General features: G+C 66.3%; 41 protein-coding genes and 9 pseudogenes (2 of these 50 only partly in view). 27 read left to right on the top strand and 23 right to left on the bottom strand.

The features are described from left to right. Positions 1-372 precede the first annotated feature (372 nt). A complete protein-coding gene (locus QEG98_RS33785) occupies positions 373-1,206 on the bottom strand; it encodes a LysR family transcriptional regulator (RefSeq protein WP_316564218.1) in 834 nt (277 codons plus the stop codon). 68 nt (positions 1,207-1,274) lie between these two features. Between QEG98_RS33785 and QEG98_RS33780 the strand changes: the two genes are divergently transcribed. Continuing rightward, positions 1,275-2,075 carry a pirin family protein gene (locus tag QEG98_RS33780; RefSeq protein WP_316564217.1) on the top strand — a complete coding sequence of 267 codons (801 nt, stop codon included), beginning with the start codon at positions 1,275-1,277 and terminating at the stop codon, positions 2,073-2,075. Positions 2,076-2,142: 67 nt separating this feature from the next. On the opposite strand, the pseudogene QEG98_RS33775 reads toward QEG98_RS33780, so the two are convergent. Next, positions 2,143-2,355, bottom strand: a pseudogene (locus QEG98_RS33775) (IS21 family transposase); the annotation flags it as partial. Positions 2,356-3,379: 1,024 nt separating this feature from the next. On the opposite strand from QEG98_RS33775, the gene QEG98_RS33770 reads away from it, so the two are divergent. From QEG98_RS33770 to QEG98_RS33760, 3 genes are all read left to right on the top strand, one after another. Further along, positions 3,380-3,934, top strand: coding sequence for a dihydrofolate reductase family protein (locus tag QEG98_RS33770; RefSeq protein ID WP_316564216.1), 555 nt, complete (start codon positions 3,380-3,382; stop codon positions 3,932-3,934). A 493-nt stretch (positions 3,935-4,427) separates the two neighbouring features. Next, the gene (locus tag QEG98_RS33765) at positions 4,428-4,736 is read left to right on the top strand and encodes a hypothetical protein (RefSeq protein ID WP_316564215.1); all 309 of its coding nucleotides are present in this window, start codon (positions 4,428-4,430) and stop codon (positions 4,734-4,736) included. 340 nt (positions 4,737-5,076) lie between these two features. Beyond that, a complete protein-coding gene (locus QEG98_RS33760) occupies positions 5,077-9,222 on the top strand; it encodes a hypothetical protein (RefSeq protein WP_316564214.1) in 4,146 nt (1,381 codons plus the stop codon). A gap of 1,137 nt (positions 9,223-10,359) precedes the next feature. Here the strand turns inward: QEG98_RS33760 and QEG98_RS33755 are convergent. Beyond that, complete coding sequence (locus QEG98_RS33755; RefSeq protein WP_316564213.1) at positions 10,360-13,761, bottom strand: hypothetical protein; 3,402 nt, start codon at positions 13,759-13,761, stop codon at positions 10,360-10,362. Positions 13,762-14,502: 741 nt separating this feature from the next. On the opposite strand from QEG98_RS33755, the gene QEG98_RS33750 reads away from it, so the two are divergent. From QEG98_RS33750 to QEG98_RS33705, 10 genes and pseudogenes are all read left to right on the top strand, one after another. Beyond that, entirely contained in the window at positions 14,503-15,018 is a 516-nt protein-coding gene (locus QEG98_RS33750) for a hypothetical protein (RefSeq protein WP_316564212.1), read from the top strand. A gap of 25 nt (positions 15,019-15,043) precedes the next feature. Next, positions 15,044-15,550 carry a hypothetical protein gene (locus QEG98_RS33745; RefSeq protein ID WP_316564211.1) on the top strand — a complete coding sequence of 169 codons (507 nt, stop codon included), beginning with the start codon at positions 15,044-15,046 and terminating at the stop codon, positions 15,548-15,550. Positions 15,551-16,063: 513 nt separating this feature from the next. After that, positions 16,064-17,371, top strand: a complete 1,308-nt coding sequence (locus tag QEG98_RS33740) for an SIR2 family protein (RefSeq protein WP_316564210.1) — start codon at positions 16,064-16,066, stop codon at positions 17,369-17,371. Between the two features lie 65 nt (positions 17,372-17,436). Further along, positions 17,437-18,483, top strand: a complete 1,047-nt coding sequence (locus QEG98_RS33735; RefSeq protein ID WP_316564209.1) for a phosphomethylpyrimidine synthase ThiC — start codon at positions 17,437-17,439, stop codon at positions 18,481-18,483. Between the two features lie 163 nt (positions 18,484-18,646). Continuing rightward, complete coding sequence (locus QEG98_RS33730) at positions 18,647-18,841, top strand: hypothetical protein (protein ID WP_316564208.1); 195 nt, start codon at positions 18,647-18,649, stop codon at positions 18,839-18,841. Between the two features lie 14 nt (positions 18,842-18,855). Continuing rightward, positions 18,856-19,752, top strand: a complete 897-nt coding sequence (locus tag QEG98_RS33725; RefSeq protein WP_316564207.1) for a restriction endonuclease — start codon at positions 18,856-18,858, stop codon at positions 19,750-19,752. 179 nt (positions 19,753-19,931) lie between these two features. Continuing rightward, positions 19,932-20,723: an HNH endonuclease gene (locus QEG98_RS33720; RefSeq protein WP_316564206.1), complete on the top strand. Its 792-nt coding sequence runs from the start codon at positions 19,932-19,934 to the stop codon at positions 20,721-20,723. 102 nt (positions 20,724-20,825) lie between these two features. After that, the gene (locus QEG98_RS33715; RefSeq protein WP_316564205.1) at positions 20,826-21,053 is read left to right on the top strand and encodes a hypothetical protein; all 228 of its coding nucleotides are present in this window, start codon (positions 20,826-20,828) and stop codon (positions 21,051-21,053) included. 171 nt (positions 21,054-21,224) lie between these two features. Beyond that, a complete protein-coding gene (locus tag QEG98_RS33710; RefSeq protein WP_316564204.1) occupies positions 21,225-21,839 on the top strand; it encodes an RDD family protein in 615 nt (204 codons plus the stop codon). Between the two features lie 52 nt (positions 21,840-21,891). Beyond that, positions 21,892-23,761, top strand: a pseudogene (locus QEG98_RS33705) (HEAT repeat domain-containing protein). Between the two features lie 63 nt (positions 23,762-23,824). On the opposite strand, the gene QEG98_RS33700 reads toward QEG98_RS33705, so the two are convergent. Both QEG98_RS33700 and QEG98_RS33695 read right to left on the bottom strand, forming a co-directional pair. Beyond that, positions 23,825-24,430 (bottom strand): hypothetical protein, encoded by a 606-nt coding sequence (locus QEG98_RS33700; protein WP_316564203.1) that lies wholly within the window; start codon positions 24,428-24,430, stop codon positions 23,825-23,827. A 130-nt stretch (positions 24,431-24,560) separates the two neighbouring features. After that, on the bottom strand, positions 24,561-25,319 hold the full coding sequence (locus QEG98_RS33695; RefSeq protein WP_316564202.1) for a hypothetical protein: 759 nt from the start codon (positions 25,317-25,319) through the stop codon (positions 24,561-24,563). 282 nt (positions 25,320-25,601) lie between these two features. On the opposite strand from QEG98_RS33695, the pseudogene QEG98_RS33690 reads away from it, so the two are divergent. Next, positions 25,602-26,846, top strand: a pseudogene (locus tag QEG98_RS33690) (HEAT repeat domain-containing protein); the annotation flags it as partial. Positions 26,847-27,337: 491 nt separating this feature from the next. Here QEG98_RS33690 and QEG98_RS33685 read toward each other — a convergent pair. Next, the gene (locus tag QEG98_RS33685; protein ID WP_316564201.1) at positions 27,338-29,269 is read right to left on the bottom strand and encodes an alkaline phosphatase family protein; all 1,932 of its coding nucleotides are present in this window, start codon (positions 29,267-29,269) and stop codon (positions 27,338-27,340) included. Positions 29,270-29,550: 281 nt separating this feature from the next. Here QEG98_RS33685 and QEG98_RS33680 point away from each other — a divergent pair, with 281 nt between their 5' ends. The 4 genes from QEG98_RS33680 (at position 29,551) to QEG98_RS33665 (ending at position 35,838) form a co-directional block, all read left to right on the top strand. Next, positions 29,551-31,044 (top strand): alkaline phosphatase family protein, encoded by a 1,494-nt coding sequence (locus QEG98_RS33680; RefSeq protein ID WP_316564200.1) that lies wholly within the window; start codon positions 29,551-29,553, stop codon positions 31,042-31,044. A 239-nt stretch (positions 31,045-31,283) separates the two neighbouring features. Then, positions 31,284-34,574 (top strand): hypothetical protein, encoded by a 3,291-nt coding sequence (locus tag QEG98_RS33675; RefSeq protein ID WP_316564199.1) that lies wholly within the window; start codon positions 31,284-31,286, stop codon positions 34,572-34,574. 341 nt (positions 34,575-34,915) lie between these two features. Then, positions 34,916-35,395 carry a hypothetical protein gene (locus QEG98_RS33670; protein WP_316564198.1) on the top strand — a complete coding sequence of 160 codons (480 nt, stop codon included), beginning with the start codon at positions 34,916-34,918 and terminating at the stop codon, positions 35,393-35,395. Continuing rightward, positions 35,344-35,838, top strand: a complete 495-nt coding sequence (locus QEG98_RS33665) for a hypothetical protein (protein WP_316564197.1) — start codon at positions 35,344-35,346, stop codon at positions 35,836-35,838. The genes QEG98_RS33670 and QEG98_RS33665 overlap by 52 nt, the downstream gene beginning before the upstream one ends. 294 nt (positions 35,839-36,132) lie before the next feature. On the opposite strand, the gene QEG98_RS33660 is transcribed toward QEG98_RS33665, so the two are convergent. Continuing rightward, positions 36,133-36,522, bottom strand: coding sequence for a hypothetical protein (locus QEG98_RS33660; RefSeq protein WP_316564196.1), 390 nt, complete (start codon positions 36,520-36,522; stop codon positions 36,133-36,135). A gap of 445 nt (positions 36,523-36,967) precedes the next feature. Here QEG98_RS33660 and QEG98_RS33655 point away from each other — a divergent pair, with 445 nt between their 5' ends. Continuing rightward, the gene (locus QEG98_RS33655) at positions 36,968-37,591 is read left to right on the top strand and encodes an RDD family protein (protein ID WP_316564195.1); all 624 of its coding nucleotides are present in this window, start codon (positions 36,968-36,970) and stop codon (positions 37,589-37,591) included. Between the two features lie 52 nt (positions 37,592-37,643). Next, positions 37,644-39,532 (top strand): annotated as a pseudogene (locus tag QEG98_RS33650) (HEAT repeat domain-containing protein). Between the two features lie 559 nt (positions 39,533-40,091). On the opposite strand, the gene QEG98_RS33645 reads toward QEG98_RS33650, so the two are convergent. From QEG98_RS33645 to QEG98_RS33620, 6 genes are all read right to left on the bottom strand, one after another. Continuing rightward, the gene (locus QEG98_RS33645; RefSeq protein WP_316564194.1) at positions 40,092-40,571 is read right to left on the bottom strand and encodes a hypothetical protein; all 480 of its coding nucleotides are present in this window, start codon (positions 40,569-40,571) and stop codon (positions 40,092-40,094) included. Between the two features lie 615 nt (positions 40,572-41,186). Continuing rightward, positions 41,187-41,672, bottom strand: coding sequence for a helix-turn-helix domain-containing protein (locus QEG98_RS33640; protein WP_316568007.1), 486 nt, complete (start codon positions 41,670-41,672; stop codon positions 41,187-41,189). Between the two features lie 339 nt (positions 41,673-42,011). Then, complete coding sequence (locus tag QEG98_RS33635) at positions 42,012-42,341, bottom strand: hypothetical protein (RefSeq protein WP_316564193.1); 330 nt, start codon at positions 42,339-42,341, stop codon at positions 42,012-42,014. Next, positions 42,326-43,921: a hypothetical protein gene (locus QEG98_RS33630; protein WP_316564192.1), complete on the bottom strand. Its 1,596-nt coding sequence runs from the start codon at positions 43,919-43,921 to the stop codon at positions 42,326-42,328. The genes QEG98_RS33635 and QEG98_RS33630 overlap by 16 nt, the downstream gene beginning before the upstream one ends. Before the next feature lie 136 nt (positions 43,922-44,057). After that, a complete protein-coding gene (locus tag QEG98_RS33625; RefSeq protein WP_316564136.1) occupies positions 44,058-45,413 on the bottom strand; it encodes an IS1182 family transposase in 1,356 nt (451 codons plus the stop codon). A gap of 84 nt (positions 45,414-45,497) precedes the next feature. Beyond that, a complete protein-coding gene (locus QEG98_RS33620) occupies positions 45,498-45,701 on the bottom strand; it encodes a hypothetical protein (RefSeq protein ID WP_316568065.1) in 204 nt (67 codons plus the stop codon). Between QEG98_RS33620 and QEG98_RS33615 the strand changes: the two genes are divergently transcribed. After that, positions 45,660-45,833 (top strand): helix-turn-helix domain-containing protein, encoded by a 174-nt coding sequence (locus QEG98_RS33615; protein WP_316564191.1) that lies wholly within the window; start codon positions 45,660-45,662, stop codon positions 45,831-45,833. The genes QEG98_RS33620 and QEG98_RS33615 overlap by 42 nt on opposite strands. Next, positions 45,775-46,653, top strand: coding sequence for an IS630 family transposase (locus QEG98_RS33610; RefSeq protein ID WP_316564190.1), 879 nt, complete (start codon positions 45,775-45,777; stop codon positions 46,651-46,653). Before QEG98_RS33615 ends, QEG98_RS33610 begins: the two co-directional genes overlap by 59 nt. Positions 46,654-46,721: 68 nt before the next feature. Here QEG98_RS33610 and QEG98_RS33605 read toward each other — a convergent pair whose 3' ends face one another. The 4 genes and pseudogenes from QEG98_RS33605 to QEG98_RS33590 form a co-directional block, all read right to left on the bottom strand. Next, complete coding sequence (locus QEG98_RS33605; RefSeq protein WP_316564189.1) at positions 46,722-47,414, bottom strand: hypothetical protein; 693 nt, start codon at positions 47,412-47,414, stop codon at positions 46,722-46,724. Positions 47,415-47,768: 354 nt separating this feature from the next. Further along, the gene (locus tag QEG98_RS33600; protein WP_316564188.1) at positions 47,769-48,296 is read right to left on the bottom strand and encodes a transposase; all 528 of its coding nucleotides are present in this window, start codon (positions 48,294-48,296) and stop codon (positions 47,769-47,771) included. A gap of 243 nt (positions 48,297-48,539) precedes the next feature. Beyond that, the gene (locus QEG98_RS33595) at positions 48,540-49,049 is read right to left on the bottom strand and encodes a transposase (RefSeq protein ID WP_316564187.1); all 510 of its coding nucleotides are present in this window, start codon (positions 49,047-49,049) and stop codon (positions 48,540-48,542) included. Between the two features lie 438 nt (positions 49,050-49,487). Continuing rightward, a pseudogene (locus QEG98_RS33590) lies at positions 49,488-49,688 on the bottom strand (NUDIX hydrolase); the annotation flags it as partial. Positions 49,689-49,761: 73 nt separating this feature from the next. Between QEG98_RS33590 and QEG98_RS33585 the strand changes: the two are divergent. Continuing rightward, positions 49,762-51,172, top strand: a protein-coding gene (locus QEG98_RS33585) for an IS3 family transposase (protein ID WP_316564186.1) whose coding sequence is annotated in 2 segments (ribosomal slippage) — positions 49,762-50,120 and positions 50,119-51,172 — 1,413 coding nt in all. Because the reading frame shifts where the segments join, the coding sequence is not laid out codon by codon here. Between the two features lie 39 nt (positions 51,173-51,211). On the opposite strand, the pseudogene QEG98_RS33580 reads toward QEG98_RS33585, so the two are convergent. Continuing rightward, positions 51,212-51,484 (bottom strand): annotated as a pseudogene (locus QEG98_RS33580) (NUDIX hydrolase); the annotation flags it as partial. 298 nt (positions 51,485-51,782) lie between these two features. Then, positions 51,783-52,670, bottom strand: a pseudogene (locus tag QEG98_RS33575) (IS3-like element ISMxa2 family transposase); the annotation flags it as partial. Between the two features lie 58 nt (positions 52,671-52,728). Here QEG98_RS33575 and QEG98_RS33570 point away from each other — a divergent pair. Beyond that, positions 52,729-54,324 (top strand): annotated as a pseudogene (locus tag QEG98_RS33570) (ISNCY family transposase). On the opposite strand, the pseudogene QEG98_RS33565 reads toward QEG98_RS33570, so the two are convergent. Beyond that, a pseudogene (locus QEG98_RS33565) lies at positions 54,322-54,588 on the bottom strand (transposase); the annotation flags it as partial. The pseudogenes QEG98_RS33570 and QEG98_RS33565 sit on opposite strands and share 3 nt — an antisense overlap. 150 nt (positions 54,589-54,738) lie before the next feature. Here QEG98_RS33565 and QEG98_RS33560 point away from each other — a divergent pair. Further along, on the top strand, positions 54,739-54,954 hold the full coding sequence (locus tag QEG98_RS33560; protein WP_316564185.1) for a helix-turn-helix domain-containing protein: 216 nt from the start codon (positions 54,739-54,741) through the stop codon (positions 54,952-54,954). After that, entirely contained in the window at positions 54,951-55,730 is a 780-nt protein-coding gene (locus tag QEG98_RS33555) for an IS630 family transposase (RefSeq protein ID WP_316564184.1), read from the top strand. The genes QEG98_RS33560 and QEG98_RS33555 overlap by 4 nt, the downstream gene beginning before the upstream one ends. 46 nt (positions 55,731-55,776) lie before the next feature. Here the strand turns inward: QEG98_RS33555 and QEG98_RS33550 are convergent, their stop codons facing one another. Further along, positions 55,777-56,271, bottom strand: a complete 495-nt coding sequence (locus tag QEG98_RS33550; protein ID WP_316564183.1) for an SUKH-3 domain-containing protein — start codon at positions 56,269-56,271, stop codon at positions 55,777-55,779. Continuing rightward, positions 56,271-57,671, bottom strand: the 3' portion of a protein-coding gene (locus QEG98_RS33545; RefSeq protein ID WP_316564182.1) for a hypothetical protein. 48 nt of this gene lie beyond the right edge of the window; the window shows 1,401 of its 1,449 coding nt (coding positions 49-1,449); the start codon falls outside the window, past its right edge; its stop codon occupies positions 56,271-56,273. The genes QEG98_RS33550 and QEG98_RS33545 overlap by 1 nt, the downstream gene beginning before the upstream one ends. Further along, positions 57,653-57,671, bottom strand: the end of a protein-coding gene (locus QEG98_RS33540) for a DUF4157 domain-containing protein (protein WP_316564181.1). It continues 767 nt past the right edge of the window; only the last 19 of its 786 coding nucleotides appear in the window; its start codon lies beyond the right edge, outside the window; its stop codon occupies positions 57,653-57,655. Before QEG98_RS33540 ends, QEG98_RS33545 begins: the two co-directional genes overlap by 67 nt.

Here is a 57,671-nt window from a genome sequence, read left to right as displayed (position 1 = left end):
GTCCCAGTCAACGCGGATGTGAATGGTGCAAGCTTCGAAGAAACATTGCTCATATCCTGGGCCACCACATTGCCCCTGCATCGGTTCGCCGCGCTTCATTCCGAGCTTGTCTGGGTACACCAGATAGACGACGTGGGAACTCTCAAGATCCCCTGTGGCTACCGGAAATTCGGGTCCAGTGCCACGCGGGCGTCAGCGAACGCGTCATTTCATGCACGGGACTTCGAATGGCCTCCTGAGTGTAGGGCCCCCAATGAAGGCGGGGGCAGATCATGTCCGCTTTACGCTGAACTTGTTCGTCGCCGGTCGAGGCATGCTTCGGCGTCAAGGTGGACTGACGCTGCGCGCAGGTTCCCTCGGCGTTCTCTCGGCCTACGTGTGGAACACTCCATCGATGGTGCGGAGCGTGGCAAAGAGCGCATTGCACACCGCCCGGAGTTGACGATCTGCCTTCTGCGACGCCGAAGACAGCAGCCAGAGAGGAGGCCCACCCTCCAGCTCATGTTCCAACCGAAGGGCCGCGTCGTGTTGGGCAAGAAAGCACGGGAGGACAGCGCGCCCGAAGCCCGCACGGCAGGCGTCTCGCACACCGAGCAGCGAGCTGCAGGTGACGGCTGCGCCGTCGTCCTCGGGCACATGTCGCCACCAGCGCATGGACAACCGCGCTCGCAGCGACGCGCTCGGCATCACCCAGCCCGGTTGCGCCTCGGGTGCTCGATAGACGCCCAACCGTAGCGCCCCTAGCCGCTTTCCCATCAGCACTCCGCTCGGGTCTTGCGAGGGGCGAAGCGCGAGGTCGACCTCCCCAGCGCCGAGGGACAGCTCGGTGTCGCTGATGAGCACTTCAACCCTCGCTTGCGAGGCGGCGTCGTTGGCGAGCGCTTGGAAGAGGAGCGGCGCTAGGACGTCATTGGTGGTGATGATCAGGCGGTTCGCTCGACGCCGTTGGTGTGCGCGCAGCGCGAACTCGATGTTCGCTGCGACGTCACGCATGGCCTCGGCGCGTTTCGCCACTTGTCGTGCGAGCTCCGTTGGCGTGAGGCGTGGCCCTCGCACGAAGAGCGCAGCGCCGAGGCGCGACTCTAGCCCTGCGATGCGCCTGGAGACCGAGGAGTGACGGAGCGACAGTTCACGCGCTGCGGCCTCGAGGTTTTCGAGCCGAACCAGCGCTTCGATCGTCTGCAACTCGTCCCAAGTGATGTGCATGTGCGCACATGAATTGTGCATGTGCGCGCAGTTGTCAAACCGGATGGCTCGCCGGTACGAAGAGGGGCATGACGCTCGGACTGCGATTGGCCACGCGACGCACCTTCCTCCTCGGGGGAAGCGCGCTGTTCGCGAGTGCCTGCTCGCGCACCCGGTCTCGCGGAGAAGCTGTGCCCAACCTCAAACATCGCGCCCTCGACTCGCTCCCCACCACCACGTTGTCGTGGCTCACCCTGCGCGATCACTTCGTGGCCACCGTCGGCGCGCGGGCTGGAGAAGGCCACCCACTCGGCTCTCTGCTGGTGCTGGCGGACGCCACCTTCTCGCCCCGCTCGCGCTTCCCGCTGCATCCTCACCGCGAGATGGAGATCCTCAGCATCGTGCTGAACGGAGACCTCTCGCATCACGGAGACCAGGCCCACGGCGCGACGGTCAGCGCGCGCTCGGCGCAGTTGATCTCCGCGCGCGACGGCATGGTGCATGCCGAGGGCAACGACACCGACGCTCCCACGCGCATGCTGCAGATCTGGTTCGAGCCGACCTCTCGCGGAGGGACGCCCGCTTACTTTCATCGCAGCTTCGCTGAACGAGGACGACATCTCCTCGCCGGTGACGCCGAGATGCCCTTGCGCGCCGACGCGCGCGTCTGGTGGCACGATCTCGAACCGGGGACCATCGAACGACTCTCCACGGCGCCACAGCGGCGAGGCTATCTGCTCGCGATGACGAGTCCGCTCCACGTCGTCGCCGCGGGAGACCCGGCCCGAGCCATTCGCCTGGAGATGGGGGAGGGGCTGGTGGTCGAAGGCGGGGCGGTCGACCTCTCCGCCGATATCGCAGGCGCCGCGCTCTGGCTCGACATCGCCTGACTCGCAGTTGACAGGACGTGAGCGTTCACGGAGTGGTGCTCGCCGATACGTGCCGGACTCCGGCTCGGCTGCGCGGCATGGAGTCGGTGGTCCCCTCATTGGCCGGTCTTGACTTGCCCCACCGGCGCGGTGGACGGATGCCCACGTCCGCGGCCTTCAGGTAGCCGCTGGCCGTCTCACGGCGCACCCCCGTCGCATCCTCGATGCGTCTCAGACTCCAACCCAACCGCCCCAGGGCGATGACCTGCTGCTTCTTCTCGTCGCTCAAGACGTTGCCCATCCCCCGGGCGGACTCCACGTCATACCCGGGCGTCAACGTCTCGGCCCTCCCCATTGGCCGGTTTTCAGGCGACCTTCATTGGCCGGTTTTGGGTGACCACTGAGGCGTAAAGGGCAAACGAGCCGCGCCGACTCTCTTCCCCGAGGACGTCACCGATTTGCTGGAGGTACCTCTCAAGCCGCTGCACCGCAGCGGCATTCATGAAGGAGTCCATACCTCCTTCATGAGTGGGGCGGATGGCGCCCAATGCAATGACGGCCTGCTTGCCCAGCCCTCCGCCGCCCTCTCCCCTTGGGCGTACCGTAACGCAATAGTGTTAAGCACGAAGGCCTCGCGACATTCATCGCGAGGCCCGTGTTAAACAAAAAGGCCCTACCGGTTGGTAGGGCCCTTCAAGTAGCTCCCCGAACGAAGCCCTGCGCGAACTCGTTCTCGGTTTTTCTCTGAGAGGACTCAAACTCTCTGAGGGTCGAAACCCGAGTGATATCCAGCGGTTTCAAAGAAGGGGCTGGGGGCCCCTTCAATCGGGGACCGATTGAATGTCCGCAAACTGCATGGCGGGGGGCCTCCCGTCCATGGTTCTGCTCCTCTCGGCGCCGGCTTCACAAGGAGTGCGTGGTGGTGGCGCGCGAGGGCTCGCGGGCGACGCGCTGAGGTGGGTGAACGTCGCATGCTTCGAGGCGCGCGCAGGTGCGGGGACGAAGCTCTGCCCAGGCGGCTTCGTGGCCCCTGGCGGCCGGCCTGGCCCGCGTCCACGGCCTCCGCGGGTGGCCGTTGGGCCAGCCGCGCCTGACCGCCGGGCGGCTTGGCTCCGTCCGCTACTGTCGCGTCCACTGCCACCGGACGAAGGGGCTTGGAGTGGGGCGAGGGGCAGGTCTGGTTTCTGCGCGCAGTGCGCAGCAGATCCGGGTGATGGATTGGATGGTGTCGAGTTTCTGCTCGCCGATACCCACCGGGGATGGGGCATTGCGTCGATGGCTCGGGCTGCTGCGCGCTGGGCGCGCTTTTCGTAGAATCCCACGCCATGGGCCTCCTCACCTTCGGTCTCAATGTGACTTTGGACGGGTGCATCGATCACACCCAGGGGATCGTGGACGACGAACTGCACGACTATTGGAGGCAGCTCATGGAGCAGAGCGGGGCGATGCTCTTCGGGCGCAACACCTACGAGCTGATGGAGGGAGCCTGGCCCGCGGTGGCACGCGACGAAAAGGCGCCGCGCGCGATGCGCGAGTGGGCACAGAAGCTCGATGCGAAGGCGAAGTACGTCGTGTCGGGCTCGCGGAGCGACTTTCCGTGGCAGAACACGATCAAGGTGGAGGGTGACCTTCGCGAGGCGATTTCAGCGCTGAAAGCGAAGACCGAGCGGGGTGTCCTCGTCGGAGCGCCCAAGCTCGCGGCTGCGCTCGAGGAGTTGGGGCTCATCGACGAGTACCGCATCGTCGTTCATCCCATCATCAGTGGCAGCGGGCCGACGTTGTTTCATGGCCTGTCGAGTGCGCGGCATCTTGAGCTCCTCTCGACGCAGCGGTTCAAGTCCGGCGTGCAGGCGCTCCACCTCCGTCGCAAAGCGGGATGAGCGTGGAGGGACCCGAGCGCTTCACCGGCGGCTGCCTGTGCGGCAGCGTCCGCATCGGCGCGTCGGGGTGGGGTTGCTGAGCTCTAGCCTGCAGGCGCTGAGTGGCGCGTGCGGTGGTTGCATGGGACGGCGGACCTCAACCGCCAGGGCAGCGGCACGGCCACGGTGCGGGTGACGGCGCCGGGGCTGTACCGCGTGCGGAGCGTCGCGAGTGCCCGGCGTGCCCGGGACGCCTATGTCGAGGTGTCGGACGCGGATGGTGTCCTCCACGCTACCGTCCTTGGGGTGGACGACGAGGTGCCACGCACGACGGGGCCCGTGCTTCAGTCTCTGGAGGAGCGATTCGGCATCACCTCTGCCCGGGTCGCACGCGCGGCCCTTCGACGTGATGCGGCCGACGCCCTCGCTGACCAGCTCGAGGCGGGCTGCGTCCACGTCATGTTGCCGCACGTGGTCCTCACCGTGGAGGGGCTGGAGGTACCACCGCTCCTCCATGCTGTCAGCGACAAGCAGCTCGCCTACGCGTGCCGTCCGCGCGAGTGCCGTCCATGGCTTCCTCAGCAGGGGGCTGGCGCGCGGCTCGAAGTTGCCGCGGGCAAACGTCGAGGAGCAGGTGCCGATGCTCGCTGGCTGGGTGCAGAGCCATGTGCGCGTGGAGACGGAGAGCCGCTACTGGCTAGACGGCCAGGTGCGCGCAGCCCCGGGTATCGGTGTGTTGGGCGAAGCTTTCCGCGCGGCGCGAGCCGCAAAGATGGAGATGCCCGCAGCCCCGCTTCTTTACAACGACCTGGCGTGGCCATGAGCCTGAATGGGATTTCGGACCTCCGCGCCGAGCAGCGACGCGCGAAGCCCGCGCGCCTCGCTCACTCTCGTTGACGCACTGTCGGAGGTTGCCTTGACGTACCGATGACGCAGCGACCGAGTTTTGGGTAGGCACAGGGAGACGCACGGGGCCAGTGGGCGTCCAGTCGTGGTCGTGGAGGCTCCACCGCGCTGGGGCTCGCTGCCGAGCGTACAGGTAGACGGCCTGGCGGTGCGCGAGGACGGCCGTCTCCATCCCGAGGAGGCGTTTGTAGGGGGAACGAACCGAATGTCGGAGTGGCGATGCAGGCCGTTGCCCCTATCCGTCTTATGCTCCCAGCATGGACCGACAAGCCAAGTTGCTGGCCAGCGGCCACTATGGGGTCCGCTTCGCCGCCACCCGATGCGCGGACGTCATCTTCGCGGAGGAGGCCTCCGCGCCCGGGCCGGTGGAGCTGCGCTTTGAGGTCAACCACTGCGGCTGCTGGGATGACCTGTTCGAGCGTAGGACCGAGGACCCTCAGGGCAATCGCCATGTGTGGCAGGTGAAGCGCCAGACGGACGAACTCGCCGAGGAGGAAATGCGGAAGCTCATCCGGGACTTGACGCTGGACACCTTCGACATGGCCCACCTGGTGCTTCACAGCATCGTGAAGGTCAAGGGGGTAGAGCACCTGCGATTTTTGAGAGACCTCGCGGACAAGGTGCGGACTCCGGGCTTGGTGCTGACGGATCTCTCCATCAGCCTGAGCGAGGGCGAGAAGACCTGGTGCGACTTCATCTGCTCCGAGCTGAAGCTGCCTCGCCCCGAGGACGCGCTCTCCGTCCTCAAGCGATTGGAGATCCGGGCGCTCGGCTCCGAGCAGGACCTGGAGGACGGTGCGTTCAAGGTACTTCGGGAGCGCTTTGTCCAGCCGGATGTGGTCTGGAACGCAATGCTGGGCGTCCTACGCCGGTACCCGAACGCCGCCATCCCCATAACCTACGGCTTCCTCGACGAGCGCATTCTTCGGAAATTCGAGCGCGCCACGAGCGTACGCGCGCGAAGCCTGGAGCGGCAGCGGGAGCGCTGCCTGGAGAAGCTGGAGTATGCGTGGGAGGAACTGCGCCCCCTGCGCGTGGGCCTAGGCCATGACGAAGCTGACGCCCCAGTCCGTTTGGAGGCGGTCTTCGTGATGCCTCCCGTCCGGGTACTGAAGCAGGTCTCGGCGCGGCCCCCAGGCGAGTCGCCGGACAGGATGGTCTCGCAGCCCCACGCAGCTTCGTCATTCGCACAGGCGGAGGTGGATGCGGGGCACATCGATCTCCACAAGCACCTGCAGAAGGAGCTGCGGCTCCGGACCCGGCCCTTCATCGTCGTCGAAGGCGAGGTGGGGGCGGGAAAGAGCGTGCTGCTGGAGTACCTCCTGCACGAGCTCGCCCGGTATGCACGGCAGGACGAGAAAGCACCAGTCCCCGTCCTCGTCGACGCCGCCGCGCTCGTCTCCGGGAGGCTGGTGGACGCTATCCACCGGCGGACCCCAGAGACCTATGACGAGGCGCTGCTCAAAACCGACGACATCCCCAAGTTCTTCATGGTCGACGGGCTGGACGAGACCAGCGAGGCCAGCCATCCGTCGCTCCAGGGGATGCTGTCCCAGCTCCATGGCCGCCGGGACAGCGCCGGACTTATCGTGGCCTCACGCCCACTTGGGGGCGCGGCGCCGCGGCCGGGGCGTCCGTACCTCAAGGTCAAGCTGGAGAAGTGGGACGAGGCCTCTCTGAACCGACACCTGGACCGGTGGTCCGAGCACCGTCCCGGCCTCGTGGCCCGGTTGAAGCAGGACGTCCAGGCGGACCTGCTGCGTCCGCTTCTCCAGAATCCCCTGACGGCGACGTTCTGCCTTTACTTGGCCCAGGAGGAGCCGGCGGCGCTCAAGAGAGGCCGCGCAGGAATCTTCGAGTCGATAATCCGGCTGCTGTGCGAACGCTGGGTGGGCGGACGCAGCCTGGAAGCGGGCTTAAGCGGAGTTCCGTGGCATGAGGTGGCGCCCTTCCTACGGCAGCTCGCCCTGGCGGCGCTACAGGGGCAGGAGCAGCAGGTGACGCGGGAGGACCTGCTCCGGCTGCTGGCGCGAATCGCACCGGACCTGAAGGAGCGGCTGCTCGGACTGATTCAGGACAAGTTCGGACTGCTCGTGCGACAGGAAGATGGCTCCTACCGGTTCGTACTCCGAGGCGTGGCGGAGCACCTCTCAGGAGCGGAGCTGCGGCGGCTGGGAGCGGGCGCCATCGTCAAGGCGGCTCGCGAGAAGTGGGCGGAGGAGCCTGTGCGGCACGCCATCGGGCTCATCGCCGAACTGGACTCCCTGCCCCAGGCGCTGGCCGTTATCGACCAACTGCTGGTGCCACAGGACAACCGGGATGGACTGCGCTTCTTCCGCTCTCAGCTGACCGCTGTGCGAACGGCGACCGACCTTCCCGTGCAGGACGGCCCCACGGTAGCCAAGCTCACCGAGATGCTCGCGGGCATGCTGGCGCACGAGTCCTCCTCGTGGCTGCCGCGACGGGCGGAGCAGGTCCTGGACGAGTGGAGCTTGGCGCGTGACGCGCTCCGGCGCGCCGTGGGTGCCCGGCTGCTCGAACTGCTTCGCATCCCAGGCAAGCGCGCCAACTGGTGGGCGGCCCGCGAGAATGACTCGGCGAACTACTGGCTCCTGGTGCTGGAGGAGCGCGACCCTGAGGTGCGGCTGGTCGCACTCCAGCGGTTAGCCCGGTGGGTCGATGTCAACGCGGTCCGCAATGCACTGCTTGACTCCCTGCACGACTGGGAGGAGCCGTATCCCCGGTATCCCCCTGCCATCCTCGCCGGCCAAGTTCTGCGCAGTGCGAGCCGGGATGGCTACTTCAAAGCCACTTTGCCGGAGCTGCGGGACCTGCTGCGAAGACAGCATTCGATATCGTCCCTCGCAGCATCTCTTGCCCTCCGTCCGGGCGAAGCTCCCGCCGAGGAGCTGGCAGCGCAGCTCCATACCCTGGAGCAACGCTACGGGTGTCCACTTGAGGTCGTGTCGGAGCTGGCTTCGAGGGATGACGGGCGTCGCGCGCTGGAGGCGGTCTGGGCCGACTGGCAAGGACCAATGAAGCTGCTTCCCCCGCTCCCTATGCCAGCCGACGAGAGCGCCTGCGAGCCCGCTCCCCCTCCGTCGAGCCTTGTCAAGGAGCGCCTCATCCACCTGCTCGGGGCGGAACTCTCCCAGCTCGAACTGGCTGAACGGGAGCGCCTGGTCCCGCTCAACAGCTTCGCGGCGGCCCCCGCCTTCCTTCGCGCCGCCAGCGATTACCCGGAGGGGGCCCTTTGGCTCATCGCCCATCTCCGGGAGGTCTTCTTTCTGTGGGAGGATCAGAGGAGGTTGGGCGAGGCCGCAGTGAGGCATCCGTCGATTCAGCGAGCCCTCCTTGCGCAATGCGCGGGCATGGAGGACTCCAAAGCCTACAACTTCCCGGGCCTCGCTTTGGACGTGCTGGTCGCCGCGGGCAACGAGGACGCCGCGGTGCACTTGGCCACGTGGATCCGCACGAACAGCCAATTGAGGCTGCTGCGCGAGCCCCTGTCGCGAGAGGCGCTTCTCCATCCACGGGTCCGCGAGGCTGCCGTGGAGCGCATGGAGTCCGAGTGGGAGCAGGCCACGGTGTCGAATGAACGGGGCGGCGTCCGTCCGATGACACATGCCGCCGCTGTCTTCCGCGCCCTGCGGCCGGTACTCGAAGGGACGAAACTGGAGGCGCGCTGGGTCGGGCTGGCCCGGGACTGGACGGCTCAGCTCGCGAAGCGGGAGGAGTCCTCTTCCGGCGGCCTGTCGACCCTCGACCAGCTCTACGCGGTAGCGCTCATCATCTCCTTCTGGAATCCACCCCATCCACCCGAGGTGCAGGACGCGCTGGCCGCCTACGTGGCGGTGCTGTCACGTGCCGACGAGGAGTTCCAATCGGGCATCGCGGGAGGTGCGCACTGGGCCGAGGGGGCGGGCTGCCTCGAGCTGATGCGCCCCTCCCTAGAGACCTGCAGCACGCGGGAGAGCTGGCTTCGCTATACCTGCTCCGCGTCTCTGGTATCGCTGCTGGGGCGTGACGAGGCCGCAGCCCTGTCCGGAAAGCTCGCCAGCGAGTGGCCGGGCTTCTGGAGCCCTGGTTTCAATGCCCCCGTGGAGTTGGAGCAGCTCATCGCAGCCAATCCAGAAGCCTGGAACCGGCGAGTGCACGAGCTGGGGGAGGAGTACCTTCACGCCCTCACGTTGCGGGGACTCCCCATCGGGCATGTCTCCCGCGCGTTGCTGCTACACCTGTCCAGGGGCGATCAGCTAGGGCTTGCGCGGCTCCTATTCTCCAGCATGAAGCACAGCCACCATCCCTGGCTCAATCCCGACTCGAAGCGACCGGCGAATGCCTACCGCCCCGGAGAGCCCGTGCTTGAGCTGCTCTTCGACCTGGGGTTGTCTCCTGGTTGAGCTTCCAGCGGGTTCCTAAGGTGCCCGCGCCAACCGTGTCCGCCCGCGCCCATCCTCGTCGCACTGCACCGGGGCTCTAGGATGACTACCTAGGTAATCATCTGGGGCTGCGATGAGGCCTATCGCTGGTTACACCCGCTGATGTCTCGTCATTGCCTCCTCATACCCGGGCCACACGAGGCGGCTGCAGAATTCATCCAGGAGGAAGACTAGTTGTGGTCGCCGACGCACTTGGGTCCATGGTCCGGACACATCCACTTCATGATGCACCCGCAGGGCACCTTCACGGCCTTGGGACAGCAGCGGCTAACCTCATATTTGAAGCCTGGCTCCGACGGCCGTGGTTCAAACGGCGATTCCTGTGCGGGCCTCTCTGTTCGAGTGGCTGGCCTCATAGTTCCGACGCGATGTGGCACGCGGCCCGTTGCTGTAGGAGCCGTCATCGGTCTGCGCACCGCAAGAGTGCGCGCGGGGACGTGACCACAACATCCCTTCGTCTTGCACTTCGGGCACACGCGTCGCTCGCACACCACGCAGGCAGGGTGCTCCGGCTGATTTTTGGCGTTGCTCCAACCGCATAGTCCGCAAGGGGCGCGCATCATCACCTCCGAACTCAAGCGCTGCGCCTGAGCCGTCGTTCATACGCACAGCGCCGTGTTCTATTCACTGCAAGGCGCGTGACGCGTGTTGGCAAACTCGAACTGCGCAGCATTCTCCCTGGCAGAGGATAGGTAGAACCGCGGCTGCGGCTGCCTTCCGAGCGCTCGCCTCTGATTCGATCCGCGAGGCGCTGGAGGTTCTAGTTCGCGCCACGCAGTCCCAAAAGTGGGCCATCCGGCGCTTGGCGGCGAAGGTGCTGGCGTTCGTCTCCGCCACCTCCCCGAAGCCTCGGGAGTTCGAGCGGGCGGCGGAGGGTAGTCGCCCGAACTTCAAGGCTGTGTCGTGCCTTTGGCGATTCCGACTTCGCTCCGTCGACACAGGAAACTGGACAGCCTCGCGCGCCTCGCTCTCGCGCATTGACGCACTGTCGGAGGTTGCCATGACGCAGCGGCCGAATTTGGGGAGGCACAAGCCGGGCATCAGCGTCGCGGACGCTTCGGGAGCGGGAAGCACGGTCGCCCCAAGGCACCTTCCCTGTCACCTCTCGTCCTGAGCTCCGCACCTCTCACACGCAGGCGCCGTCACGTTGTACGACGTGAGCCCGCAGCACCTGCAGTGCCACTGCGTCGGCAGTCGTACGGCGGCCTCCTTCATGATGGCCGCGAGTGCCTCATGCCGCATGGTATCCGAGAGGGCTCCCTCGGCGGCCTTGCGCACTCCAACGTCTTCATCGAGCAGTGAGCTTCGCAGAGCCTGGACTGGCACCAGCCCCTCGCTCCGCTTCCACATGGCGGCCAGCGCGTATGCGGCACTACGGCGAAGGAGGACATCCGGGTGAGTGCCCCAATGTCGCAGCAATGGAAGTGCGTGGGTTGAGAGTGCCACCATCAGTTTGACGGTGAATCCGCGCGACAACGCGTGTGCACCAGGCAATGCTCGCACTACGGCCTCGACATTTTCCTCGGGTGCAGGAGCGTGGCTGAGCGCTTCCACGGAGCGGTGCGCGAACCAACGGGAATGCGACAACCACTGAATGAGCGACTGCCGCACCACTGTGGGTGCTTCGCAACGGTCCCAGTGGCGGAACTCCACGGCAGGTCCGTTGCCTTCACAGATGGCCTGCCTCAATGCCTTCGGCTCTTCAAGAAGGGCACCGGCCTCGCCTGCAAGCCTACCCACATCGAGTCCACCGAGGACCGCCAGCGTGCGGAGAAAGCCGGGGACGTCCTCCTGCTTCTTCAGGCCCTCAGGGAACATCCCCGCCGGCATCTCATCTGGGACAATTGCCCGCGAGAATGCAACGACGGACTCAAGCCGTCGCCTGTCACCGTATGTCGCAGTCGCAGGCTGGAGGCCCGCGAGAATCTGGAGGTACTGCGTCCAGGCCTCGGCTTCAGCTCGTATGGCCTCATAAATCTGCGTGAATGTGGCCTGCCACCGCTTGTGAATCGCTTCGACGAGCATGTGGTGGCCGAATTGCTCAAGCAGAGCGATGAGCTTGGCACGTCCTCCAACTGCGCCCACTTCGGCGGCCTTTGCGACGCGCTCGGCGTCCCCATTCTCGCCTACCTCAAGGAGCCGCCTCGAGATGCGGGCGGCCGCGTGCGTATAGACGCCGTCGATGGCCCCTGCCGACAAGCGCGAGCGGATGTCCGAGCCACGCGGTGTCTCCTGCACGACGCGAAAGGGGGCAGAGCCTAGGAAGTCGCGCCAGACGACCTCTGGCGCCTGCGCGACACCCTCCCAATTCGTGAAGGCCAGAGCGCGTGCACACAGCGCATGCCCTTCGGGTAGGTGGCGTTCGAAGACCTCCAGCACGAAAGGGTGGAGTGAGGGCGGAAGCGAGAGTTGCGCCAGTGCCTGCGCGAAGGGCCAAGCGGAGGGAAGCCCCGCGGTGACCTGGCCCCGAAGAAAGCGGACAAGGAGTTCCAGGGCCTCCGGCGTCGGGGCAGCTCCCTCTTCGACGGCGCGCGCTGCAAGGCGGAGCCATTCGGGCCGTGGCTTTCGAGCCACCACGTGGATGAGGGTGGTGGCCACTGCGGGCGAAAGCCCGGCGGCAAGCACCAGCACTTCGGAGTCGTTGGACGCTAGGCGCTGTTCAACCCACGACGGTTCCACGCCCGCAGGCCGTTTCAGGGTGTACCGGGCCTCGCCCAATTCCGCCAGAAGGCGGATGCGTGGACGAACCTGTCCATCTGCCCCGTCGGAGACGAAGGCACCGGCCTCCGCCCAGAAAGTCAGCACCTGCTGGGCGGTAGAATCCGCTTGGCCGGGCGCGAGTCCCCACTGCGAACGCAGCATGTGCGCAAGTGCATGGATGATGACGCCATGCGCAACCGGCCCTCCCGCGTACGCATGGTGCGAAATCTCCTCGAACCCCGCGATGAGGATGGAAGCGGCGTCGGTCCCCGTGAAGGTGCTGATGGAGGCCTGCTCTCCCCTGCGGTGAGCAAGCTCCCACCGGTGGGCTGCCCGCTCCACCACCGTGGAGAGCACGTCCGCACGTCGGCGTGGAAGCTGCCCCTCTGAATCCGCCTCGCAGGCGATGCCCACGAGGAGCACCCCCATCAGCGGGGTTTCCTGGAGCAAGGCATCCTGCTCTCGAAGCTCCGCCACCCAGCGCAGCCGCAGCTCGCACCAGGCTGCCACTTCGCTGGCAGGCACGCCTCTGGCGAGGGCGAATTGATGCGCACAGTCTCTCAGAGAAGCGGGTAGATTGGACGGAGGCTTAAGGTGAACTTCATGGAAGCCGAGGGTACGCGCGCTGCGATACACGCTGTCCCGCGTTGCCAGGATAATTTCGACGTCCGCGTGCAGCTCAGCGAGGGCTTCACTCAGTGAGGCCAGGACCTTTCGGGGCTCCAAGCATTCGTCTAGGCCGTCGAAAAGCAGCGCCACCCGTCCTTCCCGAAGCCGCTGGCGGGCCACCTCCTCGACGAGGTCCGCATCTTCGCGTGCGTAGCGGGAGACGGCGAGCTTCAGAACCTGCTCAAGCAGTCCTTCGGGGGCCATTGGCTTCAGAAGCGGCAGAGGGACATAGAGGGGAAAGGGGCCCTCCACGGCCCGTGCATACCAGGCTGCCACTTGCCGGAGGGCCGTGGACTTCCCCCCTCCCGGAGGCCCCATTAGCAGCACGCGTCCGAGTCGGCGGAGAAGCGCAAGAAGTAGCCCATCGCCAAGTTCCTTTGAATTCCCACTTAGGTGGAGCGCGGCGTCATGGACATGGAGAGGAGGCACGTCCATCACCGCAATCAGCTCGAGGAGGGAGCCACGGGCCACCACCTTCGCGAGGTAGGCGCGAGTGGCCTGCTCCGCCGCTTCAATCCGAGCAGCGACGACTCCCTCCCGGTCCGAGACGAGAGGCACGTCCGACTCTCGCAGCCACTCCACCCACTGGGCCACAGTCCCCGAAAGGCGCCGGGACGCTTTCTCACGGGCAGTCGACGTAAGTGACTCCCAAGCGCGGGGCCCCAGGCAAAGAGGGACGACGAAGCCATCCATCAAGGCCTGGGCCACGCCTGCGTCGGCACCGGCGACCGACTCGACATCCGGGAAGAGGAGGACAACAGTCTGTGAAAGCAGGAGCCTTTCCTCGGCCGTCAAATCCCCCAGGTGTGCTTCGAGCTTCTCGTAGGCTTCCGTTTCGTCGCTGGAGGGCGCGCCCGAGCCTGGAGCGCCATGCCGCTCCAGGGCTTTCTTTAAGTGATTCAGCGGGCCCGTCTCTTTGGCGACAGCGAGCACCAGCCGGTCCCGGCGCTTGTCGAGGACTCCTTCCCTGAGGGCCTTCCGCCACTGGAGGACGACAGAAGCCAACTCCTCATCCGTCTTGCTGACGGAGAGACTGCGCTTCGCTTGCACCCACGCACGCCCGCCTGTGGTGAAGTGCACGACGACGTCGTCGACGGGTGAGTCCGCCTCGAGCGCGACTTCCGACACCATCGCGTCCTGTGGCGGAAGGCGGAGCCCGGGAAGCGGATAGCCGCGCAGCCCATACGCGACGAACCAAGCGGCGACGCCTGCCCGGAAGATGCTTCCAGCTTCGCCTGCGGCTCCTCCCACCGCTCCTCGTGAAGGTTCTTGCACAGCCGCAATTCAGCATGGCTGCAGCCCCGATTCGAGCCCTATACGTTGAGGGCAGGCAGACACCGCTTCGCGTGGCCGGCCCCACCCTGCGAGGACCACCACCAGGAAGGTGTCGGCCAATGCGCTGCGCGGCGACGGCATTAGGCGTGTGCAGATGGGCCCGATGAAGCAGGGCGCCCAACTCGGCCCGGCGCTCATGTCCGCCATCTCCCCAACGCCTCGGAAGTTGGAGCGTGCGGGGAAGGGAGCCGCCCGAACCCAAGGCCGACGGAGCCTCGGTGAGCCCGCTCCGCTTCGTCAGCACATGAACCCGCCGGTCTCGCGCACCTCGCTCACCCGCCTTAACGCAGTGCCGAATGTGGCTGTGACGCTCCGGACACGGCGACCGAATTTTGGGGAGGCACAGGCGTGAAGAGTCTCTGGAGACACCGTATAGTGAGTGCTGATGTCTCGGCTGTGGGTGGCTCTCGACTCAGCTCTCTATGTGCTTGGGCGGTCTCAGAGAAGTAGTAAAGGTCTGCAGCAGCGCGTAGAATCAACAGCCCATCTCCAGCCCTGAGCCGCCCAGCAGGGTAACGCCACGAGGAGTGAATCCCCATGCTGTATTTGCTGGAGAGCGAGGGCGAGATTGCAGAGGCCCAGCGCCGTTTTGAGGCCCTCGTCCAGGCAGCAGCCACCTCTGTCAAGCGCATCCGCATTGGCTTTCCTAGTGGAAGCATGGATGCCGAAACTTACTGGATGGGAGACCGAGACCTTTGGTGCGCCTTCGAGCATGCGGGCAACAGATATTGGAATGCACTGGGGTTAGGAAATCCCTTTGAAGTGAAGACGCCTCCTCCAGACGTGGAAATCAACCCGCCTCTTTCTGGCATAAATCGCCGGATTGCAGGCGGCTTCGCCGCGGACGAGAGTGGACGTATATACCTCATTCACCGCGGCAAAGTTGGCGGCGGCAAGAAAGGGGTAGGCAAGGTTGCCTTTCTACGCTGGTACACGGGCGAGAGTGAAACCAAAGGCGGCGAGCAGAGCTTGCATGGTGGGGAACTCCTCGAGATGATGGATGATGGCGAAGCCACCCAAGTTATCGTCATCGGAGGATCGCCGACTCCTTGATCGCTTGGCTCAATTCGCCTTCTGCGTGAGCGAGTTCCGCAAGCTGGCAGCGGCCGGCCAGATTCGCCGCAGAAAGAAGACACCTGCTGTGGAAGGCGGGCCTGCGGATGGTCTGCATGTGCTGGAGAGAGAGGAGTTTGCGGGAACAAAGCAGTACATCCAACCGCGGAACGTTGTCGCGCAGTGCGACCACGGGCTCGTGGTGAACCACCTCCTACGTATGCTGAGAGCGGCCGGGCATATCGCTCGACGCGACATGCTGCGCGACGCTTACATACTGAAGGGCGGAAAAGTTACCCACCTCTTCGAAGTAAAGACGGCTGCGGACACCACCAGCATCTATGCTGCAGTCGGGCAGCTTCTCTGGCATGGCGGAGGGGGCAGCGCGAACCGCCTGATCTGTGTCCTCCCCCGGACCATTAAGAAAGAGGCCGCACAGCGTCTTGGCGCCTTGGGCATACGAGTCGTCGCCTACCACTGGTCCACCAACAATGAGCTAACGTTCGATGGCCTTGACGTGGCCCTGTCCTGAACTCCCCATGTCTGGGGTGTTGTTGACTTAGCGTGCGCGCCTCGCTCACCCTCCTTGCCGCGCTGCCGGCCTTGACTTGACGCACTCATGATGCTGCGACCGAACTTGGGGTATGCGCAGGGGCTACTTCTGCCAGATGAACTACCTGTCGCTGGAGTGCACGAGGCGTTGTGCGGCCGCTTAGTGGAATACGTGGCGGATACGGGTGACCGCTCCGTGAGCGACGAATGTGCGAGGCTCCTGAAGGCCCGATAGGCGCGGTAGTGGGCTTCGGCGGCGCAGCAGCCCTCGGGTGATGTTGTCGAGCTCAATGGGCGACGCGAAGCCCCGAAGAGGGCGTGACATGTCGCGGGCGAGGTGCAACTCTGTTCGGATGCTTTATCGGAGAACTCGCTATGGAATGACACCGGTGATTTGGCCTAACCGAACATTTTGAGTTGCGTCCGTTCAACTGTGGGGGTCGTACACGTGCGTTCAGACTTGAGCCTCAGCATTGAGGAGGTGAGCCGAGACATGGGACGCGCGCTCCAGCGCGGGGAGGGTGCCTATTTCATCGGCTCGGGAATCTCGGCGGCATCGGGGCTTCCCGACTGGCTGGCGCTGATGCAGGAGGTGGCTGCCCCGCTGGGGTTGAAAATTACCAGGAGGGATGACCTCGCACTGATGGCGCAGCACTGTGTCAACGCGGATGCTGGTAACCGAGGGCCCCTCATCGGGCGCCTGAAGCGCGCGCTCTCAAGTCAGCCTCGTCGTGCAAACTCGTACCACGCCGCCATCTCACGCACAAACGTCCGGACCCTCTGGACGACGAACTTTGACACGCTCATCGAGCAGGCGCTCGCCCCTGCGCGGCCGGACGTGCGCGCCAACGATGCGGATCTGACAGGGGGGACGGGGGGCGCTGATGTTGAGTTGCTGAAGATTCACGGCTGCATTGACCGGAGCTCGCCTGAGGAACTCGTGCTCACGCGGGAGGACTACGAGGAATTCCCTGCGCGGCGACCCGCCTTGGCGCAGAGGCTCCGTAATGACCTACTGCACCGGTCGCTCCTGTTCATCGGATACAGCTACGGCGATCCCAACATTGCCACCATCCTCGTCGAAGCACGGCGGCTCGCCAGGAAAGCGACTCGGGAACATTTCCTCGTGACTAGGCGCGAGCAGGGGAAGGAGAGTCGGAGGCGGCAGGAGCTCTGGCTTATGGATCTCCGGCGCGTTGGGATTCGCAGCGCGCTCATCGACGATTTCCAGAAACTTGAGGAGTTGCTGGACCAGCTGGCGCTCGGCTCACGAGGGCGGAGCGTCTTCATTACCGGTTCCCACGAAACTGACGACACAAAGGCCGCTGCGGTGGGTGAACTCCTTGCGCGCAGCCCGGACGTCATTCTTCTCGACGGACAGTCAGAGGGAATTGGCCGTGCCGCCGCTAATGCCTTTGGGACGGCGTGCGTCCGGGCGCATACCGACATGCGGGGGCGCATCCGGTATTTTCCAAATCCTTACGCGTTCAACCCTGCCTTTGCGAATAATGACACGTTCCTCGGCCAACTGAAGCAGTGGAGGGCGAGCCTACTGCGCGCGACGCACACGATGGTGGTGTTTGACGGCCGCAAGGGAACCGAGGCGGAGGTCGAGGTGGCACGGACGCTGGGCTGCACCATCGTGCCCGTTCCCGGGGAGGAGGGTGGGCTGGCGATGCGCCTGTTCCAGGATGCTCGGATTCAGAATGAACTCCCAACCGAGTATGTCAGCGCAGCGAGTGCCGGGAACCCTTCTGCCGAGGACGTTGTGAAATGCATTCTGACTACGTTTCGCGCATGAACGCCACTATTCGTAGTCTCGGGCGGGCGCCGCTTGTAGTCGGCCCTGGTGAGCCGACGCGCGTCATGGCGCTCATCGGGACGAGTACGCCGGGAGGTCATGCAGGCCAGCTCAAGAAGCTAGAAGCGCTGCTGGGCCTGGGCCAGCCTCCTGACCTCATCTCTGACTTGAGCATCGTGCCGGCGGCAAAGCCGCTCTGGGCGCACGTGCTGGAGTCAGGGCACCGGGCTGCGACGCTGCCGGTCTACTCGGTCCGCAGACGGGGGCGGCGCATTGCTCCGGAGGAACTCCTCGCGACGGCCATGCAGCAGATGGAGGCTGGTGTCGGGCTCCTCACCATTCACCCGACCGCGAGCCGCCCACTCATTGAGAGCGCGCAGGCTCGCCGGGTTCCATGGACGTCGCGCGGTGGTGGGCTCGTCATCGACGACATGCTTGAGTCGGGTCGGGACGAGAACGTCTACCTCCGCATCCTTCCGGACCTCGTCCATGCCGCGGCCCGGCACGGAACGGTCTTGAGTCTTGGGGCCACCTTCCGCTCGGCTAATATCTTCGACGCGCTCGATGGCACGCAGCTGGCGGAAATTGACGCACAGCTCGCTCTGGCAAAGCGCATCATGGATTCAGGAGTCGGTGTTGTTATCGAGTCCCCTGGGCACGCGCGTCCTGCAGACATCCACCGGGTCGGCGTGATGCTCGCAGCCTCGGGCTATCCAGTCATGCCGTTGGGGCCCATTCCCACGGACGCGGCAGCAGGGTTCGACCATGTCGCTGCTGCCATCGGTGCGACACTCCTCGGGATGGAGGGCGCCGCGCACATCCTCGCCGCTGTGACGCGAGAGGAGCACACTGGCTCGGTGCCCTCGATCTCTTCGACACTTGAGGCCGTCCGTGCAGCGCAGGTCGCCGCGCACATCATCGACCTCCACCGCCTGGGCGCCACTGAGCTTGATGAGCAGGTATCGGCCCATCGGGCCGAGCATCACACCTGCGTGGACGGCAAGACCACGCACGGATGTAGCCGGTGCGGCGTCACCTGCCCCCTGGTTCCTCGTAGTGTTGCCGCCGCTCCGGAGGATCTCGCCAGGAGATTAGGAGGGGAGGGTAGATGACCTGTCTGGATCCTTCGGACCACTGATTACGAGAGAGGTGCCGGCGGAGATGGGTTGGGTACCACTGCTTCGCATTGTATCACACCGGATTCTTGAGACGGCTGAGTGGCGGGTGGAGGCCGCGTGGGACGGTGGACCTCAACCGGCAGGGCAGCGGCAAGGCATGGTGCCGGTGACGGCGCCGGGGCTGTACCGGGTGCCGAGCGTCGCGAGCGCCCGGCGTGCCCGGGACGCCTACGTCGAGGTGATGGAGGCGGACGGCTCCCTCCATGCCACCGTCCTTGGAGTGGACGAGGACGGTGCCGCGCGCGACAGGGCCCACGCGCTGGATGGGAAAAGTGCGACTGCCCGCACTTAGAGTATAATCCTTCCATGGCGCCCAACATCCGACTGCTCGCTATGGAAGCGGGCGACCTGCTGAAGTACGAAACGACCCTCAAGGAGATTGACCGCTATGGGATGGCGATCCTCCGGATTTCGGTCGAGCGCTTTCCCGTAGATGCGATTTCGTCGCAGCGGGCTCAGAGCATCTTCGATTGGCTATGCTCAATTGGCCGGACGGAGATGGATCCGAGCGCTCGAGCCGAAGCGGTGCGTGCGTTTCTGCACCAGCTTGCACACAACAAACCAGAGCTTTGCACTCAACTGGATGAGGCTCTCCGACGCAGTGGCTTTCCTGTGCCGCGCGCGGTTGAGCCCAGTCGTTCCGAAGACGTCACTCGTATCGAGACTCCGAAGAGAAGTCGGCAGGAGTTTGAAAAGGCGCGCGAGTCTCTCCTTTCGCGTTTTGATGGAATGTTCGTGTCCGCTCAATCTCAACGCCGTGGTTACGAACTACAAGACCTGCTGAACGAACTCCTTGCAATCCATGGTGTCCCAGCCGCTCGAAGCTTTACTCGAAACGATGGAGGAGAGCAGATCGACGGAGCGTTCCGACATGGCGCCTGGTACTACTTGGTGGAGTGCCGATGGAGGCGTGAGCCCGCAGATACCCGAGATCTTGATGGCCTCGTTGGCCAAGTGAATCGATCCGGAAAGCAGTCGATGGGCCTCTTTCTCTCAATGAATGGTTGGTCTGCGAACGTGGTTCCGCTCCTGAAGCAGAACGCATCCAAATCGATACTGCTGGCTGATGGAGTGGACCTTCGGGCCGTCTTGACTGGGGCGCTCTCTTTTCAGGAGTTATTGGACGCGAAAGAGCGCGTGCTGAACCTTGAGGGGGAGCCATACTACTCTTCGAATCAAATTGTGCGAGACCGCAAAAGCTAGAGTGAGTGGGATTTGGTTCTTTATGTAGTCAGGGTTTTTGCTGGTTGGTGTCTTGATGGAGAGGAGTGCCTGGGCGCAATGGCTCCGCACTGTCGTTGGTTTGGAGGCGAATGGAACGTCAACTGGAGCGGTTTTGTTTTTTGAGGTGCATTTGGTGTGGGTAGCCGTATCCGCCGGCAGTGGAGAGCCGTGAGCACGTCCTGCCGGAGTTTCTGGGGGGCAAGAAGATTCTGCCCGATGGGGCAGTTTGCAAGGAGTGCAATAATAACCTCAATGCGTGGCTCGATCAGCCGCTCAAGATTCAGTTTCAATCGATCATCGCATACTTTGATGTGCGGAGTAGCAAGAGGGACTCGGCGGCGTCTGCTCGTGTTCAGGTTGCTACGAGCCAAGGCCCAATCGCTGCAACCATGCTGCCAGGGGGGCAACTGACTCATCCAGAGCATAGCCGTCGCGCACTCGTGCGGGAAGGGGATGAGGTGCTTGAGGAGTGGATTGTTCGAGCTGACGTCGTCGAAGACTTCATCGAGGAACGCAGTCGGCACATGAGTCTCGTCGACGTCACATGTGTCCCCCTGGTGCTTGGTGCTGCTTCTGGGAACCTTCGAGGAAAGGCAGAGATTTTACTCCGGTCCACTGTTCGCGCCGGTGTGAACCTCGTTGCTCTCAAGGCGGCTGCGCTGCTGCCCCTCCCAGAGTTCCAGGGGGCGCGAAGCTATGTGCTGAGAAGTGATTGTGCTGTGCCTAAGTTTCTTGCCTCGGTATCTGCGCTACTTCTGAGAGGCCAATTTGAAATCAAGGATTGCCGTCTAGAGCACGCAGTCCTCTTTTCTGCGAAGAATAGAGGGTCTGCGCTATTCGAGCTGCGACTGTTTGGTGATATCTTCTGCAGAGTCCAAATCGCCGATGAGTGGAGTGGTCCCTCAATAGACCTGAAGGAGCAGTTCCTCGGTGGGCATCAGCCGCCGTGATGTCGTGGGCTTCGCCGTTCTGTCTCCTGTTCTAGTCGGATGTGACCGCGGGTAGGGCGGACGGATCCCGCCACGCCACCGTCCTTGGAGTGGGCGAGGACGGTGCCGCGCACGACAGGGCTCATGCTCCAGGCCCTGGAAGAGCGCTTCGGCATCTCCTCTGCCCGGGCCGCCCGCGCTGCCCAGCGGCCTGATGCGACTGACGCGCTCGCGGACCATCTCGAGGCGGGCTGCGTCAACGTCGTCCTGCCACAAATGCTCCTGGTGGTGGAGGGTCTGGAAGTGCCGCCCTGGAATCGTGTGCTTTGGGGGCTCTTTTCCTGGGTGTAGATGCTCACCCCGTCAGCGAAGTCAGGCGGCCTGATAACCGGCGGCGGCAAGGAGATTGATGGAAGGTTGAGTCAAATAGACCTGCCGGGTCGTGTTTATTGGTTTGGGCGGGAGATTTTCCCTGAAGGAACTTGCTGCCTTGGGGCGGGCCTAGCTGTGCTGCGGCCCTCCATGTCCGACTTCCACGAGGCCCTTGAGTCGATTTCGGAGTCCCCATGCTCCGAGCATCCTGGCTTCTCCGCTGCCCTAGCCTGTACTCGCTGCTGCACCTTCATCTGCGCCTTCTGTGCCTCGTCCCGGGCGGGCCTGTGCCTTCGGTGCCTCCACGCGGCTTCGGAGCTGGCGACGCGCAGGGCCCGGCTTGCGGCAAGCCTCGTCGATGGTGTTGCGCTCCTGCTCCCGTCCCTGTTCCTGGGCGTCCTCCGGTGCCTGGCCCTTCCGGACGAGGCGGCGCTGACGGCTCCTGCCGTCTATGTCCCGGTGGTCTTCGTGTTGCTTGTGCAGGCCAGCCTGATTCGAGGCACGGGGGCGAGTCTCGGCAAGCGGCTCCTGGGAATCCGCGTCGTCAGAAGGGACGGGCGGCCGGCAGAGGTCTGGCGCATTGCCCTTTTGAGGAACGCGCTCCCGATTGCGCTCTGCAGCTACTGCGGCTGGTTCGGCCTCGTGGACGCCCTCTTCATCGTTGGAGAGGACCGACGGTGTCTTCACGACTGGCTGGCCGGCACCCGCGTCGTGAAAGCCCCTCGAGCGCCGCGCTCGTTCGCCGCGCGGCTCGTGACTGGCTGAAGCGTTTATTTCGGAGTCCCTTCCCAGTGAAGGGGGAATGAGAGGCGATGACATGGAGAGAGAGTTGAAGTCTGGGCGTCCCCGCTGGCTGACCGGGCTCGTGTGCGTGGTGGTGGCGCTGGCACTGGGGTGTTCCCGGCCGTGGAAGCGGGAAGACACCAGGACGTGGGAGGGTTGCTGCCAGGGGGCTGACGCGTGCCTTGCGCTGCTGCAGGAGCTCCACGGCCCCGACACAGGGGAGAAGTGGCTGCCGCCGGAGCAGGCGTGTGCGGCCTGGAAGCTGGGGCGCGAGGGAGAGGGCGTCGTCCCTCGGCTGATTCCGCTGCTTCGGCACCCAGAGCGTCGCGTGCGCGGCGGTGCAGCACAGGCGCTGGCGAACATGGGGGAGAAGGCCACGGGGGCCTTACCTGCGCTCATCGAGGCGTATGAGAGGGAGCCCGGTGGGCTGGCCCTGCACGCGCTCTCCTCACTTGATGACGAGCGAGCAGCGCCAGCCATTGTGCGCCACCTCCTGGAGTCGCCCACGTCGGCGCTGGAGCACCTCGGCCCGACATTGGCCCCGGTGCTGTTTGACGTGCTGGAGAACCCGGAGTCGAGCTGGGAGGCGCTGGTGCTGGTGCGCCACGTCCTCTCCCGGCGAGCCTCCATGCACACGGAGACCTTCGTCCCGCGCCTGCGGACGCTCCTCGCGCGGGAGCTGGAGGAGTCCACGCTGCGGCGCCCACCCGGGACGTCCTGCCCGTCGGCGCCTGCGCCAGGCTGCGAGGCGGTTTTCGACGCATGCACCCCACGAGCGGCCTACGTGGCGTCCGTGCTGGCGGCCCACGCGCGCGAAGGGGCGAAGGGCGAGGCCGAGGCGCTGCAGGCGCTACAGCGGGCGGACGTGCGCCTCGCGCCCGTGGCGCTGCAGGCGCTGGTGGTCTTCAGGAGTCCTGCTGCGGTGCCGGGCGTCCTTGAGCAACTCGCCGTGCCTGAATGCCGCGCCCGGGCCCTTGCGAGCCTTGCGTTGCTGGGGGCGTGGCGCGGCCAGCCGCGACGGAGCCGCTGCTTCGGCTGCTGGCCACGGGGAAGGAGGGCTGGGAGCGCGCACGGGCCGCAGAGGCCCTTGGGCACGTGGGAGACGCAGCCTCCCTCGAGGCGCTGCACCAGGCGGTGTACGCGCCGCACAGCGAAGTCCAGGCCGCGGCGGTTGAGGCGCTGGGCAGCTACGCCTTCCGGGCGCATGCGGAGGAGCTGGTGCCGCTGCTCCAGCGGGTGGTGACGACGCACGCCTCGCCGGTGGCGCGGAGCCACGCGAGGTTGGCCCTGCAAGGCCTCGCCGAACAGGAGGTGCGGCCTGCGGAGTCCATCGACTGCGCCCGCATTATTCCTGCACGCAGCGGGGGCTGGACGCTGAGCGAGGGACACACCTCTGTCCATTTGCACTGGGAGAAGCCGAAGGCGCCACCACGAGGGAGTCCGTGTGCATCTGTGCGTGGTGGGGACTCAGCGTCCGTCCTCGAAGCCATGGGAGAGGCCTGCCTCGTCGGATGGGACGACGGGGAGTTTGGGGGCACGCTGGAAGTGCATGAGGCCGGGCGGGTGACGGTGCTGGAGGAGCCCCGGGCCAACCCCCTGCAAGTCGTGCGGATGCACGGCGCCCTCGTGGTGGTGGAGGGCCTCGCACACATGTATTTCGGGGCAGGGCGTCTGGTGCGTGTCGACGCCTCCGAGGGGCGGTGGCGTGCCACGCCTTGGGTGACTCTCCCAGGCGCGCCGATGGCATACGCGTTGGACGAGGCGGGGGACTTGGTGGTGGGGACGACGGACCAGCGACTCGACGCATTCGTGTGTGGCCGGGCTGGCACCTTCGCACCCGCCCACGTGGTGCGCGTCACGGGGGACGGGCGCCGGCTCCCGTCGAACCGGACGGGCGGCCCTGACGCCACCGGTGGGGAAGGGCGCCCCTCCCAGGGCGGGAGGGGGCCGGCGCGGGCGGGAGGGCTTCAGGCGCGCCGCGTCCGCGAGCGGAACTCGCTGGCCCAGCGCTGGGCGGTGGCCGTGGCGCGCTCGCGCTCCGAGGCGACGGGCGACTGCCCGGCAGGCGTTGGCGCCCCTTGGCCGGAGGTGCCGTCCGCTCCTGCTGCCCCCTTCTTGCGTACCCACATGCGAGGGGTGGCGCTGACGGGCGGCTTGGGAGCAGGAGGCGCGGCGTCGGCCTTGGGCCTGCGCCCGCGCGGGAGAATGACGTCGGGGATGCTGTGGGGCGCGGTGTCCTCCACCCACGCTGAGTGCAGGCGGCCCGTGGCGCGGGCGTATGCCTCCAGCGCCGCCAGCGCACTCGTCCCGACCTGGGGGACCGCGTCCACCTGGGCGATGGAGACGAAGTGGCGATCATCCGCCGTGGACGCCACCCCGTCAGGCCCGTCGCGGTATGCAATGAGGTTCTGCGCGGCGTCCGAGTCGAGGGGCGCGTCGATGTCCAGCACCGTCACCGTCGTCGAGCGGCTGTTGAGGAACGCCAGCACGCCCGTGGACGCCGGAGTCCCCGTCAGCAGGGCCTGCGTGTGCGTCGCCAGCGCCTCGGCGGCTTCTCGCCTGCGGGGGGCCACAGCCCAACGTCACGGGAAGACTGGAAAGCGGTAGATACCGAATCAAATTGAAGGCCAGGCAGGCCGTGTGCATCAGCCGTCCGACATAATCTTCAACAGAGACGTCACAGGCCGCGGCTCACGGAGGGCTTCAGACTGGCTTCAGCATTGCGGCACAGATGAATGCCCCAACGGCGCCCACGAAGGTGGTGGCGGCAATCCACCCACCCGCGGGGAGCTGAAGCAGGCTCACCACCGCACCGGCCACCGCGAGCGACAGGAAGGCGAGCCAGGCTCGACGTCTCCCACCCGGGCGAGGGCCGAGCGTTACCGTGAAGAAGAAGGCGGCCGTTCCCGCGAGGACCTGGGCGGATAGGACCTGATAGGCCGCGTCTCGGATGAAGGCCTCGTAGCGCTCCATGAGGGTGGGCGGCGGCGGAGGTTCCCCCGACAAGGCGTCGAACGCGGCCTTGAAGTGGAGCATGAGCGCGTTCTCGGTCCTCATCGTGATGAAGCCGAACTGGACGAGGAAGACCAGGAGCAGCGTCACGAGCAGGAGGAGCCAGGGAACCGCGAAGCGCTGGTGTTCCCAGCGCCGCAGCGTCGCGAGTTCCTCGGGCGTCAGCGTGAGCGAGCTCGGGTAGCCCAGGTCCAGGAGCACCCGCATGGCGGCGATGGTCGCGGGCATGGTCGACGTGCCGAGGCCCACCAGCGCTTGAGACTCTAGGAGCCTCCGCACCCACGCGGCGTTGCGCTCGGGCTCGGCCGTCGCGGGCAGTTGGAGCAACAGTGTGTTGAGCTCCTCGCCCAGCAGAGCCCGCTCGTCCTCCGAGGCCGCATGGGCCCGGCGAATCAGGGCGTCGAGGTGCTCGACCGCGGGCTCCTCGGCCTCTGGCTGAGTTAAGACCACTTGTTGACGCTCCCTCACCGACAGCCTCCCGCGCGCTGGACCGACTGGCGCGGACGGCATCATAGCACTACGGCGTCAGGGGTAAGCCGAAGGGGGAGTGGGCGACGGAGGGCTGGGCGGGCAGAACCTCATTGCCTCGGCCGCCATCCGCCCCCCTCATGAAGCAGGTATGGACTCCTTCATGAACGGCGCCGCCGTGCAGCGGCTTGAGAGGTATTTCCAGCAAATCGGCGAGGTGCTGGGCGAGGAGAGTCGACGTGGCTCGTTCGCCCTCTACGCCATGCCAGGGGCGCCCTGCCTGCGCTCCTCGAGGCGTATGAGCGGGAGCCTGGTGGGATGGCCCTGCACGCGCTCGCTTCACTCGACGACGAGCGAGCAGCGCCAGCCATTGGGCGCCACCTCCTGGAGTCGCCCACGTCGGCCCTGGAGCACCTCGGTCCGACATTGGCCCCGGTGCTGTTGGACGTGCTGGAGAACCCAGAGTCGAGCTGGGAGGCGCTGGTGCTGGTGCGCCACGTCCTCTCCCGGCGCGCCTCCATGTACACGGGGACCCTTCGTCCCTCGCATGCGGGCGCTCCTCGCGCGGGAGCTGGAGGAGCCCACTCTGCGGCGCCCACCAGGAACGTCCTGTCCGTCGGCGCCTGCGCCAGGCTGCGAGGCGGTTTTCGACACATGCACCCCGCGAGCGGCCTACGTGGCGTCCGTGCTGGCGGCCCACGCGCGCCAAGGGGCGAAGGGTGAGCCCGAGGCGTTGCAGGCGCTACAGCGGGCTGACGTGCGCCTCACACCCGTGGCGCTGCAGGCGCTGGTGGCCTTCGGGAGTCCTGCTGCGGTGCCGGGCGTCCTTGAGCAGCTCGCCGCGCCTGAATGCCGTGCCCGGGCCCTCGCGAGCCTCGTGTCCCTGGGGGGGCGTGGCGCGGCCAGCCGCGACGGAGCCGCTGCTGCAACTGCTGGCCACGGGGACGGAGGGCTGGGAGCGTGCGCGGGCGGCGGAGGCCCTTGGACGCGTGGGAGACGCAGCCGCCCTCGAGGCGCTGCGCCAGGGCGCCACCACGAGGGAGTCCGTGTGCAGCCGTGCCTGGTAGGGACTCCGCATCCGTTCTCGAAGCCATGGGGGAGGCCTGCCTCGTCGGATGGGACGACGGGGAGCTTGGGGGCACGCTGGAAGTGCATGAGGCCGGGCGGGTGACGGTGCTGGAGGAGCCCCGGGCCAACCCCCTGCGTGTCGTGCGGATGCACGGCGCCCTCGTGGTGGTGGAGGGCCTCGCACACATTTATTTCGGGGCAGGGCGTCTGGTGCGTGTCGACGCCTCCGAGGGGCGGTGGTGTGCCACGCCTTGGGTGACTCTCCCAGGCGCGCCGATGGCATACGCCCTGGATGAAGCGGGGGACTTGGTGGTGGGGACGACGAACCAGCGACTCGACGCAGTCGTGTGTGGCCGGGCTGGCACATTCGCACCCGCCCACGTGGTGCGCGTCACGAGGGACGGGCGCCTGGCCCCCGTCGAGCCGGGTGGACGGCCTTGATGCCACTGGGGGGAAGGGCGCCCATACTGGGGGAGGGAAGGCTAGCGCGGGCGGGAGGGCTTCAAGCGCGCCGCGTTCGCGCCCTGGCCAATCGCTTGTCGGCGGGCACCTACAGTCGGACCGAGTTAACCGCAGTCCCCTTGTGGTGGGGATTTGCCCCAGCCCTGCCGGCCAGGGAACTCGACAGTCTCGTTCGCGCCTCGCTCACCCGCATTGACGCAATGCCTGACGCGGCCTAGACGCACTCATGACGCAGCGACCGAACTTGGGGTAGGGACAGGGGGAGTTGACCCCAGCCTTACCGGCCAGGGAGTTCGACAGTTTCGTGCGCGTCTCGCTACTCGTCTTGACGCGCTGCCCAGGGAGGCTTGATGCGTGCAGGACGCTGCGGCCGAATTTGGGAGCGGTGCAGCCAACTCCCGCAGGGGCTGTGGACACGTATGCGTCTGGATGGAGCGCCCGTGTGCGCTTGCGCCTCCTCTGCCCCCGCCTTAAACCGGCAGCAGGTGGTATCGGCCCTTGCGGAGGTGGATTCCTCCTCCTGCTTCCGGCTGGAACGCGAGAATGAGCTCATCGCCCACGCGCGCCATGGCGAGCCCCCCGCCAGGCGCGCAGTGCGTCCCGGGAATGGGGGTCTGTGGACTCCAGCCCGCCTGCGCGAGGGTGCCGAAGCCATCGTTGAAGGAGGCGTAGTCCTTCGTGTTGTACTCCACGGGCTTCGCGGGGGTCATGATGCCGCTGAGGGAGAAGGTCTCCGTCATGAGCGAGAACTGGGAGTTCACCGGGTGGACGAGGTGGAGTACTCCCGCCAGCTCCGCGATGGCGAAGGGATTGCCCGCCTTGTAGGGCCTATTCCGAGGCTCCGGTTCGCCACCGCTGTCCTTGCCGGGATGCCGGGTGTAGGCGGCAACCGGGAACTGACTGGGGGACCAGGTGTCTCGAGTCGTGTTCTCATCCACCCCTGGAAACTGCTCGATGGGGGGAGTACGGACCACGTTGAAGGAGGCGGTGTTGTAGGAGACCACGGACAAGGTGTTCTCGCCCGTGGGCCTGTAGATGAGATAGAGCGACGGCCCCAGGACGCCCAGCGTCAAGGGCCCCTCGGTGGAGGCTCCAGGTACCCGAACCTCTTCTCCCCACGCCCCCTGCTGGTGGATGCGCGACTGAATCGCTCCCTCCTCGGTCCGATAGGCCAGCATGAGGCGCTTCCCGTCCGAGAAGGCCGCGAGCGCCAGCGCGCCACGCGTTCTGGTGGCGACCTGTGTGGGACTCGAGGACCAGCCGGAGCCGACCCGATAGGAGAGGGAGTTGACGGTACCGTCGCGCGTCTCGTAGGCGAGGACCAGCCGCTCCGCCGTGGCCGCGAGGGCCAGTGCTCCACCTCCCGTGACACCGAGGGTTCGCTCCGCCGACCAGCCGGATGCTTCCGACATGCGGGTGCGCAGCTCCCCTTGCTGGTTCGCGTACACGAGATGGAGCACCCCCGCGAACTCCGCGAGCGCGAAGTGGGCCGCCTCGGCGACGGGCGTGGGAGCCGCATCCTCCCACCAGAAATGTCTGTCCCAGAGGAACTGGAACCAGTTGCTGGATGCGTCATTCTTCTCCAGAGTCCCCAACTGGAAGTTCTCCTCGATGGTGCGCAAGAGACTGTAGTGGTTGTAGGCCTCGGCCTGCTCGCCGGGCTGGAGCATGTCTCCCAGCAACACGGTGTAGATTTGATTGGGTCCGTCATAGACAAGCACGTCCACATTTCCCTCGTCGTAGGTCTTCTTCTCGTAGGACTTCTTGAAGTCCGCTTCGTCGAAGGTGATGACCACGAGCGTTCGCGGAGGTAGGCGCGAGCCCGGTCCGGGGAAGCGCAGGCCTCCCAGGAAGGACTCGAGCCACTTCGCGGTCTGGTCAACCAGCGCGGGAGCGCGGTCCTCCGGCTCCTCCTTGGTGCCCTGCGTGTAGTGACCGTCATTCCACATATTGGGCGTGAACCAAGCGTAGTTCGGCAGGGTGCCGCGCTCGATATCTTCCCAGAAGGCTTCCTCTCCCTGGATGCGCTCCCAACGAGCGCGGCTTCCCTGGATGTTCGCGAAGGACGAGAACGGGTTGTGCTTGATGACGTAGGGGTAGGCATCCTGCGGCTTGAGCGTGGACGACCACGGCGTGTCCCGCGGGTCGTAGCCCTGCATGTACGCCTTCCACGTCAGTCCCTGGGGAGACTCCTCGATGAGGTCGACGATGGTCCGTTGGGGAAGCGGAGGTGGTGGGACATCGAACGTCACGTTGCAGAGTTCCCCCGCAATCGACGCGATGTAGTTGGTCTGTGAGGGGTGCATGACCCCAAAGGAATTGCTCAGACAGATGCCCTGCTGCGCCAGCTTCTTGAAGTAGGGGTTCTTCATCACATAGCCGCGGTATTGGTTCTCAAGCATGATTACGAGGACATGATCGAAGACGCGAGGGTACTTGGTTCGCATGATGGAGCCCTAGGTGATGGGTAGGGGGCCGGGTATTGCAGGCATCATGCCGCACCCGCTGCCCGGCGGAGGGGAGACGGCGGCCTTGGGTTCTGACGTGTCAAACGTCATCATTGACGTGTTAGGACCAACTCCTGACACGTCAGCCGGAAAGCAAGGGGATTGGTCTGGCGTGGTGTTGACGTGTCTTGGTGGAAATGGCAATTAAATGGGAGACCTTAGCGAGGAGTCTCCGTATGGCTGCGCCCATCCGATACATTTTTGTCCTGATGATGGAGAATCGTTCGTTCGACCATATGTTGGGGTTCTCGGGTATCTCAGGCGCCGACGCGGAGACCGGCCAGCGAACGCTGCTCAACGGCTTGACCGGAAACGAGTTCAACACCTTCGATGATGTCCGGTACCCGGTGAGCAGCCCCGCGGACTACGTGATGCCCGTGGGACCCCATCACGATTTCCAGGACGTGTTCCTGCAGCTCACGGGGCGCGAATTGGAGCCGCAGCCCGGAGAGTTGAAGTATCCCGAAATTACGATGTCGGGCTTCGTCGAGAGCTATGTCGACGCGGCGAAGAAGGCTGGTCACAAGGATTACGACCCGGGCGAGATCATGAAGTGCTATGCCCCTGAGCAGCTTCCGGTGCTCAACGCGCTCGCCCGGGAGTTCGCCGTCTGCGACCAGTGGTTCTCTTCCCTTCCAGGCCCCACCTGGCCCAACCGGTTCTTCGTGAATGCGGCGTCGGCCGGCGGACTCGACCACAGCCCCGACCTGGAGGAGACAGTTGAATGGGAAACGCACCTGGAAGGTGGCTTCAGGTTCGAGAACGGCTCGATCCTCACCCGTCCGAATCTCACGTCAGCGGTCTACGCGGGGGACAGGCTCTGCATCGCCAGAGCCACCGCGGGGGTCCATGCCGGAGAAGTTCGCCCCTATTCGGACTTCAAGCTGGACCTCTATCAGCGTCCGGTCGCCCAATACACCTTCATCGAGCCGAGGTATGGCGACGTGTGGGATGACTCCTACGCGACTGGCAACTCGCAGCATCCGCGAGACGACGTCCTGCATGGTGAGGCGCTCATCAAGGAGGTCTATGAGCAGATTCGCCAATCGCCTGTTTGGGAGGAGAGCCTGCTCATCGTCACCTGGGACGAGCATGGTGGCTTCTACGACCATGTGACGCCGCCCCCAGCACCGGCGCCTGGTGACATGCGGCTGATGCCCCCGGCTGTCAACAAGTACGGGTTCCCCTTCGATCAATACGGCGTCCGGGTCCCCGCCGTCGTCATCTCGCCGTGGATCCCCAAGAACGTCATTGACCATCGTCTGTATGACCATGCCTCGGTGCCGGCGACGGTCGCGGACGTCTTCGGCCTTCCGCGGATGACGCAGCGCGATGCGAAGGCGAACAGCCTGCTCTCGCTCGCCACGTTGTCCGAGCCGAGGGCGGACTGCCTGGTGGCCCTGCCGGATCCAAAGCGCACCGCGCCCCCGCCGCGACAAGAGGCGAAGCCAGGCAAGCTCCTGGAGCCAACCGATTCGGTGACCGAGGGCCATCTGCCCGGCTTCCTGCACCTGCTGCTGCGGACCGACCTGGAGTTGTCGCCCCCCGAGCAGCGAGAGGAGATCCTCGCGCGGGTGCGCGCGATTCGGACGCGCGCCGACGCGGAGCAATACATGCGAGAGGTCAGCGAGAAGCACGCCGCCGCCTCGGGCGCCACGACGAAGTCATAGCAGGGCGCGGCCAGACGGTGACAACCGTGGACGAGGCGCCGGCGCGGTGTGCGCCAGGCGCCTGTCCGCGAGGGGCACGACGGAGGCGTGCTGTTGGGCCCTGGGGGAATTGACGCGTCAGCGTTTGCTGTCGACGCGTCAATGCGCCCTCCACGTGTGCTCCTCGAGGGGGACGGCACAGCTTACTTGCCTGGAATGAGTCTTGCTGGGCCTTGAACAATTCCGTTCCCGGAGAACCCATGTTGAAGAGAAGTGAGCTGCGGAGTCCCTGGATGCGTGGCCGTCCACCCCTGGTCCTGTCGATGCTTGTCGGCCTCCTGTTGACCGGCTCGTGCGCAAAGACGCTCCCCGAGGACGATACCCCGGAGGAATACACCGTGGAGAGCCCGCGCGAGGACCTCGACAGCCTCGTGTGGGAGCCGCAGTTCGAGCCCGACTACAACAACCTTCAACCCCAGCCCTGGGTGGAGGTCGCCACGGAGACGCAGGCTCGCACCGTCATCGTGAGGCCCGATTCGCTCGTCTTTCCGAAGGCGGAGACCCCCGAGGTGCTGCACTGGGAGCCTGGCCAGGTCGTGGTGTCGGCACCGAGCGACGGCCCAGGTGCCAATCCGCTGGGCTTCGCCCGCAGGGTCGTTGCCGTCACCGAGGTGGGTGAGTCCCTCGTCGTGGAGACGGAGGCCGCGGCGCTCAAGGACATCGTCACGGGTGAGCTGCGGCTCACGTTCGACTACGCGAACATGCAGACGGTGGACCTCTCGAAGCTCGACCTCGAGTGGGCTGCCAGTCATCTGTATGTCGACGCGAACGTGATGTCCCCCAGCGTCGAGGGTAATCCGGACGACGAGCCCCTGCCGGCGGTCGAGGAGGAGTTGGACCAGCGCAAGAGTGAGGCCTACTTCCTGGGCTCCATCTGGAATGCAATCACCGAGGCAGTGGGAGGGGCGGCCCAAGCGGTGGCCCAGGCGGCGGTGGACGTCTGGAAGGCCGTGACGGTCGATGGAATCACCACGGGTGTGAACATCCAGCCCGAAATCAAGAACAGCTACTCCAGCACCCTGTTTACGCTCAAATACGAGAAGGACTTCAACGAGGCGGGGAAGAGGCCGCTCCAGCTCTCCCTCCAGGGGAGCGGCAGCGCGGACGTGTCCTATTCCTTCAACCCGCGCGCGCAGGTGGAAGTGAAGGTGCCCCCTATCCTGGCGGAGGAGGGCGATTCGACCAGCATGGCGCTGAACGTGGACAGCAAGGCCACCCTCGAGCTCGACATCGAGGCCATCGTGAACGCCAAGATTGCGTCCGCGAGCGGGAAGACCGGCAAGGAGCTCCAGGACAAGCTCGCGGAGCGGACGAAGTTTGCCGAGGAGGTCCTCACCCAGGCGAAGCTGAAGTATCTGGGGCATCCGGACATGCGGCCCGCGGGGGGCTGGAAGCGCAACATCCTCGTCACCAAGCCCGCGGTGCAGACCGTCCTCGTCGGGCCCGTGCCAGTCGTCTTCACCCAGACCATCCAGGTGGACCTCGAGTGTGGATTCGAGGCGAAGGCAGGCGTCAAGGCCACTGTGCATCATGAACAGAACGCGACCTTCAAGTTCAAGGCAACCTATAAGGGCGGCAAGTTGACGACCGAAGAGCCTACGCTGAAGCAGACGAAGTACACCAAGGTGAACGTAACCGGCGAAGGCAGCCTGGCGGTCGTCTGCGGGCTCATCCCTCGCCTGAATGTGTATGTGTATGACGCGCTCGGGGTGAACGCCGGTGTCCGGGCGTCGGTGGTGGCCAGCGCGAAGTACGCGTCACGCTGCGAAGGAAAAAAGGCCAAAGCGGATATCACCCTGGGGCTCGACGGCAATCTCGGTGTCCAGGTGGGTGGGCGCGTCCAGCCGCCGGGGACCAGCTATGCGGGCTCCTCCGGAGCGGGGCTTGGATGGGACATCGGCCCCATCGAGCTCGCCAACTATCAGTTCCCCCTCGTGGAGCCGTTGAAGTTCACCCTGAAGGATGGCCTGGGCTATTGCTCGGACACGTGCGGAAACACGAAGCGGGATGGCTTCGAGACGGATGTAGACTGCGGTGGCGGCTCTTGCGGAGCCTGTGCCAAGGGCAAGGCGTGCTCGCTCAACTCAGACTGTGCGTTCGGGTACTGCAACGCGGGCAAGTGCTCGGACGGAAATCACTGCGGAAACGGGGTGGTGGATGGGGACGAGACAGGCGTCGACTGTGGCGGCGCGCGCTGCGGGCCCTGCGCGAACAAGCAGGGCTGTATCCGTCCCGGGGATTGCGCCTCCGGTTTCTGCAAGAAGTCCGCGAAGTCCGGCATCGACTTCGGGACCTGCGTGCAGAATCACTGCAATACGGGCGTCATGGACGCGGATGAGAGCGGCGTCGACTGCGGCGGGAAGGACTGCCCCAAGTGTGAGCTGAAGGCGCGCTGCTCGGTGTCGGCCGACTGCAAGTCGGGCGTGAGCGATGGCGTCTTCTGTGTCCCGACCACCTGCAAGGATGGCATCAGGACGGTGGGGGAGACTGACGTGGACTGTGGCGGGCCCATCTGTGGACGCTGTGGGAAGGGCCAGAAGTGCCAGGAGACCTCCGACTGCATGTTGCGGCAGGGAGTTCATCACCTGTATTGCTCCAAGGCCGTCAAGCCCCCGTTCGGGCCGCTCTGCTTCCCCTCGCAGTGTGACAACGGAAGGACGGATTGGGACGAGGCCGACGTGGACTGTGGAGGGCCCTGCGCGCCCTGTGCCCGAGGCAAGCAGTGCCTCCAGCAGAGCGACTGCGAAGCGGGCTTGACGTGCGACACGTCGACCTCGCCCTACCGCTGCGTGGCTTTCACCTGCGGCGCGGGGAAGTACCTCGCCAATGACGTCTGTGTCGACGTGGGAATCGGTTACTGGTCTGCTGCAAACTCCAACGCCCGCAGCGCCTGCACGAACGCGCCTGCGAACGCGGAGTACACAAGCCCGACGGCGACCCAGGCCGACTGTCCCTGGACATGCAAGTCAGGTTACCGGCGCGACTCCACGGGCACCCAGTGCGTGGAGAGCAGCACGGCCCAACTGCTCACATGCGCGGCGGACGAGGTGGCGGTCGGCATCCACGGCCGGGCGGGCGCCTGGCTGGACGCGCTGGGGCTGCGCTGTGCCCGCTTCGACTCCGGAGCCATCATCGGCGCCGCGATGAGCGCCACCGCGATTGGCGGCTCGGGAGGCACGGCCTTCACCCGGGACTGCGGGCCGGGCGCCGTCCTCCACGAAATCACGGGCATCAATGGTTGGGCGAAGGCCCCTGTGAATCAGTCTTGGTGCAGTGAAATCAATCTCTCGACAATATCGGTGTCGTGCAGGAACCTCCAAACAGGCGAGATTGATTCGCTGACGAAGGTGGGGGGGAGCAGCTCCTGCATCCTGGGGAAGGAGACGTACTCCTTCCAATGTGGTGGCAATGGCCTTGTTCGAGGCTTCGTGGTGGATAGCGCGAACACCTCCACATACGTCGGCTACATGTTCGACCTGAGTTGCCGCTAGGCATCCTCCGCTTATCTCCGTCTCCACCAGAGCCAGAGTCCCAGTCCCCGGCCTCCCAGCCCACTCCAGTAGGAGGCAGGGAGGCCGGGGGCCGGCCAGGGCGTGGCTCGTGGAGCGGACATGTCGCTCGCGAACGTGAGGGAGTTGTGGTCGTACCAAGGGCATGGCGCCCCCATCCAGAAACCGTGCCAGCAAATCGTCGTGCTTCACATGGTATATTGAAAAGTTCGCCCTCGTTGGCTGGTGGATGGAGGGCGCTTTGCTCTCACGAGGGCCGCCGCCCTCGCGGCAAGCCCACTCGTGCCATCAGTGTTTGATTTTTATAGGGAGGTTCATTTCGAATGTTGAATCAAAATCCGGAGTATCAGTCCTGTATCCAGAGCTCGGAGAAGGTCTCCTGGCGTCTTGATGACGTATTGCCCAAGGACACCGTCCTGGATTTCAGCCAGCGGTTCCTTTCGGATACGCTGACGGGCGCGGAAGCCATTCCCTTCCTGAACGCTGAGGAGCGGCTGATGCTGAATCACATCCGCTCCAACAGCTATGCGCACCTGTTCCTGTTCCTGGAGGAGTACGCCGTGGCCCTGGCCGCCCAGCGCGCCAGCCTCGAGCTGCACGGGAACGCGACGCACATGCGCGCGCTCCTGCGCTTCACGGAGGAGGAGCTGAAGCACCAGCAGCTCTTCGCGCGCTTCACCGGCGCGTTCGCCCGGGGTTCAAGGTCGTCCCCGCCCTGCTCGACAACCACGTCGAGGTGGCGCGGGCCATCATGGCGAAGTCGAACCTGGGGGTGCTCATCTTCAACCTGCACCTGGAGTTGATGACGCAGCAGCACTATCTGGAGACGGTCCGCGGAAACAAGGCGGAGAAGCTGGACCCGCTGTTCTGCAACCTGCTCAAGCACCACTGGCTCGAAGAGGCGCAGCACACCCGGCTGGACTTCCTGGAGGCGCAGAAAATCCTCGCCCGGGAGCCCGATACGTTGGACGAGGCCCTCAGGGAGTACGCGGAGTTGCTCCAGGCGCTGCGGGGGACGTTGAACGCTCAGCTCGCGCTGGATCTCCAGACGCTGGAGAAGGTGGTGGGGCGCACGTTCACCCCGGAGGAACAAGAGCACCTGGCCGAGTCCCAGGAGCGTTCGTATGTCTGGGGTTTCATCGGAATGGGGATGAAGGCGCCCCTCTTCCTCTCCCGCCTGCGCGCGCTCTCCCCCATCGCCGAGCAGCGCGTCCTGGAGCTGGCTCCGACGTACTACTGTGATTGAGGCGGGCGTCGGGACCGCCGCCTCGCCGCGGCGGTCCCGACGGGCCCCTTTCCTCTGAGGTTGGCCTAGTCTGGCGCGGCGCGGTGGATCGCCAAGCGCGCGGGTACCTCAAACGCCAGCGCCATGGGCCCGGGCTGTCCCTCGCCCGCTGGCAGTACGTCTTGAAGCGCTCCATGTGGCGATGGGGGCGGCCGGCGTCGTAGGGCGGTCCACCTTACTGTGTGCACGCGCGGCCCGCTCCAGTCGCACAGCAGAGATGGCTGTCTATCTCGCCCGCGAGCCAGCGGCCTTCCATCAGGCCATGCGTCCAATGCGCGAAATCTCCTCGAGGAATTCCGTCCGCGTGGGGTTGTCCCTTCGCAGAACGAGCAGGCGCCGCTCCGCATCATCCAGCTTGCGGCGGGCCCTGTCGGCCTGGTCGGGAAACTGGTTCGCGGTCATCGCGAAGAGACAGGCCACGTGCGCTCGCCTTCCTACGTTGTCGTCGCCGAGCCTCTCGGTGCGACGCAGCGCACGGTTGAACTCCTTCCACGTGCATTCGCGTCCGTAGGCGCCCAGCAGGATGTCCTCGGAGGTCCTTCTCTTGAGGGTGAGGCGCTCCTTCGGCGTCTTGGCCGCGCGCAGCCAGGACTGCTGGTGTGCCAGGAACGCGCGTTCGAACTCCGCGAAGCTCGCATTGGACAACGAGAGGTGGAGTCGGCCGCTCTCCACGAGGCCAGCGGCCGTTCGCTCTGGCTTGCTGGTCGACCTATTCCGCGGCACAGCAGGAGTCGGGGTCCGCAGATGCTGCGTCGGGGGCGGCATGGGCACGGCAAGTTCCAAGCTGGGTAGGTGTTATGGACTTAGCCTACCGGGGCGAGTGCGATAGGAGGCACTCCATCCGTTGGGCATTGGGCGCCTCCTTGGAGGAGCCGCCCTGGAGTTGTGCGCTCCGGAGGCTCGTTCCTTGAGGGGGGACGCTCTTCCATGCAACGAAATCAGGCGTCGAGGTAACCAGTGGGTGGCAAGAGGGCTGCCATGATGGTCGAGTAGAATAAACCTGTTGGGTTGCATTTGTGGGTGCAGGCCGGATTTTCTAGCCGAAGGAACTTGCTGCCTTTGGGCGGGCCTAGCTGTGCTGCGGCCCTTCATGTCCGACTTCCGCGAGGCCCTTGAATCGATTTCGGAGTTCCCATGCTCCGAGCATCCTGGCTTCTCCGCCGCCCTGGCCTGTACTCGTTGCGGCACCTTCATCTGTGCCTTCTGTGCCTCGTCCAGTGCGGGCCTGTGCTTCCGGTGCCTTCATGCGGCTCCGGAGCTGGCGACGCGCAGGGCCCGGCTCGCAGCAAGCCTCGTCGATGGTGTTGCGTTCCTGCTCCCGTCCCTGCTCCTGGGTGTCCTCCGGTGCCTGGCCCTTCCGGACGAGGCGGCGATGACGGCTCCAGCCATCTATGTCCCGGTGGTCTTCGTGTTGCTCGTGCAGGCAAGCCTGATTCGAGGCACAGGGGCGAGCCTCGGCAAGAGGCTCCTGGGAATCCGCGTCGTCAGAAGGGACGGGCGGCCGGCGGAGGTCTGGCGCATTGCCCTTTTGAGGAACGCGCTCCCGATTGCGCTCTGCGGCTACTGCGGCTACTGCGGCTGGTTCGGCCTCGTGGACGCCCTCTTCATCGTTGGAGAGGACCGACGGTGTCTTCACGACTGGCTGGCCGGCACCCGCGTCGTGAAAGCCCCTCGAGCGCCGCGCTCGTTCGCCGCGCGGCTCGTGACTGGCTGAAGCGTTTGTTTCGGAATCCCTTCCCAGTGAAGGGGGAATGAGAGGCGATGACATGGAGAGAGAGGTGAAGTCTGGGCGTCCCCGCTGGCTGGCCGGGCTCGTGTGCGTGGTGGTGGCGCTGGTACTGGGGTGTTCCCGTCCGTGGAAGCGGGAAGACACCAGGACGTGGGAGGGCTGCTGCGAGGGGGCGGACGCGTGCCTTGCGCTGCTTCAGGAAGTCCACGGCCCAGACACAGGGGAGAAGTGGCTGCCGCCGGAGCAGGCGTGTGCCGCCTGGAAACTGGGGCGCGAGGGAGAGGACGTCGTCCCTCGGCTGGTTTCGCTGCTTCGGCATTCGGACCGTCGCGTGCGCGGCGGTGCAGCACAGGCGCTGGCGAAGATGGAAGAGAAGGCCAGGGGCGCGCTGCCTGCGCTCATCGAGGCGTATGAGAGGGAGCCCGGTGGGCTGGCCCTGCACGCGCTCTCCTCACTCGATGACGAGCGAGCAGCACCAGCCATTGTGCGCCACCTCCTGGAGTCGCCCACGTCGACGCTGGAGCACCTCGGCCCGACACTGGCCCCGGTGCTGTTGGACGTGCTGGAGAATCCGGAGTCGAGTTGGGAGGCGCTGGTGCTGGTGCGCCATGTCCTCGCCCGGCGTGCCTCCGTGTACACGGAGACGTTCGTCCCTCGCCTGCGGACGCTCCTCGAGCGGGAGCTGGAGGAGCCCACTCTGCGGCGCCCACCAGGGACGTCCTGCCCGTCGGCGCCTGCGCCAGGCTGCGGGGCGGTTTTCGACGCGTGCACCCCGCGAGCGGCCTACGTGGCGTCGGTGCTCGCTGCCTACGGGCGCCAAGGCGCGAAGGCCGCGCCCGAGGCGTTGCAGGCGCTACAGCGGGCGGACGTGCGCCTCACACCCGTGGCGCTGCAGGCGTTGGTGGCCTTCGGGAGTCCTGCTGCGGTGCCGGGCGTCCTTGAGCAGCTCGCCGTGCCTGAGTGCCGTGCCCGGGCCCTTGCGAGCCTCGTGTCCCTGGGGGCGTGGCGCGGCCAGCCGCGACGGTGCCGCTGCTGCGGCTGCTAGCCACGGGGGAGGAGGGTTGGGAGCGCGCGCGGGCCGCAGAGGCCCTTGGACGCGTGGGAGACGCAGCCGCCCTCGAGGCGCTACGCCAAGCGGTGTACGCGCCGCACAGCGAAGTCCAGGCCGCGGCGGTTTATGCGTTGGGCAGCTACGCCTTCCGGGCGCATGCGGAGGAGCTGGTGCCGCTGTTCCAGCAGGTGGTAGCGACGCACGCCTCTCCGGTGGCGCGGAGCCACGCGAGGTTGGCCCTGGAGGGACTCTCCGGGCAGGAGGTGCAGCCCGCGGAGTCCATCGACTGCGCCCGCATCAGTCCAAGGCGCGCCGGAGGGTGGACGCTGCGCGAGGGGCATACCTCCATCCAGTTGCACTGGGACAAGCCGAAGGCGCCCTCACCAGGGAGTCCGTGTGCATCCGTGCCAGGAGGGGATTCCGCCTCCGTCCTCGAAGCCATGGGGGAGGCCTGCCTCGTCGGGTGGGACGACGGGGAGTTTGGGGGCACGCTGGAGGTGCATGAGGCCGGGCGGGTGACGGTGCTGGAGGAGTCCCAGGCCAACCCCCTGCAAGTCGTGCGGATGCACGGCGCCCTCGTGGTGGTGGAGGGACTCGCACACATGTATGGCGGAGCCGGGCGTCTGGTGCGTGTCGACGCCTCCGAGGGGCGGTGGCGTGCCACGCCTTGGGTGACTCTCCCTGGCGCACCGATGGCATACGCACTGGATGAAGCGGGGGACTTGGTGGTGGGGACGACGGACCAGCGACTCGACGCAGTCGTGTGTGGCCGGGCTGGCACCTTCGCACCCGCCCACGTGGTGCGCGTCACGGAGGGCGGGCGCCTGGCCCCCGTCGAGCCGGACGCCTGCCCGGAGGGCACCCGTGGAGAGTGAGGGGACCTCTCCGCGTCTGACCGTCGCCAGGAACTGGACGCTCGCGTGGGGGATCAGGCGCCAGCGCCCGTCCTCTTCCTCTTCCTCGGTCGCCTCGGGGACCTGCGGTGTCGCGGGCGGAGGCGTGGCACCGCTCCCCTCCTCACCGAGAGCCGGGGGCGCCGCGATGAGCAGCAGCAGCACGAGCAGCGCCCGGCAACCGACGCGGGGCCCCTCCGCACGCCGCCGCCTCCGGACGGGTCGGATCGCGCGCGCGAAACACCGCGTGGTGCTGGGTGGGGCAGGGCGGCGCGGCATGGTGAACCGTCGGCGTGAACGAAGCCGACCGACGGTGGCGCCGGTGCGCGCCCGCCGCCACCCGCCCGGAGACATGGTGGATGACCAGCGGACTTCGGCGTCGGTGCCGCTGCCGCCTCTGGAGCAAGGGGCCGCACGGTGCCTGCGCCGCCACCGCACAGTTGGGCCACGGACAGGCTCACCCGGGCCGCGCGGGGCGCGGGGGCGCCATGGGGACAGCCGCCTGATGCGGGCGACGCAGGCGCCAAAGCCCTCGCGGCGTTCAGGGCCCGAAGATCTCCGTCCAGGTCGTCCCATCGAAGCTGGAGGCGCTGTGTGCGCCCGCGACCAACAGGATGCCGTGGCCGGCTGCGAGGAACGAGCAGTTGCGCAGCGTCGACATCGACCCCAGGGCGGCGGGACTGATCGCGCCGTCGGCGACCTCGAAGAGCGCGGACTGCGTGGAGAGGATCACCCGATCTCCGTAGGCGACGATCGACTCGAACGCCTCCTCCGCCGCGCGCGGTTCGAGATGGCGCCAGTCGCTCCGGCGTCCGACCAGGAGCTGTCGGCTGCCCGCGAGGACGTAGACCTCGCCGTCGTGGGCGCAGCACACGCGCCGGACGGTCTCGTTCGTCGGAAGCGCGAGCCGGCGCCAGGTCACCCCGTCGAGGTGCCAGAGCTCCCCCGGGCCGCCGGCCACGTAGAGGTCGTCCTCCGCGAAGCCATCGACGTCCTGGAAGCCGTGGTCGCCTGCCACCACGGGGGCGGGAGGCGGGAGCCCCACGGAGAGGTGCCGCCAGCTGTCCTCGGACGCGCGGACGTACACCTTCTGGTTTGGTCCGACCGCGTACGCGCGCCCCCTGCGACACAGCGAACGTTCGAGAAGGTGGTGCCCGGGCGATCGACGATGGGCGCCTCGAAGCCCTCGACGCCGCCACCCACGACGAACACCTCGCCGTCGTCCGCGACGAAGAGCCAACGCGCCTCGGGCTGCATCACCGCGCAGCCGCGGAGACCGCGCGCGCTGCCGATCTCGCGATACGCCCAGCGTGCACCGGGTGCCCGACTCGCATTGTAGAAGTAGGTGCGGGTGACCCGGAGCTCGAGCGGATCGGGGGTGTCCCAGGCCTGCCCCCAGAAGGCGTACAGCACCGGGCTCCTGATCGCGCACCCGGCGATCTCGAAGCCGTCCAACGCCTCGAAGCGATCTTGCTGTTCGATCACCGGTTTGATCCTCCCCTGCTGTGAGCTGAGCGTCGGCGCGCGGTCCTCCGGCGCCCCACGGTCCCCCGCGGTCATCAACGGCAGTCTTCAACGTCGCGATCGGCGGGTCCACCGAGATCGCCCGGCCGCCTCGCGGCGCCGTCCTCGCCCATCAGCCCGACTCGCCCAGTTTGCGCAGGAAGGTCGGGTACGAGATCACGAGCGCGCGTGCGGCCTCCATGCGGCGGCCCTCATGCTGATCGAGCGCATGGCGGACGTAGGCGCGCTCGACCTCCTCCAGCGGCTTCACCGGACCGGTCAGGACGAAGGCGTCGGCGGGCAGGGCGGCGGCGGGCCCGGTTCCCGGGGCCGCGTCGAGGCCCTCGAGATCCAGCTTGGGCCCGGACTCGAGCACCAGCGCACGCTCGAGGACGTTTCGCAGCTCGCGCACGTTCCCCGGGAAGGGGTAGCGCAGGAGGCGGGTGACGCCGGTCTCCGAGAGCGCCACCGAGCGGCGCCCCAGCTCGCCCGCGAGCTCGGCGACCAGGGCGTTGGCGAGGTCCACCAGATCCTCGCGGCGCTCACGCAGCGGCGGCACCTCGATTCGGAGGCCCTGCGGAAACCAGCGCTCCCGAGCCTCCTGCGACAGGGGGCGCACCAATACCGTGCCGGCGCCGCCCCCTTGGGCTTGAGCACCGAGTGCAAGCGGCCTCGCTCGACGAGCTCCGCGTGGAGGTGGCCGACGAGAAGCCGATGCAGGTGTCCGAAGCTGCCGGGCGCTGGGTGCTCCGGCTCGCCCTCAGCCGCGCGGATGAGGAACTCGGTGGAGCGGCAGGAGGGGCAGGGCGGAAGTTGGACGAGGCTGTCGTCCGCGTCCTCCCGGCGGGCGATGCCCACCTCCAGGGCGTCGAGGGAGAGGCGATTGCCGCTGCCGCACCGTGCGCAGCGTTGAAGCACGTCCTCGGCGGTGACTTCGTGGATGGCCATGCGGGCGTCCTCACGCGACAGCGGTGTAGCTTCCAAACCAGTACGTCGCGGCGAGCGGTTGGAGGTTTTGGTAGCTGTAGAAGGCGAAGCCGTCTCTGTCCGGCACCATGACGGTGGGGTTGCCGACGAAGCTTCCGCTGGTGGCGAAGGGGGTGAGGGTGATGGAGGAGGGCGCGGTGGGAAAGCGACTGCGGAACGTCACCGAGCCGCCGCCGACGAGGTTGTCGTGGGCGACGGTGTCGCTGTTGCAGAACTCCATGCCGAGCCGGCCCACCTCGCGCACGCTGCCCGCCACCTCGAAGGAGGTGTTGCTGGCGGTGCTACTCAGGGGGAGCCGCAAGGTGCGCGTCCAGGTGGAGAAGGTGGCGGTGAGGCTGCCGTCGTGGAGGAACTCCGCCTCGTTGCGAGAGAGGCGGAAGCCGCCCGCAGCCGCCCCGGTGGTGTCCCGGGCCCAGGCGCTTCCATTCCAGGCGGCATTGAGGGTGAACCACACCGAGTCGTCGTCGGCGTAGAGACGCAGGCGCGCGGCTGCGCCCCCGCGCCCAGGGCGTCGAGGAGGAGGACGCGACCAGTGCCCAGCCTGGGCTGGAGAATGGCCTTGTGCTGGCCTGCCGCGGTCTCGTTGCCGCGGAAATGCCCGCCGCTGAAGGCGGCGAGGGCTTCTGCGAGGGCGGCCTCAACGGTGCCCGCCGTCAGCAGGTTGCCCGCGTCCGCCACGGAGACGGCCGAGGCCGCGTGGGCCCCCGCACCCTGGGTGACGTGCCCATTGAGGTAGCCGAGTAGGGTGGCCACCTGCTGCCGCAGGCTACTGGCGGGCAGGGAGTGGGGCGTCCCGGGCAGCGCGTCGCCTCCAACGCGAGCAGCACCGGGGCTTCCGGCCGTCGTCTCTCCAAGGCGGGTGACAACCTCCTGGAGTTGAGCCTGCACGCTGGTGCCGCTGACGTAGCCGTGGGGCGTGGCGCCAATGGCGCTGGCGTGGTGGGCCCCCGTGGCCGCGCCCTGGTGGGCATTCACGAAGCCCAGCAGCGAGGACAGCTGCGCGTCCACGGTGCCCGCCGGCAGGAGGTTGGGCGTGCCGGGCACCGCGTCCGCGCCCACGCGGGAGGCGCCCGGAGTGCCAGCGGCGGCCGAGGAGAGCTTGTCGACGACTTCGTCCACGGCCTCCTGCACGGTGCTGGAGGTGAGGAAGCCGTGGGACGCGTAGTCCACGGCACTGGCCTCGTGCCTCCGGGCGGCGCCGGAGAAGTGGCCGGCCAGCTCGGCGTCCACCTCGTCCAGCGTCGCCTGCACCGTGTCCGCGCTGGGGCTCAGGACGTCCCAGGTGCCGCTCTCCACGGCCACGGAGGTGCCCCGGGCGAAGATGAATGCCTGGCGGCGAGAGGTGTCCAAGTCCGCGGCGAGAATCTGCGTCTGCCCGGGGCGGCGCCGGACGTCACACAGCAGCAACTCGTCGGGCTGGAGGGCGGGCTTGGGCGCCTGTCCGACGGGGCCCTCCGGTGCCTGGCGCACCACCAGCTCGAAGGACTCGTCGCGGCGGAAGTACACCTGCTGGGAGTTGCCGTCCGTGCGCGGCTCGGACAGCAGGCGGGTGAAGCGCAGGAAGATGCCCACCCACCGCTCGCTGCCCGAGGTGGAGACGTCGGTGGGGATGCCGGAGATGTCTGTGGCGCAGTCCACCGTCTGCCCGGTGCCGAAGAAGATGCGCTGGCCGAGGTTGTCGTAGGCGCGTCCAGGGGCCGTCAAGTCCACGGTGAGGTTGGGGACGGGGGAGTGCGGCGCAGGCACCGCCCCGGAGGTGACGCCGTGGACGCCCAAGTCCGAGGCGAGGCTGCGGTCCGCCTGCTCCAACTGCGCGAAGGCCAGGTCCAGCTCGGCCTCCGTCACGCGCTGCCTGAAGTGAAAATCCAGCCGGTTGCTCATGCCTGCGCCCTCCAGAGGAAGGCAAAGGCACGGCGCGAGAAATCGGGGACATGCCTAGGAGTCTGTGGCGGTAATGAGGCAGGAGGCGAGCGCGGACGAGGTAGGCGGCTGGCCGCCTGATTGAGGCAGCCCGCCGCTAAGCGACCACCGCGTGGAAGAGCTTGAGGAGGTTGTGGGTGGCGCAGATGAGAGCCCACTCCTCCCGGGCCGCCTTCAGGCCCCGCCGCAGCAGGGTTCGGATGCCGCGCGCCTCTTTGATTTGGCCGAAGACGGGTTCCGCAATCGCTTTGCGCATTCGATACACCTCCTTGCCTCGCTGCGTCGCCAGCTTCCGGGCCATCCGCGCCTTCGGGGTGAGTCCCGCAGGCGGACGGCCTCTGACTTTCGGTGGCGCTTCTCCGTGCTTCTGGCGGCCCGTCGCAATGTATGGCTCGACGCCCACCGACTCGAGCCAGCGCACATTCTTCGCGGAGAAATAGCCCGCGTCCGCGCTCAGCTTCCGGGGCACCTCGTCGAGGTGCTCGGCCACCCGGTCCACCAGCGCCGGCAGGTGCTCGGCGTCCGGAGGCTGGTTGGTGAGGGCTTGGGCGACAATCACCTGGTGCGCCGAGTCCACCGCCGCCTGCGCGTTGTAGGCCTGCTCGAAGCTTGTGCCCCTCTTCATGATTCGGCTGTCCGCGTCCGTGAAGTTGCGCTGCGCTTTGGGCGTCGGCTTCCCCTCGGCCGTGTGGGGCACCGTGTGGCCTGGCAAGTCCTGGGCGGGCGGCGGGGGCTCGTCGTCGTCATCATCCTTGCGTTTGCCTGCTTCCGCGGCAGCCTTGGCTTCGGCCTCCAGCGCCTGCCGGGCCTCGCGGATGCGTTGCAGACGCGACTGCGCGCGCCGCAGCTCCTCGGGGAGTTCATCGCCCCGCTTGCCCGTGCCGTGCCGGGCATCCTCCTCCGCGTCGACGGCCTCCGCCTGCGCCAGCAGTTCCTTCACCTGCCCACGCAGCTTCTCTTCCTCCCTCTGCATCCGCTCGTAGCTCATCGCCTTGTGCTTGCTGGCGTTCGCCTTCAGCTTCGTGCCGTCCAGCGCCACGTGCCCCAGCTTCACCAGCCCCGCCCTCGCGCACAGCTTCAGCATCTGCACGAAGAGGTTTTCGAAGTGCGCCCCGTGCCGGCGCCGAAACTCTGAAATCCTCGAGTGGTCCGGGGACTGGTTCGCCGCCAGGACGCGAAAGGCCACGTCCTCCCGCGTCTTCCTCTCAATCTTCCGAGACGACGTCACCCCTGTGCAGTACGCGTACAGCAGCAACGCCACCATCATCTTCGGCTCGTACGGCGGGTAGCCTCGCAGCTGCTTCTCGTAGGGCTCGTAAATGGGGGCAAGGTCCAGTTCCTCCACCACCTCCAGCACGAAACGCGCGAGGTGGTGCTCCGGCAGCCAGTCCAGCAGCGACGGCGGCAGCAGGAAGTCCTGCTGCACATTCCAGGGGCGGAACTTCTTGCTCATGGGGGCATTGAGCCCCCTCAGCTCCTGCCGGGCAAGGCCCCGTCGCGATTACCGCGACAGACTCCTAGTGGAGTGTCCGCGAAGTCAGTCGACATAGTCGCGGAGGATGAATAGTTCTCCTGGATGAGGAGAAGACCCCCGCGATTCATCCAGCTCTCCCAGGAGGATACCGCCCTCCTGGAGGAGTTGGTGCAGGACGGTCGCACCGAGCAGCGAGTTGCGCGCCGAGCGCGCATTCTGTTGGCCATGGCCGAGCCGGACACCGTCGTGCAGGATCTGGCCGAGCACTTCGGTCTGGACCGCACCAGCATCTGGAGCTTGTGCCGACGTTACGAAGCCTTGGGAGCTGCCGCAGTTTGGGATGCTCCTCGCTCTGGCCGTCCACCGCGGCTCTCCCCCCCTGCAGCTCGTCCAGGTTGAGCAACTGGCCTGCTGTGAGCCGGCGGGAGTGGGCCTGCACATGACCCAGTGGAGTACACGCTCGTTGGCGCGCGTCGCCCGCGAACGCGGCATCGCTCCCACCCTGTCTCACTCCACGGTAGCGCTCATCCTCCATCACGCGGAGCTGCAGCCCCACCGCAGCCGGTACTGGAAAACGCCCACCCTGGACGAGCACTTCCGCCAGAAGGCCGCGGCGGTCCTCTGGTGCTACGAGCGGGCCCAGGCCCTCGCCGAGCACGGAGAGGTGGTGCTGTGTGTGGACGAGAAGCCCAACATCCAGGTCCTTGAGCGCCGCTGTCCTACCCGCCCCGTGCTTCCGGGCCTCATCGAGCGGCGCGAATTCGAGTATGTGCGCCGCGGGACGGTGAACTTCCTGGCTTCGCTCCTGGTGCACGCAGGCACCATGCGTGGTTGGTGCCTGGAGAAGAACGATGGGGCGTGCCTACGGGAAGTCCTGCCCCAGTTGCTGCACCCCTACCGCGACGCTCGACGGGTTCACCTCATCTGGGATGGAGGTTCCAGTCACGTCGCCCAGGACACGCGCGACTTCCTGGGCCGCTACCGCCACGTTCGTGTCCTCGTGACCCCGCCTCATGCCTCCTGGCTCAACCAGGCCGAGCTGCTGCTGCGCGCCTTCAGCGCACGCTACTTACAGCGCGGCGACTGGAAGCGCCGCTCCGACTTCGTCGCCCACCTGGATGCGAGCTGGCCCGAGTACAACCGCCTCTACGCCCACCCATTCACCTGGTTGTGGACCCGGGCCAAGATGCGCGATTGGTTTGAGCGGCACCGCCGCTGACTATGTTGGATTACTTCGCGGACACTCCACTAGTGCCAGGAGTGGGACGTAGCGTCGTGAGCCGTTCGCTACTTCGTGATCTGGAAAGCGTGCGGATGCAGCCGATGCTTACTCTTGGTCTCGTACGTGAGGAGCGTTCGCGTGGATGCGCCGACCATGAACGTCTGCGGCGCGGGCGGCCGCTGACCGGAGGTGATCCTGAGCCTCTGCTGAGGCTTCCCCTCCGTATCGATCAGGAACTCGTCGGAGCACGTCGAAACGGTGACAGGCGCTGGGGGACTGGACGAGACGCCGGTGAACGTCACTGAAAAGCCATCGAACCGCAGCTCGAGACCTTTGACCTTCGGAATGATCGTGCCGAGCGCGGGTGCCAGGAGCGCTTCGATGTCGTCGTCGAGCCGGGTCTCGAGCTCAGAGGATTGGGAGAAGAAGCTGGTCGCGGGCGTCTTGATCCGATGCTGGTACAGCTCGAGCGTGCGCGCGCCCTCTCCGCACGTGAACACGAGCTCGACCCTGCGTACGGTCGGCGCAAACGAGATCAACTTGTCTCCCTCGGTGGGCAGCTGCTCGATACGGGAAACCAGCGAGCGCACGAACTGACCATCGGTGATCGTCAGCGTCCGCGCGGCCCGCTTGTCGCGCGCCTCGTTGTATTGGTTGATCACGAGGCTGGTGCAATTGGTGTCCGCAAACCATGTTCGGGTCACGTGGGTTCCTTGGTCGGCTTGTGCATTGAGAGGCAGGATGATCGTTGCCGCCACGACTCCGAGCAACACGCTGTGCATCGTCGGAGTGTTGATCGCGCACGTCGATGGGTGCAAGGTCACGCTGCTTGTGCACGCACGATGCAGAGAAGGCCGAATGATCTAGCTGGAGGCTCGCGAGCGCACGCTCCACGGACTCGCACAGGTTGTCTTCGCAAGCCACCACGCGAACCGGGTCGCCCGATCGCCAGGCCGTCCTCATCGTCTCGACGCGGAACTCCTGCACAAGAAGACTGCGCGCGAGGAACTTCGCCTTCGTGACGAGGCAACGCGTTCTGGGCGTGCGGACGACGAGCCGTTGAGAGCTGCTCGAAGTTCACTTCACAGCTAAGCCACCCGGGGTAAGTCCTGTCAGAGGGTAGTGCGAGGAGCGAGAGCCCCAGGCCGTCCGGTTCGCTGCAACCGGTGCAGCAACCGGACGGCGTCCGGATAGAAGGCTTCGCGCTCCTCGGTGAGCATCCGGCTGAAGTAGGTGTCCTTCAGGTCCTCCCAGTATCCCTCAATCCAGCTGAGGGTTTCGGACGTGTACCTCGGTAGCCAGAAGGGGCGCACCCAAGGCGCTGCTTGCTCAAGGGCGGCCTGGGCGCGGCGGGCCGTAAAGGTGTTCCCGTTGTCGAGCACGAGCACGATTCGTCTGTCGGTGCGCTTGGCGTGCGCTACCAGCTTTTCGAGCAGTGGTGGGAAGAGGCTCGAGGTGACTCGGTCCGGCTGGTGCGTGAAGAGGAAGCGCTGGTCCGGGTAGCGAAGTGCGCCCACCACGCCCACCCGCACGTTCTTGCCCGGAGTGGGGAGCCACAGGCGGCTGCAGCCGAACACGTCGAAGTCGAACGTCCGCCTGAACAACTCGGCCCAGTCTACTCGCGGTGTCCTCTCCTTCATCAGCTCCTTCCTGGCCGCTGCCTCAAGCCCCGCGCGCACCTCCTCCGCACCTGCTTTAGGGACCAGAAATGGCCGCAGTTTGGCTCCTACGCAGCGTGTGCGGCGTATCCATGTTCGACGGGGAGCCACATTGGCTACGAGAACCCCTCGCGCCCTGGCGGGAAGTCGAGCGGGCTCGGCCAATTCGTGCATATCGAGTCGGAATCAACTCGCCGAAACGCTCTCACGCTGTTCGTCGCGGCATTAGGTACCACGAACACGAAGCGCTCTCTCACGCGCCCCATCCACCCATCCCTGGTTGCCCGGGCCGAACTGGGCCGCCACGCGGTCGATGCGGTCGAGTTCGCCCAGGTCCCCCAGTGTCAGGAGTGCCTCGATGCCCACGCCACTCTGAGGCACCAAGTTCTCGATGTCATCCGCGAGCGCGTGGATCCGGCGCACACCCACGGTGACCACGGCGTCCAGACGCGCCTGGAGGCTGCGCTCGTCATCCGCCGGGTTGACCAGCGCGTCCCGCAGCTTTTGGAGCGCCTTGGCCGAAGGCGGTTTTCGCTGCACCCGCGCGAGGTGCTCTGCCGCCGCGCGAATCGCCTCGGGCCCGCCGCTCTGGAACAACTCGATCCACTTGCGCACCGCCGAGAGAGGCACATCGTGATTGCGACGCAACTCCACCACAGACATCCCACCTTCGACGTGCTCGCGCGCGACGCGTTCGTGGAACTCGGCATCCAGCATTTCTCGAAAGGCGGCCATGGAGTCGGAGCCTCGCACGAGCCGGCGCGGGTTTCGAGCGTCGAATGAAGCGACGGCTCCAGCGTGCGCCGCGGGTGGCGGGCATCCGCCGCGAGCAAGGGCGCATCGACTGGCACGACCCGCGCCCCAGTTCCACACCGCACCGGGCAGAGACGCCGGAGGGAACAGGGGCCCAAACAAAAAGCCCAGCAACCTCGCGGCTGCTGGGCTTCACTCAGTGGAGGCGGCGGGAATCGAACCCGCTGTGCCGAACAACCCAATCCCGAGGCAGGATCGCCTTGACCCGCGATTTTACTGGGGATTTCGGCCAGCGGTTGTCCCGTCCTGTCCCGCCCATCACCCCCTGATTCCCCCGTGGAGGGGCTATATGGGGGCAATGAGCGAGACCCTCGGCAGGGCTCGAAGGCACTGCCTAGCTGGAGGGCTCTCCGGTTTCGGTCAGGATTCTTCGTCCGGAAGGAGTGTCCTCAGAAGCTCATCGTCAGGACCGAGCGGACGCCAGCCAGCGGGGGGAGGATTCTCGCGGAGCGCGACAATAACCTGCCGAGTGCGCTCTGAATATGCTTCTGGGGTGGAGCCAGACCACAGGCCAAGTGCCTTAGCGACCTGGAAGCGGGTCACGTCATCAAGTTCCGCCGGCCCCTCTCTGCCAACGTGAGTGAGACAGTTCGTACCCAGCAGTTTAGTGTGCAGGGCGACCCAGGCAGGAACGATGAGCGCAGTGGTGGAAGAGGCTCGGGTCCGGGAGACCGAGGTGGAGGAGAAGGCGAGGCGACGAGGCTTCACGGCGGAGTACAAGCTGCGGGTGCTGGCGGAGGCAGACCGTTGCACGCAGCCCGGTGAGGTTGGGGCGCTGCTGCGCCGCGAAGGGCTGTACTCGTCGCTGCTGAGCGCGTGGCGACGCCAGCGCGAAGCGGGAGAGCTGTCAGCCCGCAGCCCGAAGAAGCGAGGCCCACCGGCGAAGGTTCCCGATGCGAGCGCCCGACGCGTCGCCGAACTGGAGAAGCAACTGGCCCGTGCCCAGGTGCGCCTCAAGCGCGCCGAGGCCCTGCTGGACCTCCAAAAAAAGTATCGGAAATCCTGGGAGTGGAGCTGCCGAAGCCCGACGAGGAGCTTTGATGGGCGTGGCCCTGGAAGCGGTGAGCGAACTGGGCGTGGCGCCGGTGTGCCAGGCACTGGGACTGCCGCGTGCCACCTACTACCGACGAGCACGGCCCAAGCACGGGCCGGCGCGCCGAAGCCGCTCACCGCGGGCGCTGGCCCCCGAGCAGCGGGCCGAGGTGCTCGCGGCGCTGCATGAGCCGAGATTCCAGGATGCGGCGCCAGCGGAAGTCTACGCGCAGTTGCTCGATGAGGGGCGCTACCTGTGCTCCGAGCGCACCATGTACCGGGTGCTCGCTGAGAATCACCAGGTGCGTGAGCGCCGCAACCAGCTGCGCCACCCGAACCACCCGGTGCCCCAATTGCACGCGACGAAGCCCAATGAACTCTGGAGCTGGGACATTACGAAGCTGCACGGCCCGTCGAAGTGGACGTACTTCTACCTCTACGTCGTCCTGGACGTCTTCAGCCGCTACGTCGTCGGGTGGATGGTGGCCCACCGCGAGTCGGCCACCCTGGCGAAGAAGCTGCTGGCGCTGACGTGCGAGCGCCAGGGCGTAGTACCCGGCCAGTTGACGATTCATGCCGACCGAGGCTCCTCCATGACGTCCAAGCCGGTGGCCTTGCTGATGGCCGACCTGGGCGTGACGAAGACGCACTCGCGGCCTTACGTTTCCAACGACAACCCCTTCAGCGAGGCCCACTTCAAAACGATGAAGTACCGGCCTGACTTTCCCGAGGCCTTCGGCTGCATCCAGGACGCTCGCGGCCACTTCAGTGACTTCTTCGGTTGGTACAACAACGAGCACCACCACGGCGGCCTCGGCCTGTTGACACCCTACGACGTGCACCTTGGCACGGCGGCCGAGCGCCTCGCGGCCCGCGCTGCGGTGCTCGCCGCTGCCTACGCCGCTCACCCTGAGCGCTTCCCTCGCGGTGCTCCCATGCCGAAGGCACCGCCTACCTCCGTCTGGATAAACGACCCCGCGCGGCTCTCCGCCTCACTGAAAGCTACGCAGTAATCTCTCGAACTCACTGTCTCACTCGCGTTGACAGGTTCCGGGCCACCCGTTGGGAATACCTGCTGCCAACTCACGCACGAGCAGGTCTCGAACAAATCGTGTGACTTGCTTGTGTCGTTCCGCTTCAGCGCGCAACCCGGTCAACACCTGCACCCCTGCGACGTCATCCTTGCCAAGTTCTTCGGCCAATGCGTACAGAGGTACAGCAGGACGTGCCTCCGCGAAGGCGGTTAGCGAGTCGAAGCCACGCTCGCGGACCCGCTCATAGAGGCGAACTCTCCAGTTCCCCTGCCACGAACGCCCGTCCGTCATCGGCTTCTTCCCTTCGTGAACTTCATTGGGATGTCGTAGAGCTTCATGTTCTCCGCGACGATGCTCAGAACCTCATTCCGCGTCAACGCCTGCCCTGCCGACAACTCCGCATCTCTTAGGGTGCGCATGATCCTCCTGTTCCATTCGTCGGGCCACATGCGCCCTAGTGGAGTGTCCGCGAAGTCAGTCGACATAGTCGCGGAGGATGAATAGTTCTCCTGGATGAGGAGAAGACCCCCGCGATTCATCCAGCTCTCCCAGGAGGATACTGATCTGCCCCCGTTCTTCGGACCACGCGTTACGAGAGTCCTGCGGCGCTGCTGATGCCGTGCTCGGGGGATGATGCGACGGGGCCGGCATGGGCGCGGCGAGCTCCGACCTCCGCAGGTGTCTTGTAGCCCAAACTGCTGTGCGGGCGCTTCTCGTTGTAGTCGCGCCGCCACGCCTCGATGAGGACGACGGCCTCCTTCCTGGTGGAAAACCACTCTGCTGACAGGCACTCGTCCCGGAAGCGGCCGTTGAAGCTTTCGTTGGTACCGTTCTGCCAAGGCTTGCCTGGAGCGATGTAGGCCGTCTGAATGCCATTGGCCTCCAGCCACCTGCGCAGGGCCTTGGCAATGAACTCGGGGCCGTTGTCGCTTCTGAGGTACTTCGGCGGCCCGTTCACTGCTACCAGGCGCGAGAGCACCTCGATGACGCGCCTGGCACTGATGCGCCCGGCCACGTCGATGGCCAGGCACTCTCGGCTGTGTTCATCCACGACAGTGAGGCACTTGAGCTTCTGCCCATTGGCGCACATGTCGTGCACGAAGTCCCAGGCCCATACCGAGTTGACGCCCTCCGGCTTGGGTTGGCGTTGCTGCCCCAGCCGAAGCCGTTTCCTTGGCCGTCTCCGAGAGAGCGCCAGCCCCTCCTTCCTCCAGAGCCGATGCACTCGCTTCACGTTGACCGCGGGCCCCTCGCGCCGCAGCAGGGCCCAGGCTCGCCGGTAGCCGAACCGGGGGCGTGCCCGGGCGATGTCGCGCAACTGCGCCACCAGCGCCGCGTCCTTTGCCTCCTTCCGGCTGGCGTAGCCCAGGCTACTGCGGGCCACCTGTAGTAGCGCGCACGCCCTGCGCTGCGACACGCCTTTCCCCATGGCGTACCGCACCTGCCGACGGCGGACAGGCGCGCTCACCATTTTTTTCTACGCCGGCAAATACCTCCTGCCCTCCGCGGTGTTGCCTCAATAGGGAGGTGGCACCATGGGACGCACGACTGCCCACCCACCGGCGAGCAGGCAGGTGGGGTTGGAGAACCATCGACGGCGGTGCTCCGCGTGCGGAGGGCCCGCCCCAGCGGACTACCGGGCACGGCGGAACGTGGTGACGCTGGAGGCGGTGGTCGCCCTCAAGGTACAGGTGCGAGTGTGCCACCGGAAGGGTTGCCCGTTATACTTGAAGCCCGTGCGTGCCGAAGAAGAGGGCCGGTGGGCACTGCCGGACCATGAGTTTGGCCTGGACGTCATCGCCTTGATTGGGGCACTGCGCTACCACGAGCATCGCAGCGTCCCGGAAATCCATGCACTCCTTCGCGCACGGGGCGTCTCCATTTCCGAGCGCAGTGTCACCAACCAACTCGACCGGTATGACGAGCTGCTGGCGCTGCGAATGACAGACAGCCGACGACTCCAGCAGGTGACACGTCAGCAGGGCCGGGTGGTGCTGGCCATGGACGGCCTGCAACCCGAAGTGGCCCATGAGGTGTTGTGGGTGGTGCGCGACTGTCTCTCCGGTGAGGTGCTGGCAGCCCGTAGCTTGCTGGGCAGTGGTGAGCAGGAGTTGGCCCCGCTGCTCCTGGAAGTGAAAGCGGCGCTGGCGGTGCCCATTGCCGGAGTCGTCTCGGATGGCCAGCGCTCCATCCGCAACGCGGTAGCCTCGGCGCTGCCTGGGGTGCCTCACCAACTCTGCCACTTCCACTACCTGCGTGAAGCGGCCCGCCCCCTCTACGAGGCGGACCGGCACGCCAAGAAGCTGCTGAAGAGTCATGTGCGAGGAGTGCGCGTCATCGAGCGCGCCGTCGAGGGGCGCCAGGACGCCCAAGCACAAGCTGTCCGCAGCTACTGCGCCGCGGTGCGAAGCGCCTTGACGGACGACAGACGCCCACCCCTGAAGCCCTCCGGACTGGAGTTGCACCGTCGGCTGCGAGCGATTGAAGCCAGTCTCCGCCGGTCAGAAAAAGGGGGCGCGCGCCAGAGAGCTGAAACGGCTGCGCCTGCTATTGAGGCGCGGCCTGATGCAGACGGCGAGGATGTGGCCACCACTGAAGGCGGCCTACCGGTGGGTAGAGCGTGTCGCCGAAATCCTCACCAATGCCTCCGGCCAGAAAGGCTGTCACGTCAAAAGGCGCATGGCCGGCCTTGTCGGCGCACTGGAGCATGCCGTGCGACGCACCCGCTCCCCCACCGCGCCGCGCTGGCACATTTCCTCCTGGAGACGCGTCGCTATTGGCCCGGCCTCTTCCATTGCTACGACGTACCCGGCCTGCCGCGCACGGACAATGACTTGGAGCACCTGTTTGGCAGTTGCCGCTACCACGAGCGCCGGGCCTCGGGTCGGCGCCGCGGAAGCGAGGGCCTGGTGGTGCGCGGACAGGTGCGAGTCGTCGCCGCAGTGGCGACCCGACTTGCCCCCACTGTCGGCGCGGAACTGGCCCCCAAAGACATCATCGCGTGGAGGAAGCTGCGTGCCTCCCTTCGAAGACGGCAACACGCGCGAGTCTTGGGCCGTCGATTCCGGGCCAATCCGAACGCCTACCTCGCAGCGATTGAGCGGGAGCTCAGGAGAGCTTTGCCGGCGTAGTTTTTTTGTGGAGATTTCCTTCATGACCTCGATTTCGAGGTCCCTCTCGGCCAGCAGCTTCTTCAGACGCGCGTTCTCCTTCTCCAACTCCCTGAGCCGCGTCGCGTCGCCTGCCTCCATGCCGCCGAACTTCTGCCGCCACCGGTAGAGCGTCTGCTCGACGACGCCGTGCTTCCGGGCCACCTCCACCACGCTGGCCCCAGGCGTCTCCGCCTCCCGCAGGATGCGGACCATCTGCTCCTCGGTAAACCTGCTCTTTCTCACGACCGCCCTACCTCCTGGCCGCGAGGACTCTCTCACGCTTCAACTGGTCCGAAAATCGGGGGGCAGACCAATACCGCCCTCCTGGAGGAGTTGGTGCAGGACGGTCGCACCGAGCAGCGAGTTGCGCGCCGAGCGCGCATTCTGTTGGCCATGGCCGAGCCGGACACCGTCGTGCAGGATCTGGCCGAGCACTTCGGTCTGGACCGCACCAGCATCTGGAGCTTGTGCCGACGTTACGAAGCCTTGGGAGCTGCCGCAGTTTGGGATGCTCCTCGCTCTGGCCGTCCACCGCGGCTCTCCCCCTGCAGCTCGTCCAGGTTGAGCAACTGGCCTGCTGTGAGCCGGCGGGAGTGGGCCTGCACATGACCCAGTGGAGTACACGCTCGTTGGCGCGCGTCGCCCGCGAACGCGGCATCGCTCCCACCCTGTCTCACTCCACGGTAGCGCTCATCCTCCATCACGCGGAGCTGCAGCCCCACCGCAGCCGGTACTGGAAAACGCCCACCCTGGACGAGCACTTCCGCCAGAAGGCCGCGGCGGTCCTCTGGTGCTACGAGCGGGCCCAGGCCCTCGCCGAGCACGGAGAGGTGGTGCTGTGTGTGGACGAGAAGCCCAACATCCAGGTCCTTGAGCGCCGCTGTCCTACCCGCCCCGTGCTTCCGGGCCTCATCGAGCGGCGCGAATTCGAGTATGTGCGCCGCGGGACGGTGAACTTCCTGGCTTCGCTCCTGGTGCACGCAGGCACCATGCGTGGTTGGTGCCTGGAGAAGAACGATGGGGCGTGCCTACGGGAAGTCCTGCCCCAGTTGCTGCACCCCTACCGCGACGCTCGACGGGTTCACCTCATCTGGGATGGAGGTTCCAGTCACGTCGCCCAGGACACGCGCGACTTCCTGGGCCGCTACCGCCACGTTCGTGTCCTCGTGACCCCGCCTCATGCCTCCTGGCTCAACCAGGCCGAGCTGCTGCTGCGCGCCTTCAGCGCACGCTACTTACAGCGCGGCGACTGGAAGCGCCGCTCCGACTTCGTCGCCCACCTGGATGCGAGCTGGCCCGAGTACAACCGCCTCTACGCCCACCCATTCACCTGGTTGTGGACCCGGGCCAAGATGCGCGATTGGTTTGAGCGGCACCGCCGCTGACTATGTTGGATTACTTCGCGGACACTCCACTAGGTCGAGCAGGCTACTACCAGGGATAGAGCGCCGGGTCGCCGCGCCGGTAGACCACGCCGTACAGTATCACCTCGCGCTGCGCCGGATGCAGCATCGGCTGCGCGCGCTTGCCGAGCAGGACGTGCTCGATCGCGAGCGCGAACGTCTCGCCCTCGAAGTAGCACGCATCGTGGATATCGCTCATGCCGAACACCCGGCCATCGTCCGCGAGGTAGAGGCTGGCATGACCATCGGCAAGTTCGGCGATGCCGACCAGTTCGGTCTTGAGCAGGCGACTCCAGTCGCTCGCTCGCTTGGTCGGGAACAATCGGACGAAGTGCACGGCACTCGGCGCGCAGGTCCTGCCCGTGACACCGTCGGGGCGCACCTCGAGCCCACCGAACGCAGCGAGCACCGCTGCCGCGGGATGACGCGGATCAACCGCTTCGTCGAGTTCCTTGCAGCGATGGGGATACCAACCGGCTCGCACGAACAGCGAGCGCACGCTCGGCGGCGGCTCGAGCTCCATCAGGTTCGCGCACTCGCATGCGCACCCGACGCTCGCGTGAGCGAGGTCTTGACCTTCGGGATGTCGAACTTCATCGGATCGAAGGTCGCGACCTCGGCCTCTTTGTTCTCCTTGGCCTGCTTGTGCTTCGGGTCCAGCTTCGCGTTGTAGGCAAGCGTGTTCGCGTCGAGCACTCTTGCGTTGGCGCTCAGGGTGCGCAGCCGCTGGAAGAGGCGGACCAGCGCCTCCAGGTCGTCGCCCCGGTTCACGCCACGGAGCACGGCGCGCTGTCCCGGGTCCAGGTGGTTCCCCAGCGAGACCAGGAAGGACTCGTTCTTGGTCTGGAGCCACGTCGTGAGCTTCTTCCGGTTCACCGGGCCCTTGAGCTTCTTGCGCTGGATGAAGTCCGCGTTGTCCTTCGCCAGCTGCGTCGCGGCCGCGCCCGTGCGGCCCGGCAGCATCTCGGCCGCGGTGCGCGCGGGCCCCGTGTCGGGGGTCACCCGCGAGACGTGCGTGACGGGCGTGACGAAGGGGTCCAGGTTGTTCCCGGGGTTGGGCACGAAGCGGTCGCCCAGCCTCGCCTTGTGTTGCACGCCGCCTCTGGCGGGGGTCGGCTGGCTCCAGACGATGGCCACGCGGTAGCGGGCTCCGGGGGGCGTGTGGACGAGGTCCTTCCCCGTCTCCCAGTGGGAGAAGATGACGCTGTGCCCACCGCCTTCCGAGGCGTTGGCGTTGTAGAGGTACAGCCAGTCTCCCGTCTGGAAGTCGTTGAGCTTCTCGAAGGGAAGATGCCGTTGCCGGTAGTACCTCGACCCTTTGCCGGGGTTCTCCGCCGCCGCCTTCTCCGCCGCCTCCGCCTGCTTCGTTCCCTTGTGCAGCGGCCCCAAGCCCTCGTCCTTCGGCTTCACGGGGGCCGGCGATACCTCCTTGCCCGCCCCCGCGTGTCCGGCCCCGCAGGACGGGGGCATCTCGGCGCCCGAGAACTCATCGAGGGGAAGCCCCTCTTTCGAGACCCGGTCCTGTTTCGTGACGTCAATCGCCCTGCCCGTGTTGAGCGTCGCGGCGCCCAGCGGGTCGAAGGACCCCATCACCCCTCCGGAGAACCCGGACCCCGACGGGGTGGCGCCAGCGTAGTGGTGGACGATCTGCACCCAGTGGAAGCAGAACTGCGCATGCACCCGCTGGTCGAACGAGCCGGGCCGGTAGATGCCGTTCGCGAGGATGTGGGCCGAGAGGAGGAGGCGCTGCTGCGCGGTGGTCGCCCCTCGGTCGGAGCCGTTGAACAGGCGGTCGGGGATGCGTCGGGAGAGGGTGAAGTCCCGCAGCTTCTGGCGCTGGGTGTCCGTGAAGAGCACCTGGAGCCTCGCGGACGTCAGCGGGGCCGCCGGCACGCCGAACACGTTCAGCACGTCCGCGAACTC

This window comes from Myxococcus sp. MxC21-1 (genome assembly GCF_032612255.1).
In the GTDB taxonomy this organism is placed as follows: domain Bacteria; phylum Myxococcota; class Myxococcia; order Myxococcales; family Myxococcaceae; genus Myxococcus; species Myxococcus virescens.
Note: the sequence above shows the minus strand (reverse complement) of the source record. Positions and strands in the feature narration are given on the sequence as shown.

Coding starts and splice junctions, on each gene's coding strand:
- QEG98_RS33785 (WP_316564218.1), bottom strand. CDS start 1,206: ATGCACATCACTTGGGACGAGTTGCAGACGATCGAAGCGCTGGTTCGG.
- QEG98_RS33780 (WP_316564217.1), top strand. CDS start 1,275: ATGACGCTCGGACTGCGATTGGCCACGCGACGCACCTTCCTCCTCGGG.
- QEG98_RS33770 (WP_316564216.1), top strand. CDS start 3,380: ATGGGCCTCCTCACCTTCGGTCTCAATGTGACTTTGGACGGGTGCATC.
- QEG98_RS33765 (WP_316564215.1), top strand. CDS start 4,428: ATGCTGTCAGCGACAAGCAGCTCGCCTACGCGTGCCGTCCGCGCGAGT.
- QEG98_RS33760 (WP_316564214.1), top strand. CDS start 5,077: ATGGACCGACAAGCCAAGTTGCTGGCCAGCGGCCACTATGGGGTCCGC.
- QEG98_RS33755 (WP_316564213.1), bottom strand. CDS start 13,761: ATGGTGTCGGAAGTCGCGCTCGAGGCGGACTCACCCGTCGACGACGTC.
- QEG98_RS33750 (WP_316564212.1), top strand. CDS start 14,503: ATGCTGTATTTGCTGGAGAGCGAGGGCGAGATTGCAGAGGCCCAGCGC.
- QEG98_RS33740 (WP_316564210.1), top strand. CDS start 16,064: ATGGGACGCGCGCTCCAGCGCGGGGAGGGTGCCTATTTCATCGGCTCG.
- QEG98_RS33735 (WP_316564209.1), top strand. CDS start 17,437: ATGGCGCTCATCGGGACGAGTACGCCGGGAGGTCATGCAGGCCAGCTC.
- QEG98_RS33730 (WP_316564208.1), top strand. CDS start 18,647: ATGGTGCCGGTGACGGCGCCGGGGCTGTACCGGGTGCCGAGCGTCGCG.
- QEG98_RS33725 (WP_316564207.1), top strand. CDS start 18,856: ATGGCGCCCAACATCCGACTGCTCGCTATGGAAGCGGGCGACCTGCTG.
- QEG98_RS33710 (WP_316564204.1), top strand. CDS start 21,225: ATGTCCGACTTCCACGAGGCCCTTGAGTCGATTTCGGAGTCCCCATGC.
- QEG98_RS33685 (WP_316564201.1), bottom strand. CDS start 29,269: ATGCTTGAGAACCAATACCGCGGCTATGTGATGAAGAACCCCTACTTC.
- QEG98_RS33680 (WP_316564200.1), top strand. CDS start 29,551: ATGGCTGCGCCCATCCGATACATTTTTGTCCTGATGATGGAGAATCGT.
- QEG98_RS33675 (WP_316564199.1), top strand. CDS start 31,284: ATGTTGAAGAGAAGTGAGCTGCGGAGTCCCTGGATGCGTGGCCGTCCA.
- QEG98_RS33670 (WP_316564198.1), top strand. CDS start 34,916: ATGTTGAATCAAAATCCGGAGTATCAGTCCTGTATCCAGAGCTCGGAG.
- QEG98_RS33665 (WP_316564197.1), top strand. CDS start 35,344: ATGGCGAAGTCGAACCTGGGGGTGCTCATCTTCAACCTGCACCTGGAG.
- QEG98_RS33655 (WP_316564195.1), top strand. CDS start 36,968: ATGTCCGACTTCCGCGAGGCCCTTGAATCGATTTCGGAGTTCCCATGC.
- QEG98_RS33630 (WP_316564192.1), bottom strand. CDS start 43,921: ATGAGCAACCGGCTGGATTTTCACTTCAGGCAGCGCGTGACGGAGGCC.
- QEG98_RS33625 (WP_316564136.1), bottom strand. CDS start 45,413: ATGAGCAAGAAGTTCCGCCCCTGGAATGTGCAGCAGGACTTCCTGCTG.
- QEG98_RS33615 (WP_316564191.1), top strand. CDS start 45,660: ATGGCCGAGCCGGACACCGTCGTGCAGGATCTGGCCGAGCACTTCGGT.
- QEG98_RS33610 (WP_316564190.1), top strand. CDS start 45,775: ATGCTCCTCGCTCTGGCCGTCCACCGCGGCTCTCCCCCCCTGCAGCTC.
- QEG98_RS33600 (WP_316564188.1), bottom strand. CDS start 48,296: ATGAAGGAGAGGACACCGCGAGTAGACTGGGCCGAGTTGTTCAGGCGG.
- QEG98_RS33595 (WP_316564187.1), bottom strand. CDS start 49,049: ATGGCCGCCTTTCGAGAAATGCTGGATGCCGAGTTCCACGAACGCGTC.
- QEG98_RS33560 (WP_316564185.1), top strand. CDS start 54,739: ATGGCCGAGCCGGACACCGTCGTGCAGGATCTGGCCGAGCACTTCGGT.
- QEG98_RS33555 (WP_316564184.1), top strand. CDS start 54,951: ATGACCCAGTGGAGTACACGCTCGTTGGCGCGCGTCGCCCGCGAACGC.
- QEG98_RS33550 (WP_316564183.1), bottom strand. CDS start 56,271: ATGGAGCTCGAGCCGCCGCCGAGCGTGCGCTCGCTGTTCGTGCGAGCC.